The 41,240-nt window shown below is 46.2% G+C and carries 44 protein-coding genes; 24 read left to right on the top strand and 20 right to left on the bottom strand.

What is annotated here, in order from left to right; genetic code table 11:
* The first annotated feature begins 217 nt into the window (after positions 1–217).
* The 4 genes from D082_RS17275 to D082_RS17260 all read left to right on the top strand — a co-directional run bounded on the left by D082_RS17275 (position 218) and on the right by D082_RS17260 (position 3,060).
* On the top strand, positions 218–1,333 hold the full coding sequence (locus tag D082_RS17275) for a sensor histidine kinase KdpD (RefSeq protein ID WP_040123041.1): 1,116 nt from the start codon (positions 218–220) through the stop codon (positions 1,331–1,333).
* Positions 1,330–2,028 (top strand): response regulator transcription factor, encoded by a 699-nt coding sequence (locus D082_RS17270; protein ID WP_028949113.1) that lies wholly within the window; start codon positions 1,330–1,332, stop codon positions 2,026–2,028. Before D082_RS17275 ends, D082_RS17270 begins: the two co-directional genes overlap by 4 nt.
* 274 nt (positions 2,029–2,302) lie before the next feature.
* A complete protein-coding gene (locus D082_RS17265; protein WP_028949114.1) occupies positions 2,303–2,734 on the top strand; it encodes a putative toxin-antitoxin system toxin component, PIN family in 432 nt (143 codons plus the stop codon).
* Positions 2,735–2,736: 2 nt separating this feature from the next.
* A complete protein-coding gene (locus D082_RS17260; RefSeq protein ID WP_028949115.1) occupies positions 2,737–3,060 on the top strand; it encodes a YlcI/YnfO family protein in 324 nt (107 codons plus the stop codon).
* 68 nt (positions 3,061–3,128) lie between these two features.
* Here the strand turns inward: D082_RS17260 and D082_RS17255 are convergent, their stop codons facing one another.
* From D082_RS17255 to D082_RS17245, 3 genes are all read right to left on the bottom strand, one after another.
* A complete protein-coding gene (locus tag D082_RS17255; RefSeq protein ID WP_040123040.1) occupies positions 3,129–3,695 on the bottom strand; it encodes a site-specific integrase in 567 nt (188 codons plus the stop codon).
* Between the two features lie 268 nt (positions 3,696–3,963).
* Positions 3,964–4,176 carry an excalibur calcium-binding domain-containing protein gene (locus D082_RS17250; RefSeq protein WP_051738978.1) on the bottom strand — a complete coding sequence of 71 codons (213 nt, stop codon included), beginning with the start codon at positions 4,174–4,176 and terminating at the stop codon, positions 3,964–3,966.
* Between the two features lie 59 nt (positions 4,177–4,235).
* Positions 4,236–4,589, bottom strand: a complete 354-nt coding sequence (locus D082_RS17245; RefSeq protein ID WP_040123039.1) for a hypothetical protein — start codon at positions 4,587–4,589, stop codon at positions 4,236–4,238.
* A gap of 340 nt (positions 4,590–4,929) precedes the next feature.
* Here D082_RS17245 and D082_RS17240 point away from each other — a divergent pair, with 340 nt between their 5' ends.
* The 7 genes from D082_RS17240 to D082_RS17210 all read left to right on the top strand — a co-directional run bounded on the left by D082_RS17240 (position 4,930) and on the right by D082_RS17210 (position 10,902).
* Complete coding sequence (locus tag D082_RS17240) at positions 4,930–5,178, top strand: hypothetical protein (protein WP_028949119.1); 249 nt, start codon at positions 4,930–4,932, stop codon at positions 5,176–5,178.
* Between the two features lie 88 nt (positions 5,179–5,266).
* Positions 5,267–5,815: a hypothetical protein gene (locus D082_RS17235; protein WP_028949120.1), complete on the top strand. Its 549-nt coding sequence runs from the start codon at positions 5,267–5,269 to the stop codon at positions 5,813–5,815.
* Positions 5,761–6,657 (top strand): ATP-binding protein, encoded by an 897-nt coding sequence (locus D082_RS17230; RefSeq protein ID WP_238546933.1) that lies wholly within the window; start codon positions 5,761–5,763, stop codon positions 6,655–6,657. The genes D082_RS17235 and D082_RS17230 overlap by 55 nt, the downstream gene beginning before the upstream one ends.
* A complete protein-coding gene (locus D082_RS17225; protein ID WP_028949122.1) occupies positions 6,657–7,685 on the top strand; it encodes a metal-dependent hydrolase in 1,029 nt (342 codons plus the stop codon). The genes D082_RS17230 and D082_RS17225 overlap by 1 nt, the downstream gene beginning before the upstream one ends.
* Before the next feature lie 143 nt (positions 7,686–7,828).
* On the top strand, positions 7,829–8,908 hold the full coding sequence (locus D082_RS17220) for an ATP-binding protein (RefSeq protein WP_028949123.1): 1,080 nt from the start codon (positions 7,829–7,831) through the stop codon (positions 8,906–8,908).
* 94 nt (positions 8,909–9,002) lie between these two features.
* Positions 9,003–10,040, top strand: a complete 1,038-nt coding sequence (locus tag D082_RS17215; protein WP_028949124.1) for a hypothetical protein — start codon at positions 9,003–9,005, stop codon at positions 10,038–10,040.
* Complete coding sequence (locus D082_RS17210) at positions 9,967–10,902, top strand: SurA N-terminal domain-containing protein (protein ID WP_238546932.1); 936 nt, start codon at positions 9,967–9,969, stop codon at positions 10,900–10,902. The genes D082_RS17215 and D082_RS17210 overlap by 74 nt, the downstream gene beginning before the upstream one ends.
* A 70-nt stretch (positions 10,903–10,972) precedes the next feature.
* Here D082_RS17210 and D082_RS17205 read toward each other — a convergent pair whose 3' ends face one another.
* The 5 genes from D082_RS17205 to D082_RS17185 form a co-directional block, all read right to left on the bottom strand.
* The gene (locus D082_RS17205) at positions 10,973–11,620 is read right to left on the bottom strand and encodes a hypothetical protein (protein WP_238546931.1); all 648 of its coding nucleotides are present in this window, start codon (positions 11,618–11,620) and stop codon (positions 10,973–10,975) included.
* 156 nt (positions 11,621–11,776) lie between these two features.
* Positions 11,777–14,380 (bottom strand): S8 family peptidase, encoded by a 2,604-nt coding sequence (locus tag D082_RS17200; RefSeq protein ID WP_028949127.1) that lies wholly within the window; start codon positions 14,378–14,380, stop codon positions 11,777–11,779.
* Positions 14,373–15,419 carry a 26S protease regulatory subunit gene (locus tag D082_RS17195; protein WP_028949128.1) on the bottom strand — a complete coding sequence of 349 codons (1,047 nt, stop codon included), beginning with the start codon at positions 15,417–15,419 and terminating at the stop codon, positions 14,373–14,375. The genes D082_RS17200 and D082_RS17195 overlap by 8 nt, the downstream gene beginning before the upstream one ends.
* Positions 15,420–15,624: 205 nt before the next feature.
* Positions 15,625–15,762, bottom strand: coding sequence for a hypothetical protein (locus tag D082_RS18680; protein ID WP_158506531.1), 138 nt, complete (start codon positions 15,760–15,762; stop codon positions 15,625–15,627).
* A 504-nt stretch (positions 15,763–16,266) separates the two neighbouring features.
* Positions 16,267–17,097 (bottom strand): Rpn family recombination-promoting nuclease/putative transposase, encoded by an 831-nt coding sequence (locus D082_RS17185; protein ID WP_028949130.1) that lies wholly within the window; start codon positions 17,095–17,097, stop codon positions 16,267–16,269.
* Between D082_RS17185 and D082_RS17975 the strand changes: the two genes are divergently transcribed.
* On the top strand, positions 17,061–17,411 hold the full coding sequence (locus D082_RS17975; RefSeq protein ID WP_071880946.1) for a hypothetical protein: 351 nt from the start codon (positions 17,061–17,063) through the stop codon (positions 17,409–17,411). The genes D082_RS17185 and D082_RS17975 overlap by 37 nt on opposite strands.
* 77 nt (positions 17,412–17,488) lie before the next feature.
* Here the strand turns inward: D082_RS17975 and D082_RS17175 are convergent, their stop codons facing one another.
* Together D082_RS17175 and D082_RS17170 are read right to left on the bottom strand one after the other, a co-directional pair.
* Positions 17,489–17,743: a hypothetical protein gene (locus tag D082_RS17175; RefSeq protein WP_028949131.1), complete on the bottom strand. Its 255-nt coding sequence runs from the start codon at positions 17,741–17,743 to the stop codon at positions 17,489–17,491.
* A 191-nt stretch (positions 17,744–17,934) separates the two neighbouring features.
* The gene (locus D082_RS17170; RefSeq protein WP_028949132.1) at positions 17,935–18,273 is read right to left on the bottom strand and encodes a helix-turn-helix domain-containing protein; all 339 of its coding nucleotides are present in this window, start codon (positions 18,271–18,273) and stop codon (positions 17,935–17,937) included.
* Positions 18,274–18,407: 134 nt separating this feature from the next.
* Between D082_RS17170 and D082_RS17165 the strand changes: the two genes are divergently transcribed.
* The 3 genes from D082_RS17165 (at position 18,408) to D082_RS19265 (ending at position 22,047) form a co-directional block, all read left to right on the top strand.
* Positions 18,408–19,907 carry a hypothetical protein gene (locus D082_RS17165; protein ID WP_040123037.1) on the top strand — a complete coding sequence of 500 codons (1,500 nt, stop codon included), beginning with the start codon at positions 18,408–18,410 and terminating at the stop codon, positions 19,905–19,907.
* The gene (locus D082_RS17970; RefSeq protein ID WP_081857722.1) at positions 19,837–20,679 is read left to right on the top strand and encodes a DNA cytosine methyltransferase; all 843 of its coding nucleotides are present in this window, start codon (positions 19,837–19,839) and stop codon (positions 20,677–20,679) included. The genes D082_RS17165 and D082_RS17970 overlap by 71 nt, the downstream gene beginning before the upstream one ends.
* 801 nt (positions 20,680–21,480) lie before the next feature.
* Positions 21,481–22,047 (top strand): hypothetical protein, encoded by a 567-nt coding sequence (locus D082_RS19265; RefSeq protein ID WP_238546936.1) that lies wholly within the window; start codon positions 21,481–21,483, stop codon positions 22,045–22,047.
* Positions 22,048–22,449: 402 nt separating this feature from the next.
* Here D082_RS19265 and D082_RS17140 read toward each other — a convergent pair whose 3' ends face one another.
* The 4 genes from D082_RS17140 to D082_RS17125 form a co-directional block, all read right to left on the bottom strand.
* A complete protein-coding gene (locus tag D082_RS17140; protein ID WP_040123035.1) occupies positions 22,450–23,742 on the bottom strand; it encodes an MFS transporter in 1,293 nt (430 codons plus the stop codon).
* A gap of 90 nt (positions 23,743–23,832) precedes the next feature.
* Positions 23,833–24,516, bottom strand: a complete 684-nt coding sequence (locus D082_RS17135) for a glycoside hydrolase family protein (protein ID WP_144428776.1) — start codon at positions 24,514–24,516, stop codon at positions 23,833–23,835.
* Between the two features lie 82 nt (positions 24,517–24,598).
* Positions 24,599–27,763, bottom strand: coding sequence for a CusA/CzcA family heavy metal efflux RND transporter (locus D082_RS17130; protein ID WP_028949137.1), 3,165 nt, complete (start codon positions 27,761–27,763; stop codon positions 24,599–24,601).
* 38 nt (positions 27,764–27,801) lie between these two features.
* Positions 27,802–28,464, bottom strand: a complete 663-nt coding sequence (locus D082_RS17125; RefSeq protein WP_081857721.1) for a cobalt transporter — start codon at positions 28,462–28,464, stop codon at positions 27,802–27,804.
* Between the two features lie 115 nt (positions 28,465–28,579).
* On the opposite strand from D082_RS17125, the gene D082_RS17120 reads away from it, so the two are divergent.
* The 4 genes from D082_RS17120 (at position 28,580) to rppB (ending at position 31,444) form a co-directional block, all read left to right on the top strand.
* Positions 28,580–28,816: a UPF0175 family protein gene (locus D082_RS17120; RefSeq protein WP_028949139.1), complete on the top strand. Its 237-nt coding sequence runs from the start codon at positions 28,580–28,582 to the stop codon at positions 28,814–28,816.
* On the top strand, positions 28,816–29,310 hold the full coding sequence (locus tag D082_RS17115) for a DUF3368 domain-containing protein (RefSeq protein WP_028949140.1): 495 nt from the start codon (positions 28,816–28,818) through the stop codon (positions 29,308–29,310). The genes D082_RS17120 and D082_RS17115 overlap by 1 nt, the downstream gene beginning before the upstream one ends.
* 95 nt (positions 29,311–29,405) lie before the next feature.
* The gene (rppA, locus tag D082_RS17110; RefSeq protein ID WP_028949141.1) at positions 29,406–30,101 is read left to right on the top strand and encodes a two-component system response regulator RppA; all 696 of its coding nucleotides are present in this window, start codon (positions 29,406–29,408) and stop codon (positions 30,099–30,101) included.
* On the top strand, positions 30,098–31,444 hold the full coding sequence (gene rppB, locus D082_RS17105) for a two-component system sensor histidine kinase RppB (RefSeq protein ID WP_028949142.1): 1,347 nt from the start codon (positions 30,098–30,100) through the stop codon (positions 31,442–31,444). Before rppA ends, rppB begins: the two co-directional genes overlap by 4 nt.
* Positions 31,445–31,483: 39 nt before the next feature.
* On the opposite strand, the gene D082_RS17100 is transcribed toward rppB, so the two are convergent.
* On the bottom strand, positions 31,484–31,801 hold the full coding sequence (locus D082_RS17100) for a tyrosine-type recombinase/integrase (protein WP_255356958.1): 318 nt from the start codon (positions 31,799–31,801) through the stop codon (positions 31,484–31,486).
* Positions 31,802–31,809: 8 nt separating this feature from the next.
* On the opposite strand from D082_RS17100, the gene D082_RS19260 reads away from it, so the two are divergent.
* The 5 genes from D082_RS19260 to D082_RS19245 all read left to right on the top strand — a co-directional run bounded on the left by D082_RS19260 (position 31,810) and on the right by D082_RS19245 (position 34,510).
* Entirely contained in the window at positions 31,810–32,001 is a 192-nt protein-coding gene (locus D082_RS19260) for a hypothetical protein (RefSeq protein WP_028949143.1), read from the top strand.
* A gap of 23 nt (positions 32,002–32,024) precedes the next feature.
* On the top strand, positions 32,025–32,801 hold the full coding sequence (locus D082_RS19255) for a hypothetical protein (RefSeq protein WP_028949144.1): 777 nt from the start codon (positions 32,025–32,027) through the stop codon (positions 32,799–32,801).
* Between the two features lie 74 nt (positions 32,802–32,875).
* A complete protein-coding gene (locus D082_RS19250; RefSeq protein WP_238546935.1) occupies positions 32,876–33,046 on the top strand; it encodes a hypothetical protein in 171 nt (56 codons plus the stop codon).
* A 24-nt stretch (positions 33,047–33,070) separates the two neighbouring features.
* Positions 33,071–33,496, top strand: a complete 426-nt coding sequence (locus D082_RS17455) for a hypothetical protein (RefSeq protein WP_051738975.1) — start codon at positions 33,071–33,073, stop codon at positions 33,494–33,496.
* Positions 33,497–33,931: 435 nt separating this feature from the next.
* Positions 33,932–34,510, top strand: coding sequence for a hypothetical protein (locus D082_RS19245; protein ID WP_238546934.1), 579 nt, complete (start codon positions 33,932–33,934; stop codon positions 34,508–34,510).
* A gap of 407 nt (positions 34,511–34,917) precedes the next feature.
* Here D082_RS19245 and D082_RS17075 read toward each other — a convergent pair whose 3' ends face one another.
* The 5 genes from D082_RS17075 to kdpA all read right to left on the bottom strand — a co-directional run bounded on the left by D082_RS17075 (position 34,918) and on the right by kdpA (position 40,855).
* On the bottom strand, positions 34,918–36,033 hold the full coding sequence (locus tag D082_RS17075; RefSeq protein WP_081857720.1) for a sensor histidine kinase KdpD: 1,116 nt from the start codon (positions 36,031–36,033) through the stop codon (positions 34,918–34,920).
* 14 nt (positions 36,034–36,047) lie between these two features.
* Positions 36,048–36,623, bottom strand: coding sequence for a K(+)-transporting ATPase subunit C (kdpC, locus tag D082_RS17070; RefSeq protein WP_028949109.1), 576 nt, complete (start codon positions 36,621–36,623; stop codon positions 36,048–36,050).
* 62 nt (positions 36,624–36,685) lie between these two features.
* Entirely contained in the window at positions 36,686–36,886 is a 201-nt protein-coding gene (locus D082_RS17065) for a potassium-transporting ATPase subunit F (protein WP_040123034.1), read from the bottom strand.
* Positions 36,887–36,953: 67 nt separating this feature from the next.
* Positions 36,954–39,044 carry a potassium-transporting ATPase subunit KdpB gene (gene kdpB / locus D082_RS17060; protein WP_028949111.1) on the bottom strand — a complete coding sequence of 697 codons (2,091 nt, stop codon included), beginning with the start codon at positions 39,042–39,044 and terminating at the stop codon, positions 36,954–36,956.
* Between the two features lie 137 nt (positions 39,045–39,181).
* The gene (kdpA, locus tag D082_RS17055) at positions 39,182–40,855 is read right to left on the bottom strand and encodes a potassium-transporting ATPase subunit KdpA (RefSeq protein ID WP_028949112.1); all 1,674 of its coding nucleotides are present in this window, start codon (positions 40,853–40,855) and stop codon (positions 39,182–39,184) included.
* Between the last annotated feature and the right edge of the window lie 385 nt (positions 40,856–41,240).

Genomic DNA, 41,240 nt, shown 5'->3' with positions numbered 1-41,240 from the left:
TCTCCAAAAACACAAGGTATAGAAGCACGTTTATGGCAAAAATATACGCCTTTATCTAAACAGTTTTATTTCTATTGTTTAGACGGGTTTTAAATATCTATATCATTTGGTATATTTCCCAATGACCACTCCTTCCCATTACTGAAAATAGTTGACAATTAAACAAGGTTGAGAAAAATAGTCAATGCAAAAAATTTAATCATTTTGATCATTTCCCATGCCCATCTTTTCCCTACAATCCGACTGGCAAAGGACATTTTGGCTAATTGTGGCCTTATTTGTGGTGGTAATTTGTTTGGAATATAGTACGCCCCCGCCCTATGTTTTTGGCTATTTATACATCGGCGCAGTGCTATTGGCCAGCCGCAAGTTAGGACGGTGGGCCACCCGCTGGGTGACCATGATCGCCATTCTCTTGACCCTATTAAATTTGTTTATTCCCGGGCTAGAGCCGATCGCCCCGGTAACGATTGCCAACCGAACCATCACCGTCATGGCCCTGGGGGTAACAGGATGGCTGAGCGATCGCCTCCAATTTTACGAAAAGGAAATCACCTACCAACAAGCTCAAATCATGGCCCAAGACCAATTGGCCCGGATGCGGGAAGATTTTGTCTCCACCCTGACCCACGATCTTAAAACTCCTTTGTTAGGGGCGATCGAAACTCTTAATGCCCTAGATGCTAAACAGTTTGGCCCCGTTACCCCAGCCCAACACCGGGCGATCGCCATTATGGCCCGTAGCCATCGCACAACCTTACAATTGGTTGAAACCCTTATGGATGTTTACCGCAATGACGCCGAAGGATTGCGCCTTAACCCAACTCAAGTAGATGTTATTGCCCTGGCACAGGAAACCATCACGCAACTCACAGCATTAGCCGCTTCAAGACAAGTACGTATCCGTTTGCACCAAGGGGAATCAGACTTTCGCCAGCCTTGCTCGGTTACGGCCGATGTTCTGCAATTACAGCGAGTATTTAGTAACCTGATCGCCAATGCTATTCATCATTCGTTGAGAAATACCTTGGTAGAGGTGATTGTTCAACGTAAAGGAAATGATTGTATAGTGCAAGTAGCTGACCAAGGGCAGGGTATTGCCAGCGTTGAAATCCCCCATTTATTTGATTGTTTTTATCAAGGAGATAGTAACCGTCAAACCAAAGGAACAGGACTAGGACTGTACCTGAGTCGCCAGATTATTGAAGCCCACGGAGGCGCCATCTGGGCCCAAGCCCGCCCGACCAGGGGAGCGATATTTGCTTTTCGCCTACCTGTCCAGTCCCAACTCCAGGAAAAGGCCTTGATGATGTCTGCCTTTAATTTCCCATGACCCCGAAGCCGATCTCCATTCTTCTAGTTGAAGACGATGAATTATTTCGTTTGGGGCTATCGACTCGCCTCAAACAGGAATCGACCCTGGAGGTCACGGCCGAAGCAGAGGACGGTGAAACGGCGATCGCCCTAGTCAATCAACGGACTTTTGATATTGTAATTCTAGATATTGGCCTACCTGGCATTGGGGGCATTGAAGCCTGTCAACAAATTAAACAACAACACCCCGATCTACCAGTCTTAGCCCTTACTTCCCATAACAAACCCGCTTTAATTGCTCGATTGATAGAAGCAAAAGCCCAAGGTTACTGTGTTAAAGGGATACCCGCTGAATCTCTGGTGCTTGCCATTCGTTCCATTGCCGCCGGTGCTACTTGGTGGGATGCCGTTGCCTCCAAAGAAATTCAGACGACTTTTCAAACCCACTCCATTGATCTCGATTCCTTTGGAAACAATATTGATTTTTCTAAGAAAACCGATGAGCTAATAGCCCTAACTAAGCGTGAACAAGAAATTTTAGGTCTGATGGTCAAAGGTCAAAGTAACCAAGAAATTGCCGATACCCTTTTCATTGCCCCTGGTACTGTTCGAGTCCATGTACATGCCATTCTCCAAAAATTGGAAGTGCGTGATCGTACCCAGGCTGTTGTTCTTGCTATTCAAAAAGGATTGTTAATTAGTGAAATAGATTGATAAAAATTTAACCTGATCGCCATTTTGCCTTACAACCCGATAGATAAACGGTCTAAACAGGCTACTGAAAAGTGGGGTACAGAATTTTTGAGCAATGTTAACAAACCAATAACAGTAAATTGTGGTTTTTTAGTCCTGCTTACCTGGGTTGCTACAACAGACATCAGGCGATCGCCATAGAGATCCGCTGAACGGTGCGCCAACCATCAGAAAAAATCCTTGGCAGAAGTTACTACTTAACATCTAACACCAAATACAGTGCTATAGTGGTGTCATGGCAAATCAAGTATTCCCCCGCCTAGTCATTGACACCAATGTAGTTTTAGAAGGATTAACAAAACAAGGGGGTGCTTCAGGACTAATTATTGAAGCTTGGTTAGCCAAACTTTTTGTAGTTAATGTCTCCACGGCAATCGCCTATGAATATCAAGATGTCCTCGCCCGTAAACTTTCAGCCCATCGTTGGCAAACACTAAAGCCAGTGCTAGGAAAACTACTAAGTCATGCTGAATTTACAACAATCTATTTTACTTGGCGGCCTACTTCCCCAGATCCTGGTGATGATTTGATAATTGACTGTGCTATGAATGCCAATGCGGTGATCGTTACCTCAAACATTAAAGATTTTCGGAGTGCCCAACAGGTTTTGGGATTACAAATTTTTACCCCTGTAGAATTGATTTTAAAACTGACCAATAATAATTAAATATGAGTCGTTTAACCTTAAGATTACCCGAAAGCTTACATCAACAATTAAGCCATCAAGCCTCACAAGAGGGAGTATCCTTAAATCAATATATTGTCTATGCCTTGACAAAACAAGTTAACCAGCACTATTTTGTTAAGCCTGTTTTACCTGAAGATATGGAAAAACAACAGGCTTCATTTCTTAGTCTTCTTAATAATTTAGGTATAGCCAAATCAGAAGATATTCAATTAGCCTTAGAAGAACGGGAAATAGTAGCTCCTGAAGACGAATTGACTCCAGATATTATGGCCCAATTCCAGAAAAAAATAAGGGCAAATTCTTAACTGACCATGGTTAATCTGATGGGCATGGCGAATGATAGCATTGGCTGGAACCGGAAACTAACTGAATTCTAAAACGAGATTGTAGATAGGGCCTGCTCCTTCTCCTGTTCAGAAACCTCCAGATAATGGGACAACACATTCAAATTCTTGTGACCACTAATCTTCTGAATAACCCGCAAATTAATGCCCTTGCGACACATCATAGTTAATGCAGTGCGACGGAAAGAATGGGTCGATACTCCCCTCACTCCAATTCTATCCGTTGCCGCTTTCAAAATCTTGTGGGCCATGGAAGGATGAAGGTGTGACCCCGCCCGTTTGCCCCGAAACACATAGGCAGAGGGAAATCTAACAAATTGTTGGCCTTGCCGGTACTGATCAAAAAGAGCTTGCAATGCTGGGGAAATGGCCACAGTCCGACTGGACTTGGTTTTAGTTTTTTCAATGCGGAAAGTCATGGCATCGCTGGTGACATCAGCCCAAGCAAGAGAACAAGCTTCCCCAATGCGGCAACCAGTATAAAGACAAATACCAAATAGAAGGCGATCGCGGGGAGTGAGCAAGCCAACGGTGAATAGGTCATGCAGTTCCTGCTCAGTTAATACCTTTGCTTGCCCCTGGCGGTTAATTTTCATTCAATAATTCTGAGGAAACATTGAATAACTTCCACAACCCCAATTCTATCGTGGAATTTTTTCAACTCTCCATCGCTCAACATAAACTATTGCTAATTATTCTCAGTTGATAAATTCTGAAAACTGCCGCTATGTCCTAAATCGTCTGATACGGGGACTTACCGAAGAAAATGATGTAGTTAACCTGAAAAATCAAATATGAGGGTTAAAGACGATTTTCAAGGGTGTAATTTGTACTGTTTTAGGACAGATTGATAAATCATATCGGTTATTGGCGATCGCCGTCCTTAAGCTCACAACCCCAACCATCTTTATCCCTATCAAGGCGGTGGTCATCTTTGCCAGTAATCCTGACTGGCTTTTTGTTGTCGGGAATATCAGAGCAATCAACGTCCCGGCCAATGGGTAAGCAAAGGTCAGGGTAACTGGGATGGCATTGGGCCGGTGGGGTTTTGGCCAACACCAAAAATAATTCAATCATCTATTTAATGGCGATCGCCGTTTGGGAAGTGTTCCCTTTCTGATCTCAGAGTAAACGGATTAGGGCCTGCCCCACTCAAGCCAGCGGATTGCTAATTTTCCCTCCCGGTGTTGAACAATCACCGACACAGCTTCGGCAAAATCTTCCCCTTCCAGGGAAACGTAGAGCCAAACCACATCATCAGCTTCCATGGTGGGATATTGCCACTCGGTCAACAGGCAGTCCACTATGACAGTGGCTTTTTCAATGGAGCCAGAACCATAGCTAATCATTTCTTCCACCGTTTGCCGTAAGGTTTGGGATGAATATTGCTGCTGAAGTTCCGGGACTAACAAAGTGTAAGCAGTGTCGTAATCAGCCTGGGTTAAATAATTCCCAAATCGTTGGGCTAATTCAATGGCTAGGTTAATCATTATTGATGTCCAAACTGGTGGAGGTACAGCATTATAAACACAGTTTTAGCCCCCTAACCGTAACTGGTGTTTGTGGAGATCGCCAACTTTAAAACCCCTAGTAAAAATTATTGGGGTCGATTTATCTAGCTAAAATTTCCTACTGAGATTGATAAATATCGTTACATTTTAGCCCCCACTTAATAGCATCCCCAATAATCAACTCAGCAGTTAAACAGAGTTGCCAGAGCGTTAGTGGACAAATTAAGGAAACTTTAAAGAAAGTTAAATTTTCTAATCTTTGTAGTCATTTCTCTTTAGCTATTGGACAATATAAATTATTAATTTTAAGGAGTTCACTATGGAATTTAACTCCCACGACTGGCCTACCCATAAACAAGGTGAAGTTGTCCGCCAACTAATACTGGATGCGTTGGACAGTCCAAAGACCAAGGAAGAATTGTCCAGTTTGTGCAATAAGAGCGTTAGACAAATCACTAGACATTTGCAACGTTTGTCCAGCGAAAATAAGATTTTGTCCAATGGCAAAGGGCAATTTGTCCGGCGGATTGCCGCTGGATTTTTACTCCTTTACGTTGGACAAATTTAGTCCAGCGTTGGACTTGACAGAAAAAAATTGTCATATAGAATCCCCTAAACGACAAGTTCCACAAAAAAATATTTGGGAGATTTAAAAAATGTCCATCGCTGGAAAGTCCAAACGTGACGTTGTACAACAACTGGAAAAATCCTACGGGGTAGCCCGGACAACAGTGTTCAATCGGCTGAAATATTTAGGCTATTCGTTGGACAAAGTTGATGATTTGTTCAGTTTGTCCGATGAACAAATGGCTGAACTTGATAACCTCCACCGCTGGATAAGTGATGGGGGCAGAATGGCCGATTATCCCAAACCAGGTCAATTGGCCATGGTCACTGATGAAGGGGAACTAGAACAGTTTGCGGAAGTGATTAATTTTGATGCCCTAGAAGGGGACGAGGAACTGGGTCATGCTGAGCTGATCCGGGCGGCCCAAAATCAAGCGGCGGGCATCTTAATTGCCCAGAATTTACTAACCGCTGAAATCCTGAAAAATCCCCAACATTTACCGGCGGATCTCCAAGCCCAGGTGGAGCAGTCCAAGGTGGCCATTGCCCCAAAGCCCCAGAATCCTTTAGTGGTGGCTTCCCAATGGATTACGAAGGCGAAGAGTTACCAGAAAAATCAGGGCCAATTCGCGGCCTAGATGATCTGGAATCTGTCCAGCCCCAGGGGAACAACTGTTATCGGCAACCGGAGATGGAAGGTCTGCTCCATTCCCTTTATTCCGCTCGCTCAGTGTTGGTGACATCCGGGGAGGGTATGGGCAAAACCTATTTGGTGCGGCGGGTGTGGGAACGGTTGTTAGCGGATGGGGTGACCTGTGCCTACTTTGAACCGGCCACTCCCAAGACCTTACTAACGGAGATCGCCGACATGGCCGGGGTCGATATCAAAAATCTGGAAGGTCGGAGCAAAACAGTGGAAGTGCTTAAGCAAGAGTTAATCCAATGGTTCAGCGTTAATCGGGCGGTGCTGATCTTTGACGATGCCCACTACTTGGAAGTCAAATTTCGGCTTTGGCTCAAAAAGCTCAAGGATGTGGGGGTTCCCATTCTGTTGGCCGCCACCAATCCTCCTAGGACTGACCTGTTTATCTATGTCCCCCGCATTGAACTCAAACCCCTAGCGGAATACCAGATCCGGGACTTGATGGAGAAGGAGGCGATCGCCCTGGGGTCAGATTTAAAGCCCCATCAAATTGCCAAGCTCCAAAGCCGGGCCGGGGGCAATCCTATGTTGGCCAAGCGGGCCATCGAGGAAGGTTTTTTGGGCATCCAAAACGAAGCGGGTGACCATGGCAGATACTTCGACATCACCCCTTTACTGCTCCTGGTGGGCATTGTCTTTATCTGCTATCGCTTCATTGGCCTGGGCACTGGTAATCAATCCCTCTATATTCTGGCGGGCATTGGTGGGGCCATTTTCCTGGGGGTTGCCCGCTTGTCCTACTACCTACCGAAGGAATCGAGGAGGATTAGCAACTGATGCTCACCATTACCCATTTATTAGTAGGGGCGGCTTCCGTTGGCATGGCAGTCCAAACCACCAACCCGGTTCCCATTCTGATTGGGGCGATCGCCAGCTTGTTACCGGACATCGACATTTCCACTTCACCGGCCGGGAGAGTCTTACCCTTTATTTCCCGACCCCTGGAGCAACGGTTTAGTCATCGCAGTGCCACCCATTCCCTGTTAGCTTCCATCACTTTGGCAACAGTCACCTATGGTCTTTGGTTTGCCATGCCGGTTATTCCCTTAGTAATCGTCCATGCCCTGAATATCGGCTACTTCGCCGGTTGGTTTTTGGACTGCTTCACCAAATCGGGGGTGGAAATGTTTTACCCGTTGGGGGTGCGCTGTGTTTGTCCTGGGAACCGTAACTTAAGAATTTCCACCGGCAGTGCTGCTGAATATTGGTTGATGGTCTTTGTGGTGGCGATCGCCGTTTGGACTTTTCAACTCAATAACACGGGCGGTTTGGTGAAAAACTTCAATGCCCTGATTGCCGCCCCCAGTGGAGTGACGGAACTGTACAACCGTAAGGGGGGCAACCAAATAATCTACGCCGAGTATGAAGGGGTTTGGGCGGGGAATCGTGCGCCAATCAAAGAAGAGGCCCCGATAATTGCCACCAACGGCGAGGGCTTTCTGGTACTTCAGGATGACCAGGTGGTGAAAGTGGGCACCGAAGCGGACAGCACCATCATTGTTAATCGCATTCGAGGCCGGGAAGGGGAACCCGCAGTGATTACCACTGACACCATTTACCTCGATGATGAACCGCCCGACCTGCTGGAAGACTACATCCAACCCATGACTTTCCTCAGTGGCCAGCTCACCATTGATGACCCCAGTGTTTTAAGGCTGGAACAGTCCGCCTTTGCCTTTGCCCCCATCCGCCACGCTGGAGGATTTGTCACCCTCGACCATGCCCCCATTGAAACGGCGATCCACCTCCTCCAAGACCAATACGTTAGGGGGTCGGTCACTATCAAAACCATTGAAGAACGCTAATTGGCCAATATCCCAAATTTAATATCCCCCTAAATCTCCTCACTAAAGCTCCGGCAACTTTGGGGGACTTGAAATCCGGTTCCCCCCAGAATTGGGGGGCCAGGGGGGCCTCTTCTAACCACCACTAACCCCTAGTAACTGCCATGACTTTCTCCCCTAGTAAACGTCCCCAACTCAACAGACTAACCCGCACCGTAACCCCTAGTAATATTTTCCCCACCAAGCAGGAAGGGGTGTTAATCGGTGGGCAGATTTATTGGAACCCTGCCACAGTGGCCAATCCCCACGGGTGCATCATCGGTGGTTCCGGGGCCGGCAAAACCCAAACCCTGAAGGCGATCGCCTGGGAAGTGAGTAGGTTAGCAAACGTTGTCATCATTGACTTCCATGGGGATCAGGAATTGCCGGGGGAGACTTGTTACCACGTCAACATGAAAAGTAATGCTGGCATTAACCCCATGCGGTTGAACCTCGACCAGGAAGGGGGTGGCCCTAATCTCCGGGCCATTGAGCTGGCCATACTGTTCAAAAAAACCCTAACTTTGGGGGCCAATCAGGAAGCGAAACTGTTGGACTGCTTCAAGCATTGTTACTTCCGTCGGGGTATCTCCCAGGAGTCCCATGAAAGTTGGTTAAAAGTGCCACCAAATTTTAGTGACCTGGAGAATTTACTGGAGGAAATGGCCGGGGAAGACAAGGAGGCGGAAAAACTGAGGCTGAAGCTTTCCACCATTTTTGAGTACGGCATTTTCAACAAAAGCCAGCCCCTCAACCAAACCCTGACCCGTTGGAATTTGTCCAAACTTCCGCCCCAATTGCAGGCGATCGCCGGGGATGCGTTAGCTCAACAGTTAATGAATGACCATCGGTTATCTGGAGAGCATGGCATTCCCACCCCGAAAACAGTCTTGTTCATTGATGAAGCCAAGGAGTTGGGCCATTCCAAAGCGTTGGACAGAATTGCGGCGGACGGCAGAAAGTATGGGCTGGGCCTGTGGGTGGCTTCCCAGTCTTCCCGTCATATTTCCAAGGATGTGCTGACCAATACGTTCACTAAGTTGATTCTTCCGGTTGATTCCTCTGAATTACCTGTCACTGCCCGTACCTTCAGGTTTTCCGAAGAGGCGATCGCCAACCTGAACCCCCTGGAATCGTTAGTACGCTTTGGCAAAAATGCCAACAAAGTTAATGTTACTCCCTACTACCAAAGGAATACACCATGATTAGTTCTTTGATTATTCTTTCCCTTGTTGGTATGCAAACCCTTGCCACTTGTCTGCTCCTGGCTTTTTTGATTCTTAGGGAGGACACAATGCTATGAATTGGCGAGCTTTACTGTTGGCGGTAATCCTCGGCACGGTGGTCTTTGGCGGCCTCCATGCCCAAACTAACACTACCAATACCCCTGGTAATGATTCCTCCCTGACTACTCCCAACCGGCTCAAGATTAACCTCACCCTAGGCGACCCCACGGAACTCAAGGTGCGGGAAGGGGATACGGTCAACCGGGGTCAGGTGTTATCGGACAAAGAAGCGGAACGCTCCCGACTGGAACGGGACAAACGGGAAAGACTCCTGGCGATCGCCAATGTGGAAGGTCAATTAGTCCCGGCCCTGCAACCGGCCCCAGCTTTGCGGGAACTGCCCCCCATTTCCTACACCGTGGAAGAAACCGCCATTCAATTAGCGGAAATTAAGCTAGCCCAAGCCCAACGCAATCTAGCCACGGCCATTGAAGCTGACCCTTTTATTTCTGCCAAAGCTAAGGTGGAACGTTCCCTGGCCGATGTGGAAGCGGCCCACCGGGCGTTTGAGTTACAGCAACGCAAGCTGGATGCGGTCAATGGCCTGCGGGGTTTGCCGCCGGAGATGTTGACCCATGAAACGGAGAAGCTACGACAAGCCAAAACGACCCTGGAGGGTAAGGAAGCGGAGTATAAATTCTTCCAAGCGGAATATTTTGAGGTGGAAACAGACCGACGCCAAGAGTTAACCGACCTGCAAAGTAAGGTTTCCATTGCCCGGGGGGAACTTGAACAGGCCCAGTCCAGGTTACGGGCCGCTAAGGAAAATCGGGAATTGGCGGAATATAACCACCGCATCACCATTTCCCGCCGAGCAGAGGAAGAAAATCAGGTGGCCATCAATGTGGCCAATCAGAAACTAGACCGGGAGTTTAAATTAGCTCAGCTCCGGGAGCAATTGTCCGCTGTGGAGGAAAAGTTAAATGGCATCGTTCAAGTCAAAAGCCCTTACTCTGGCACTATTCGCCGCATTAAGTTTGACCGCCAAACCGACGGCAAGCTGGCCGTTACCCTTTACCTGGACACCACCGGCCCTAGCTCAACTAACTGATGAGGAAGACGGGGAAATTGAGGAACCGGATCTGCTGGAAATTGGTAGTGAGGATGACCCGGAATTGATGGAAGACCCCCAGGGGCAACCCAATCCTTTCCTTGACCCGGAACTGGATGATTTAGTAGATAAAAAAATTAGTGAGGATGTTTGGTCACAGATGCTGGGGGACTTGCCCTGTAGTGTGGCGACGGAATCCTGTGTTAATCAACTGCAAAATACCGCCATCCAAAATTCCCGTCTCTTGGCAGACCTCCAGGACAAAATTGATGAGAGCATCGCCGCTGTGGAAGAGGCCAGGCAAAAGAATCTGGACTCCATTGCCATCTCTAATTTCTCCCCTTTCCTCCAGGTCTTTCTCTACTCCACCCTGGGGCCCGTCAGCAATGGGGTGGAAGCACCGGTCAATAATCCCTTCCGTCTCATCCTTGGGAATGTGGCGGCCGCTTTCCTGGGCCAGGGCTTGGGTTCTTTGTTCAACTGGTCACAATACGCTGGCAATGACTCCCAGCAACAACGGGCGATCGCCATTGGGGATATTCAAATCAAAATTGCCGAACTACAACGCAATAGAGCGGAATTACAGCAAAAACTCCGGGAACAGGTAACAGTGGAAGTCCTCAAACTGGAGGAATTGGCCCGGGCTTTTCAAATTGAGCAGGCGATCGCCAAGCGGGATAAACAACGCCTCGAAATTGCCAAGGTCTCCTACCGCTTTGGGGAGGGGGACAGTGAAAGATATTTGGCTCAACTGAGTAGCTACGACCGCCAAAAAGCCGCAACTTTTCGGGAATGGTCACGGCTGAGGAGTCAAGTGATAACGGTTAAATTGCTGGTGCTCGGTGGTGGGGACGGTGAATAATTGGTTTGTTTACATCTAACCTTTACCCTGTCCTTCTCTTGTCTTTGCTAATTGATTATCTACCCCGACCTTAGTTAGGAAAGCCAACTGGCAATAGCAAAGTATTGTTTTTGCAACCAGGGGCGGCATTAACTCCAGTCACCGTGGCAAAGTTATAAACAGTTGGATTCCCTCCCATGCGGAACGTTCCCGTGGAAGGGTAGGAACTACTGGATGATATGGTGGCAACACCGCAAGCATTGGATTTCAGCTTTCTTTCCTTTGGTATAGGAAACGTAATGTCGTACTGGGTGAAAGGTGTTTGCCCTGTCCACACTAAAGATTGATTACCCGTTTCAGCATTGGGAACATAGCGTGCTTTTCCATCAACAGGAATATTAGTCGCCACACCATTGGAACATTTTGGTGCATCCGCTTTAGCCATTAAAGGAAAGGAACTCACCGTTGCTGGCCCTACCCCTACCAACGTTACTTCTGTGGAACCAGTATGGGGTATTGAGCCAAGGGAAATTTGCACAATACCGCATTCATTGGCAGAGACTTTTTTGGTCAATGGAGCATCCAAATAATAAACATACACGTCATCACGGGGAGCGTGACCAGTGGAGTAAATTTTGCCGGTGTAGTTGTCCTTTGCTATGCCTGCCGTCACCATCGGGGCGATCGCCGTTATGCCTAGCACTGCCAAGGCTAGACTGGAAAGTATTTTGTACTTCATAATTGCAATGAGTGTCATTGAGTGGGGCTATTTTATATGTCCCCCTCTTTTTGTCAAGGCTCTTTTTGTTACCGATTTATGGCTTTTTTTCTTGCTTTATTTTTTACATCAATTTCGGCTTGGACGTTTATAATTGCCAGATTTTCAATAAATTTATCAGGTACTCACTTGCACTTGCTGTTGCACTTGTAATGAAGATTGAGCTCGGACAAATGAATTATAAATAGAAACTTCCGAATTTATGATTTCAAAACTAACAGCTAGAGCATAAGGCACTTGAGCTGTTAAATCATTATTCCAGCCTTTATGAGCTACAACTGCTATACAGAAAGTGTCTCGCAAGTCGAAAGATTTGACTACTGCCCAATCTTTCTGAATTGCCCCAACTCCTCTAGAAGTATCTTTTACCCGTCTACTATGATTTTTCTGCTGTCCAAGTGTCCAGTCGAATAATCCAGATCCATCTTCCTGATCCTCAGAAGCTTCGTATTTTTCAAGAACCCTAGCTAAAAATCTATCTGGTGATTCTTCTTTTTGACTACATTCCCAATGTAACCAAGTAGATAAATATTTGCGTTTATTACGCCGTGTTCGACGTGGTTCAGCTTTATAAGAAAGTGTAATCTCAATAAGAATATCAAAAGCTTCTGCTGGAGATTGCAGTTCTTCTGGAATGATTACTTGATAAATATGTGCTTGTCGCGCTTGGATTAGACTATCCCCATTAGTAATCAATGTCACACGATTAGGTGCATTACCAAGTGCACGCTCAAGATTAGGCAAACCGTATCCCATCATACGGATAGCTGAGGAAAGATCAGGTTCATCATTAGCCCATGCAGGTAATCTTGCTGATTGCACAATCAAAGCTTTATAGAGCAAGCAACTTTCCTGTGGGAAATTAGATGCCAAGGCTGCTGCAATATGAGTCACTTTAGGCGCTGCAAAGGAAGTGCCAATATTATCCGCTGCAACTGCTGGCGCTCCCCCTATCGTCGTCCTTACTAACTCGGGGCAAACATCCGTAGGTGTAGAAAAGCTAGGCGGATTCCCCTCGTCTTTGACTAGATCTCCGCCATACTCAACGACTTCAGGCTTTATCGAATCCCAAATGCCATAGCCTGTGCAGGAAAATGCTGAGGGATAGTCTTGTAATGCCACAGAAGTACTCGGTGGACGATTATAGGTACAATGAGCGATCGATCCTACAGTTAAAGCTTGAAAGCTTTGGGCAGGATTAGCGATCCGAGACGAATCCTTTAGTAAAAAATCTGGATATGCACACCCTTCCTCAAAGTGCTCTGTGAGAGCCTTGCGAGTAATACTCAGTCCTGGAAGTCGAACAGTAGGGAGGTTTCCGGCTGAAACAATAAAAAGAATGTCTTTTTGCCAAGCAAGGTAATCTATTTCAGCAGCCCAAGCACTCATGTAAGTCCTTCGACAAGGGGCTGAACTATTAATTGAGTGATTAAAGATGCGAGTACTTGTTTGGGAATGATAGAAATCTACGATGTCGTTTAAAACTTCTGGTATGTATAATCTGTCAGGAAATCTGCAATCCTGTCCTAAAACCCTAGCGTTTTGAAGCCAACAGATTGCTGTTTGCCGACCAGTACGTGGCACTCCTTGAGGATATAAAACTGCTCCAGCGACTCGTGTACCATGCCCACCACCTGATACACGATCCACTTTTTGATCAGCCTCATTAGGAACCCATGATCGCGAATTACTGCTATCTACGGCAACACGCAAGAAACGATGGCTTTCTTGGATGCCACTATCAATGATGCAGACCTTTGGAGCTAATGGTGGTGGCGGATCAAGTGTAAATGAAGGTTGATCACTTGCCACTATAGTACCATCTGTTAATGGTTCAGCTATTTGATCTGGTTCGCTAACCTCAAAAACGTAGGGATAATTGGCAACTAAGTCTTTCAAGCCCTTGCCAGAAATCTCAATGCGACTAGAGAAACTATCGGGCAAAAGTGCAAGATGGGAGCGATCATCATGATCACCAAGCAGAAGGAATGTTCCATCAAGCTTTCTTACGAAGTCTTCAAAATCATTTTCTCTATCAAGTTGTAGCCTTTCCCATTCCTGCAAAGTTTGGTCACGCCTATCAGTCCACCTAGCAACCTTACGAGCGTATCTCTCAGGGTCTTCATTCTCTTGTTGGCGTGGATAGTCTGAAAATTTAGAATTGAGACCTACACAGGCAATGCTGATATCAACTGTGTAAATGTGATCATCTAGAATCTGATCCCATCGAGCAAGCAAATCTGGCGACAGAATGTATTCAAGGCGCTTAAACTTACCTTCTAGAATTTCCCAGATCTCAGCGACTTTTCCTCCACCATGTTCTTCAGCAATAAACTTCTGAATCTTTTCCTGGAGTTTAGTCAACTCAGCATCAGCCGAAGCGCCAAGAATATAACCATCTTCTAATTCAAGAATTACTTCAATATTAAACTTTCTTAAGTCGTCTGCATCAAATGATTTTGGATCTACTTGAAGTATAAATGAAGGGACATTTTGAATGTCCGGCATTCCTTCTTGCTGGCGTTTTTCAAGAGTATCTTTCCAATCAGAAATAATGGAGGATACGGAAGACCTGAGTCTTCCACCGTGTCCGCCACGATTGCCCTTATTCGCAAAGGATCGATCAGACGGATAAGGTCGCTTCCGAGGATCTAAAAACGCAGTTCCTATGTTTGACAGTCTTAGTTGAATATGTTTGAATTGTTTCGATGGCTCAGACATGAGAAGCTAAAACGTCTTGAATTGATTCTTCTAAATGTTCTTGAATGACTAACTCTTCTCGATCTAGAATGGCACGCTTCGCCGCATCTTGAGCAACCCTGACCACCTGTGCAGCCGAGAAATTGAGCATCTTTTGTATAATCGAGTTCCAATTAATTGACCCAACCTCAACCGAAGAGAGTGTCTGTTTTAAGATAACTTCAATTTCCCGCTTTGTCGGCTTTGGTACTTCAATAGCATCATCAAATCTTCGCCATACAGCTTCATCTAAAAATTTAGTTAGATTAGTTGCAGCAACAAGTAACCCATTTGAGACTTCATACTCGTCAAGTAGCTGAAGGAACGTATTAACTACCCGTTTAATTTCACCAACTTCCTGACTATCTTCACGAGATTTTGCCAATGCATCACATTCATCAATAAAGAGCAAACATGGAAATGCAGCAGCAGTCTCAAATACTTCGCGTAGGTTAGTAGCAGTTTCTCCTAAATAGGAAGATACCATTGCATCGAAGCGAACTTTGACCAAAGTTAAACCTGTATTCCAAGCAATACGTTCGGCTCCCATCGTTTTGCCGCACCCTGGAGAACCGTAAAGCAAAATCTTTTGGCGATAGCGCAACCCATGATGGGCAAGTCGATCACGAGCAGCATATTCCCGTTCAATACGGCGAAATCGTGTTTCTACGGCATCAGCAAGAATCATATGATGCCGCAAATTATCACGAGGAATCGTAACAATAAACGGATGATTGAACCTATGTTTACTCGACAGGAGAGTGAGAGACTGTCTGTCGGATGCTTTAGACGCGGCTCTCTCCAAAAACTTTGAAGTACTTTCTCGTGTGGGGTTTAATGATGAATTTTCAGATTTGACAGGATTAGTTTTTTTCCGCAGAATACTTTCAAGTTGACTGGCAAGATTAGTATGTCCTAACTTGCGTTCTTCTTCTACTACGATTGACAGCATGTTCTGTACTGCCTGTGAATCATCACCGGCAACAGCGCGGAATAGGCGTTTTAGTACCTCTCCCTTCATGTGTGACCTAACCCTACAAACATTTTTCTTGCTCTTAAGATAACTAAATTCTCGCAGATTCTATCAAAATTTTACAAAAAGTAAACACGGAATTTCGACAGAGCATCGCTGCATTCCCATTTCACAGGGTTTACCAGTATTGTGGCGGGGAAAAATCATTACTCAACACCGAAGGAACAACCCTAAACCTTGCTTGCGGGGAACTCTACGGTAGTTGAACCTTGTGCGCCGCCTTGGGGTTATCCATCATGGTGATCGCCAAAAGTTCTTGCCGGTTACTGATGACAAACAAAGTCCGCCCGGCTAAAGCCCGGCTTTCTGTGGGGTCTATATTTGATGGCACCGTGGATTACCACCGTGCATTGAGAATGTAGGCGATCAACAAGTTTTACTAGGGGTTTAACGGCGATCGCCAGAGGTCAGACTGATGGCTTCCCTGGTTCTTTACATTTAGGTTCTAACTTGAGGATAGAACAGCAATTAAAACCTTTAGGAGTTTTTCCATGAATATTTCAGCTAAGTCTTTTCTAATATTGACAATCACTACTGGTTTGGGATGGGGCGGTACAACGTTAGCCACCAATATAAACCAGACTGTTGCTAGTAATTCTGGGCAGAGTTAATACACCCTTGCTCAATTTTCTTCCCAGGACGTGGCCAGCCAAGATAATGATTCCCATAAAGGGCGAGAAGATCATGATGATGATAGCGACGATAAACAGGGTAATGACAATTAGAACTATCTTTAACCCTATGTCGCGTCACGTTCCTTTATTTTTACTAGGGGTTAACGGCGATCGCCAAGGGATAAGTCAAGCCATATTCCGGGCAACGACCATTTCAACCCTTAATTATTCTGGTTAGCGACAAACCGATTAACCAGTTCAACATCAATGTCTAACTCCTTAGCAATTTCGGCGATCGTAAGACCCAATTTCTTCAGTAGGGGTATGGTTTCTAGTTTCGCCTCCAGCCTACCTTCTAGTTTGCCCTCCAATTTGCCCTCTAATTTTCCTTCCAACCGACCCTCCAGTTTGCCGGCAATTTTACCCTCCTCCAAAATTTCTTGATAGACAGCGGATTCCTTCATAATTTCACTCCTTAAAATTGTCTTGATCAGCTCAGGGGCCAGCAGAATTCCTCCAAAAACTGAGGTTGCGGCCATGAGGTTTGCCTTAACCCGATTATCCTCAATCTGTTCCAATGCAGTCGCTACTTCCCTCAATTTTAGTGCGGGGTCAGAGGTCTGCGTCAATACCGCCAGGGGTAATAGTCCTGGGCTTTGGAGAAACGCTTCCGATGGTTGCTCCCAGAGCCGAATCACCTGATAACGATGGACAGTCTCCCCCACCCGAAAACTGTCCTGATAAACCAAGTCATTATTACTATGCTTTAAGTAGATGACGAATTGGTGCATTGTCTTTTGGGGAAAACGGCGATATACCCTCACCCGATAGTCCAACATCCGAAAGCCCATAGTAGGATCAGGCTCCGTTTGGAATTCCAAATGTAAAACCAAGTCTTCCGATTGCTCCAAAATCAGGGAGTCAGCCCGAATTGGCTCCAGGGATAGTTCCGTCGGACTGAGCTTGGTCAATTTGATTGGTCGTCCCAGCAACCAGGCGGCGTAGTCTTCGGAAAATGATTCAGCCAGAAATTTGCACAGATTGTCAAACATACCCAAATTCTAAGGGCGATCGCCTAACCCTCACCGGCTCCCTTACGATCCATGGGGATGACCGCAGTTTGACTAGGCAGGCCACCGGCACTGAAGACATTGATTGCAATAGCTACGGCGATCCAAGCTCCAATGCGGAAGCTATGGCCCTGAGAAGATGTTGCGCCAAGTTTGGCCTGGGCCGTGACCTGTGGAGGAAGGATAAACCCCAGCCCCTCAAAATGGGACAACGGCGAGAACCAGAGAAACAGACAGTTTTGGCCCCAGGCACCATCTCGCGGGAAGAATGGCTGGCTAGGAAAAATCAAGCCTAGAAAATTTAGTGAACCCTAATCCCCTAGCAACCCCAGGAGTTTTTTATTAATTGAACTACTTTAGAAGAGCAAATATATTAAACCTGGGCCTTAGTAATAGCAATGCCCGCCGCCTTAAGAACTTCACCAAGAGGGTCTAAAATTTTGACCACTGAATCGGAAGGCAAATTTTGAAGGGCAGTGGCAAAAGCTGTGAGAGTATCACCGTTAATCTGGATAAAGGTTTTTGCTTCAACAGAATTACATCCACCCATAATCAAAACCAGATCACTTTTAGATAAATCTTTTTTTGCATTAAGTTTGTCATTTAATTCAGGTTGTTCACAGTTCATAGCAGTTTTGATAATTACATTCTATCTATAGTGACATAGATAGAAGAAGCACATACTATAAAATCATGGAAAAATTCAGAGATTAACCATTGATTACAGCAATGGCAGATCACCGCAGAACAACTAATAAGCAGTTTGGCAAACTTTTGACACTAACTTGGGGTAGTAGGTTGAAGCGCAATCGGCTGTAATTAAGAAGCAACAAGGTTTGCACGACCCTGCTTTTCTTGCACCCTTTGCCCTGCAATCATAAGCAACATCCCAAATTCGACAGAGCTGAGAGAATAAACAAATTCCTGTAAATCGAAGTTATTCCCTGCCATAGAACGCCAATAGTCACACTTGAAACCAGGTTTTATCTTGTCACAGGCATCAAGAATCTGCTCAAAGCTTTCAACGGACGGAACAGACTTGCCAGCTAAAACCTGAGAAATATTAGTCTCACTACGATTTGCCACATCAGCAATCAATTTCTGAGAAAGGCGATATTTTCTAACCTTCTCTCTCAATATTTCGATACAAAGACTCATTGTGCTTCCCCTTAAATGATAGAGTGTTGATGTTTAATGGCGTTTAAATTTTTTTAAGCACCTCTCAAGTCTATCATACGAAAAAAACAGCCCCGATACTCTTTCTTACCAAATAAACGAGGCCTAACTTCATTATGACTCAATTCTACAAGCTAACGACGGATACTGCCGGAGAACTCCTAGCCGCTAAACTACCTCGTTCCAGTTGGGAGTTATGGACATGGGCAACTACCCTCGATCCTTTTGGCGATCGCCGGGTAAGAATCACCTGGGAAATAGCCAAAGAAGCCATAGGAATCAGTAGAACGACTTTTTACCGTGCCCTAGCCCAGTTAACTGATGCAGGCTTACTAGTTTCTGAGCGGGTTTTTGGGTTTTGGATTAGTCCCAAAAATGGGAATCCAGTCCCAGAAATAGAAATCGAGTCCCAAAAATGCGTCTCCGAGTCCCAAAAATGGGACTCCACTATATATACAGACTTAAAGACTTTCTCATACTCTTCAGACGGCCAGAGCGAGGAAAAAGAAAAAATTCCAGATCCGGAAATAAATACAAATGGACGAGGTGATGGAACTAAGCCAAAAACCCAGGAAAAACTAGCTACGGCAGAAATTAGTCAAAACTCATCTGTCATAGCGACAAGTCAGGGAGAGGAAAAATATTCCGCCGCCCGCCGTACTAAAAAGCGCACCAAGAAGAACCAAGACTTTGATTGGCTACCCGATGGCCCCTGGAGTATTGAGGGCAAGCTCGACCCCAACTTCCGGAATTGGTTGGCGAAGAACTGGCAGAAGCGTTATGGCGGAGAATTCCACGACAAGCAGGCGGATGTGTTGGCTCATTTCAGGAAAGACCCGGCTAATTTGCCTATTCGCTGGGAGCAGTACCAGAAAGAGTTTGTTCATCGGGTGGAAAATACCCAAATGCGCCTCGCCAATGGCTGTCAAATCTCCGAAGACCAGCAAAGGAACCTAATCATCCATCAACGAGCTGTGACGGCGGTTCTGCCCCCAGAAATGAATCCGGTGGCTGTGGTGGCTACTCCTTCGCCTGTGCTTCCCCCAAAGACAGAGGAAGTTACTAGGGGTTTGGAAGTTGTTGAACCTGTGGCGGAATTATCCCCTGGTAAAGATCTTGAAGAAGCCGAGCTGGCCCCTACTGAAACTTGTTTTCTGGTTACTAACTGTGAACCCTCCCCTTGGGAAAGTGAAAGCCCCACCGAAGAACCCCAAGAACTGACTGGGGATGGGTCTGTGTCAGCGGTGAGTGTTGAAACCCCCAGTAAAAATTCTCAAACTGAATCTGCCCCTCCTGAAAATTCTTCCCCGGCACCTGATTCTCAGTACACCATCCTTCCCGACGGCACCCGACTAAAGGTTTTCCAACGCCAGCAAAAATCCGAGCCTGTAGCCCCAGAGCAAGCTAAGGCATTAAAGCAAATGGTGCAGGGTTTGCTCAAGGGTTTTGGTGGTAAGCGGGAAGTTTGTCCCAAACCCCAGTCCGAACTGGAACGGCTCAATCAATGGCTCTACGACCCCATCCTACGGGAGAAAGCGATTAATTATGCTCGGCGATCGCCAAGTTACAAATACTGCTCCGACACTGACCAAATCATCCACTGCGAGGAGTTCTAGCCATGGAAAGCTTAAACACCTCGACCTTTTTGCCGGATGTGGGGGATTCACCCTGGCCGCAGAACAAACCGGAGGAAAAATACAAACAACTCAGTTTGTTGAAATCGACCCCGACTGCCACGCCGTTTTGTCCCACCACTGGCCCCACATCCCCATCCACGCCGACATCAGGGACTACTACCCAAGCCCAGGGCAATTTGACCTTGTTACCGCTGGTTTCCCCTGCACCGGCACCAGTGGAGCAGGAACCAAAACAGGCCTCCACCATCCCCAGTCAGGCCTCTTTCGGGAAGTGTTACGCATCGTTGCCCAGTGCCATCCCCCATTTGTCGTTATTGAGCAACCCCTGGGAGTTATCCATCGAGGCCTTAGAGCAATCCTTGGCGGACTCCGAATGGTCGGCTATCAAGGCGAAATTGAAATTATCTCGGCGCAGGAGCTTGGAGCGGGCCACCGTAGGGAAAGATTGTTTATTGTTTCCTACCCCCACGGCCTGTTTGGGCACCTACCGCCAAGCTGGCTCGAACAAGTTGGAGCAATGGTTGAGGAGCAACGGGCTCATTCCCAATGGCTCACAGTTGAGCGCAACGGCCTACGCTCTGATTCAGGGTTATCCTTCCAATTGGTTTCAGGCCTTGGCCCCCAATTCTGCATTGTCCCCACCGGAACCCCCGCCAGAATTAAAGCCCGCAAACTGGCCGGCAGAACCGTTACCCCAGGACAAGCCAGTATTGCCCTCCAGCGAGTCCTCTACCTCCACTCAATGCTCTAATTGTAACTCCTTTGATAGCTCAATTCCTGCCAATTCTGCTTGGAAGTTTTGTTTACTCAAGGGTAAGTATCTTGTAGAAAATAACCTCAATGGTTGTGACCAGTTTAAGCCCATAGTTCCCTACCAACCTCCACCTAAAAAACGTAGGTTGAAGGGAGAAGGTTCTGGCTATATTCAACTCCATTACTGCCATAAAAAGGGTAAGTCCTATGAGCAATTTTACTACCACTATGAGATTTGGGAGAATGGCATCAGACAGCGTAAGGGGTCGAAGTATATCCCCAAGGCCAAGTTGGCTGCTGTACAAGAGTTGGAAACCTGTAAAGTACCTGTAATCCTTATCCTAAGAGAGCTTGGCATTATTGTCTAGTCTGTCAAGTTACATATCAAGTTACCTGTTAAGGCACTTGTCAAGTCAATCTGTAAAGTGTAAACTGGACAAGTTAACCGCCCCTGATTGCCGCTTTCAATAGGGTAGTCGGGGGAAGTATTGACGCTACGCCAGAACTCTTTAAGGTTGGCATTTATTGTTGGCTTCCTCGCAGGAAAGTTATCAATAAAAAGCAAAGGTTATGGTGGCTCGTCAGCATTTTTGTGGTTGCCATTAATGTTTGTTCTGCCTCCGCTTCCTTGGTTTGGCGACAGGACATTTTGAGGTTGGCATTTGTTGTTGGCTGTCAGCCCCAATGCTTATCTTTAGGATGCAAAAAATTTTATCGGCTGCCAGCTATTTTTATGGTTGCCATGGATTGTTTGTCCTGCCGCAGGAGTAGCAAATCCCTCAAAAAACAGTAAAACAAGATGGATATTAAACAACTCTGTGACCGTTATGCTTTGACCAGTCGCCAAGCTTTGTACGATCGCCTAAAAGCTTTGGGGATTACCCTTAGTCGTCAGGGCAGAAGTAGCTACGCCACCCCGGAGCAAGTCGAGTTGCTTGATCAGATCCATCAACACTTGGCGGAAGGAGGAAGTCTCAAAACCTTTACTCCGATCGCCGAAACAACGGTAAGTTTTGAACCTGTCAACCCTGCACTGGACAAGTCGTTGGATATTGTAAAGTCTAGACTGGACAATTCCCCCGATACTGTCAGGTCAGAACTGGACATTATGGACTCAGGGCTGGACATAAACCCCCAAACCATTGCCCTGCTTAACTTAATGCAGTCTTTCAACCGGCGATCGCCACTGGACAAGCATCGGGAACTAGAAGAAGCCGCTGCCCATAATTGGATTTTGACCACCAGTGAGATTGAAGAATTACTAGGGGTTAAGCCTAAGGGTGAAACTTTTACTAGGGGTTGCTGGATATTTCGGCGGTCTGGAAAAATCGGTAATCAGTCCGCCTGGATTGTCGAGAAAATTTAACCCCTTCTGCCTCCACTGGATTTGTACAGTTTGCGCTGGACATGAGACTGGACATATCGGTTGCTATGCTGGACATCAAATCTCAAAGCTTTATCCTATCTATATTTCTTTTGTCCAGTCAGTCTTTTTTTCGCTGGACAAGTTGTTTATGAAAGGCGATCGTTATCCCGCCGATTGGAAGGCGCACCGAAAAGCGGATCTCTGCGAGATCGCCTTGGGAAAAAAGCAGTCCGTTGGTTGAGTCTGTGAACGGTGCGGGATGCAATTATCTTTAGCAATTCGGGGCGGGAAATCAGTCTAGATTTAAGGACAATAAGAACAGTTTGATTGTTTAGTAATTAAATTAATAAGTAATTTTGTTTGATGTGGAGAGTAAATTCGGCTAAGGTAGTTGGTTTGCCGTTAGGCTTCCTCTGTTCCATGGAAGTGGAGATGGCTATGGTCTGAGCTATGGTAGTGGCTATGCTCATGCCAGAATCCTTGTTCAAAATGGTCAGAGGGTCGTAAAAAATAAAACAGAGTAAACAGGCTAAGGGCTAAAATCCCCAGATAGAAAAAACTGTTTTGAGCAGAGTAACTGCCTAGCCAGCCTGCTAAGGGATAGGAAAAAGTCCACCAGAGATGGCTCCAGGCAAAATGGGCACCATAAACTCGGCCTTGAAGGTTTTTAGCGACTCGGTTAGCAATCAAGGTTTGGGTGGGTACATTGACCAAGGTTTGACCAATACCAGCCCCAGCCCACAAGATTAGTAATCCCTGGAGATTAACCATTGGCACAGGAAGGATAGCAATGGTCATTAGGATGGCTCCAAAACTAGTTAAAAGGATTCGTTTTCCCTGTTGCTTAGTGTTGCCCAAACCAAGGGATGCCAATGTTGCTCCCAGTCCAAAAGCCGTCATTACCCAACCGTACTCAATTTTGCCTAGGTGTAAAATGCCTTGGACGTAACCTACAGTGTTTACCAAAATTCCTGCGCCCGCTAAGGACACGACTAACTGCATAGTTAGGGCATAACGCATCAGGCGATCACCGAAAAGACATTGGGTTCCAGTAGCTATATCCTGTCCAATTTGGGCCGGGGTACGAACTGGCTGGGGAGTTGAGTTAGCCAAAAGCTTTCCTGGCAATGTGAGGATCAAAACGGCGGCTATCAAAAAAGTGAGGGCATCCCCCCAAAAGATATTTCTTATTCCCACAAAAGCTGCCAAGCTACCTGCTAACCCTGGCCCTAAAACCCCCAAAAGTTGATAAGTGGCACTGGAGAGGGCGATCGCCTGGGGATATTCGTCATTCTTTGTCACTAGAGGAATCGTCGCAGTATAAGTCGGGGTAAAAAAGGCGTTAAATACATTTAGCCCCAGAACTAGTCCATAAATTTGCCAAGCTTCGGTCACCCAGGGAAATAGACAAATAATTCCGAGTCTTGCCAGATGGGTGAATATCATAATTCGCTTGCGATCATAACGGTCGGCGATCGCCCCTGCCACAGGGGACAGCAGTACAAATACCGTTACTCTCAGGGTTAAGGCTCCAGCAAGGATGACCCCGGCCCCTTCACCAGCTAAATCAAAGGCTAATAGGGCCAATCCCACCCAGGTCAGCGCATCCCCCAGCAAATTAATGGTTTGTGCTAGGTATAACTGGGCGAATAGACGGTTTTGTAAGCAGTGGAAGATGGGTGGTAGTTTGCCCATGGTGCTGATGGAGAGGAGAAAGTTGATCTCTATTTTATGCCCCCAGGGGGGATATTACTTGCCCAATAGTGGTTAGGGCTAAATGGTTTGTTAATTAGCTTGGGCGAGTTCCTCCGCCAACAGTTTTTGATAAATTGTTGGCAGAGAAGCAGTCATAATATTGTCTTCAATACCATGACCTAGACTTGTCCAAGTGGGAGAAAGCTTTTTCAATACTTCTTCAACCTGACCCTTTTGCAATTGGGTGGAAAGGTCTATGCCCCAATGGTGTTGATCCATCAGCCATCGATAGGTAACTAAATCCTGGGATTCAGGGTCAAAACTATAGTTTATTTTTCTTATTTGACGTTGAGGATGATATAAAGCCGCTTTTTCCTGCCAAGTTTTAGTCAAAAATTGATAACGTCCTGCCGCTGTGGAGCAGAGCCCTTGATTTACTTTTGTTTTAATAGGGATACAGGTATTGGGATGATGGCTTAAATCATGGATATGTTGGCCGCCATAAAGCAGAATATAGGGATTTTTACCATTAGATTCACTGGCAGAAATCGTCCGCATTAAAGCTCTAATATAAGGGTCACCCCCTTCCATTGCTAGGGGCGGTAAATGCCCAAAAAAGGGATTAATTTTTTCGGGTTCAGGAGACTTTTTGACAAAAGTTGCCAAACATAGGGCAAATAACAAAGCCACCAGGGCAAAATGGGGCGACCAAGATGATTTTTTAGCCCTTCGGGGATGGCGATTATAGCGAGTCAGATTTTGAGTAATGGTCATGAAAGTTAACCAGCCAAAAGTATAGATAAAAAATCTCTCCTAATGTTCTTAAAAACAGATAAGGAGAGATAAAAATTCACGTTTAAAAATTCGATTTTTGGGCACTCACTGTATCGTTACGGATAAAGGGAGTAATTTGATCTACATTGGTGGGCCGTTTGGGCATTAACCATTTACCGAATTTGGCATAGAGGGCAGGAATCACCAACAGGGTTAAAGCCGTAGAAGTACATAAACCGCCAAGCACAACGATCGCCAAAGGTTGGAGAATTTCATTACCTGCACTGCTGGCCGTAGCAAGGGGTAACATCCCCAAAGCTGAAGTTAAAGCAGTCATTAGAATAGCATTGACCCGTTCCATAGACCCTTTAAAAATGGTTTCCTTGAGTTTCATTCCCTGGGCAAATTTCTGGTTGTAGTTATCCACCAGCAGTAACCCATTCCGTACTGCCACTCCAAAGAGGGTAATAAAACCCACTAGGGAAGCAATAGAAATGACTCCGCCGGTGAAAACAACGGATAGCAAACCCCCAATTAGGGCTAGGGGGAGGTTGATCATAATGGCGATCGTTGCTGGGAGAGATTTAACTGAAAAGAACATCAACACTCCAATCACCAAGGCGGCAATAAAACTAAAGAGAAGCAGACTATTAGTTGCCCGTTGTTCTGACTCAAACTGACCACCATATTCGATGAAATAGCCCTGGGGAAGTTGTACCTTTTGTTGAATTTGAGCTTGCACATCCCCCACGACACTACCTAAATCCCGCTCAGACACGTTGGCGGAAACCACAATTAAGCGAGAAACATCTTCACGGTTAACGACATTGGCTCCCATGCCGTATTCCACCTTAGCTACATCCCCTAGGGTAGTTATCTGACCAGTGGGCGTACTAATGGGAATTGCGCCGATGGCATCGAGACTATTGCGCTCAGTCTCCGGTATCATCACCACCACATTGATCAATTGTTGATCTTCAGGCACTTGGGACACAACCCGTCCATTTAAGGCCGTTTCCACTACGGCGGAAATATCAGCCATCTTTAACCCATACTGGGCGGCGGCGGTGCGGTCATAGTGAATTTGCACTTGACGGATGGGTAGCTGGGGTTCTAGTTGGAGGTCAACAATCCCCGGCACAGTTTTCATGGCTTCTTGTACCTGCTCCCCGATAGCCCTTAGTTCCTGTAGGTCTGGGCCAAAGATTTTAACGGCGATCGCACTTCTGACCCCTGATAACACCTCATCCATGCGGTGGGAAATAAAGCCCCCCATATTGGAAGCTACCCCCGGCAATTGGTTAAAGGCTTCCCGTAACTGTTTAACACTACCCTCCCGGTCTTTGAGCGCTTCATCACTCAATTCCACATCAACGTGGGCCATACTGACCCCAGCCCCATCGGCATCCCCCGGCGCACGACCAGCTCGAATTTGTACCCATTCATAAAGGGGATTATCCTTGAGGTTATTAAATAGGGCTATCCCAGCCCGATTGGTCATATCGAGGGAAACCCCTGGAAAGAGAACCATAGAATTAACCATGGACTTCTCCCGAAACTCCGGCAGGAAAACCCGCCCCAGGCTGGGAACCAAAGAAACGGAGGCGATCAAGGCGATCAGAGCTACGCTCAAAATGATTTGGGGTGCCCGCAGGGAAAAATTTAACAACGGACGATATAACCTCTCTGCCCATCGCGAGACAAAGGTGCCCTCCTGGGGGAGCCGTTGGTTAGCTAGAAGAATTCCACACAGAGCAGGGGAAACGGTCATGGCTACCAGGGTGGAAGCACCAATGCAGAGTAAATAGGCCAAACCCATGGGCGCAAAAATACGTCCCTCTACCCCCGTTAGGCTGAAAATGGGTGCGAAAACTACCACGATGATCACCGTGGAAAAGATCACGGCTAATCGGACTTCCACCGAAGTGTCATAAACTACCCGCAGGGGATGCTTGGGATTGCCCTCGGCTTGGTTGGTTCGTAATCCCCGGTAGCAATTTTCCATGTCTACAATGGAGTCATCCACCACGGAACCGATCGCCACGACTAGCCCCCCTAGGGTCATGGTATTAATGCCCAATCCCCAGGCTTTCATGAACATTAGACCAATCAGCAATGAGAGGGGAATAGCCGTTAAGGTAATCACGGCTGTCCGCCAATTCATCAAGAAAATCAACATAATTACCGACACGATGACAATCCCTTCCAGCAGAGATCTGCTGACGTTGCGAATGGCGGAGTCAATAAAGTTCGCTTGGCGAAAAGTTTGGGCAATCTGCACATCGGCGGGAAACGTTGGTTTTAGCGAGGCGATCGCCGCTTCGACTGCTTTAGTGACCGTTGGCGTATCCACATCGGGTTGTTTATTGACCATCATTACAATGGCCGGTTGGCCGTTAAAGCTAGCATCTCCCCGCTTGAGGGCACTGCCGGTTGTAACTTCGGCCACATCCTCTAGCAAGATAGGTTGGCCGTCCACCACTTTGACCACCGATCGCCGCAGGTCATCAACGGCTTTTATTTGACCCAGTCCCCGTACCAGCAATTCCTGGCCGCCGCCAATTAAGAATCCCCCTGGGGCATTGGAATTTGCTCCAGCACTGGCTTGGGTAACTTCATTGAGGGAAACTTTGAGGGAACGCAGTTTGGCCGGATCGACTAAAACCTGTTCCTGACGTTCATCACCACCATAGATGGTGACTTGAGATACCCCAGGTACCGATAAAACTTGATTACTTACCGTGGTTTCTAGTAGTCGTCGTAACTCCATTAAGTCCGAACTTCCCTCACCATTGACCGTAAAGGCATATTGCAAAATCGTCCCCAAGGGAGAAACCAGGGGAGAAATTTCCGGGGGATGGCTACCTTCCGGTAGTTGATTAGTGACCTGTTGCAGGCGTTCCGTCACCGTTTGACGGGCCTTATAAACATCCGCATCTTGATCGAAGACCACACTCACCATGGACAGGCCAACCTTAGAAGAAGACCGCACCGTTGTTACCCCCGGTAAACCGTTGACGGCACTTTCAATGGGAACGGTGATTTGGGTTTCCACTTCTTCCGGTGCTAGGCCGGGGGCTTCGGTGTGAATATCCACCTGGGGTGGGGCAAACTCAGGAAACACATCCAGGGGCATTTGGGCAACACTAATGACTCCCCAAATGGTGATGCCAATGGCCGCAATGACAATAAACCAGCGTTGGGCGATCGAAGTTTTGAGAATTTGATTGAGAAGATTATTCAACATAAGTCAATGGGGGCAAGGGCTGGAGAGGAAAATTAAACTTATTTGCCAAAAATGTTTTTGCCTTTGCGACTCAGGTTATAAGCTCGTAATCCCAGAATTCCAGCCCCAATAACCCCTAATCCTCCCAAGGCGATCGGTAAAACGGGTAATCCTGATTCTGTGGCCATGGGGGGACTTGCCTGGGTTTCATTGGGAGGAGTGCTTGTAGTCTCCGCAGGGGAAGCCGTTTCAGAAGTCCCTGTTGTCGTAGACTCAGCTACAATCGGCTCTTTGGTCTCAGTCTCTGCCGTTTGAGTTTTGCGGGATTCAGCATAAAGGGATAAAGAGCCCTGGGTAACTAACTTTTCCCCCACCGATAATCCTTCAGTGATTTCAATCAATTCCCCCTGGGTCGCTCCCGTTTTCACCGGCACCGGCTCATAAAACCCTTCATACTGCACAAACACCAGTTGCCTATCTCCTCCGTCTACCAATGCTGTGGCAGGAATATAAACTCCGCCATTGCCATCCGGCGCAGAGGCGATCGGTTCCACCACAATGCCCAACACAGAATCGGTTTCTGCATTCACCGCCACCCGATTAATGCCACCTTCCGCTTGGAACTCGTCACCGTGCCCCACATGGGCGATCGCCAGGTTAGGTACTGCTAGGGTCAAACCCAGGGCCAGAAAGGAACTTGCTAATTGAATCGTTTTCATCACACCATCTCAAATTGGGAATTTGTCCAAGATTTTTCCCAGTTTGCCAGATAGGGTATGAAATTCAGGTGAAAATCCAAAGTAGAATCGACAAAATCCTGTTTAAGGAATCTAGCTGATGCAAATCATCCTCGATCTTCCCGATGCCATCGAAATTAATCCAGCAGATCTCCGTACTGAACTGGCGATTTCATTGTTTCAACAAGAGCGTATTACCCTAGGAACTGCTAGCCAACTCGCTAGTTTAAATCAAATAGAATTTCAGCAATTACTTGCCAGTCGGGGTATCTGTATTCATTACAACACTGAAGACCTAGAGCAAGATCTCAAAAGTCTTCAAGAAGATGGCTGGTAATGATTATCGTGAGTAACACTTCACCGATCAGCAATCTGCTCATCATCGGAGAGATTTCACTTTTGCAACGCATTTATCCCACAATTCTGATTCCCCCTGCTGTATATTCAGAACTTAATCGTTTACCCGTTCTTCAGCCTACGATCCTATCTTTGCTCGATTCTGGGTGGTTAGCAATCCGATCACCGACTAATGTTCAAATGCTTAATACACTAGCCCAAATGCTCGATCCAGGTGAAAGTGAAGCGATCGCCCTTGCCATTGAGATTGATGCAGAAAGACTACTCATTGATGAGCGGCTTGGCAGAGATATTGCTACTAACTATGGGCTAAAACTCAGAGGTCTTTTGGGTTTATTAATTAATGCTAAACAACAGGGAATGATTCCAATGCTACGTCCAATTCTTGACCGATTGATTAAACAAGCTGGCTTTAGAGTTAGTCCTACCCTTTATGCTCGAATTCTCCAGGAAGCTGGAGAAGAAAATTCATAAAATTTCTAAGCAAGAAATTACAATTAAATTCTTACAAATTTAGGAATTAGACAACTTAAAATATCAAACCTGGTCATTAGTTAAGCTAAATCAAAGTGCGAATTTTATTGGTGGAAGATGAAACAGATTTAGGACTGGCTATTAAGAAAGTGCTAGTCAGTGAAAAATATGTGGTGGATTGGGTGACGGATGGCTCCCAGGCTTGGGACTATTTGGATAATCAATGGACAGATTACACCGTTGCTGTTGTGGATTGGTTACTGCCAGGTTTATCTGGTTTGGGACTATGTCAAAAATTGCGGGCCCAAGGAAATTCCTTACCAATTTTGATGTTAACTGCTTTAGGAGAACCGGAAAATCGAGTGGAAGGGCTAGACGCAGGAGCAGATGATTATCTAATAAAACCCTTTGTGATGGCGGAACTATTAGCAAGATTAAGGGCCCTACAACGGCGATCGCCGCAATTTCAGCCGCAAATTTTGACCATGGGTAATTTTAGTCTTGACCCTGGCAATAATTTACTAATAGTTATGACTTCGGCTCATCAACACCAAAAAATTAATTTAACGATCAAAGAATTCCAAATTTTTCAATACCTAATGCAAAATCCAGGGCAAATCATTGCCGGGAGTAAAATTCGCCAACAACTCTGGGATCTTGATGAGGAGCCTATGAGTAATGTAGTGGCAGCTCAAATGCGTTTAATTCGTCGTAAATTAGCCCAGTATAACTGTCCTTGTCCCATTGAAACCGTACCAGGTCAAGGCTATCGGTTTAATCTTTCGCCATGAATACCCATCGTTTGTTTGCTCGTAGTCGTCTACGATTAGCCCTCTGGTATGCTTTAGTGATGGGTGGAATTCTTGGCGTTTTAGGATTAGGAGTATATCGTTCTATTGTGCAGGCTAATTGGGTCGCTTTAGAGCGAGAAATTGAATCGATCGCCGGGACATTACATGATAGTTTGGAACCAATGTTGCCTAATAATTCAAGTCCCACGGAAGTATTGCAACAAATTTTCCCGGATCTCTGCTTAGTTAATCAGCCTTGTCGGACTAATCCAACCCTGATCGAACGCCATACCATTGGCATCAGCGATCGCCGTCTTTATTACATCCGTCTTTTTGATTATCGGGGTCGTCTGCTGGTTTTTTCTCCGAATCAGCCAACGAATTTATCCCCTCAGTTAAATAAAGAGACCTGGCAAACAATTCAAACCTTAAACGGTAATCGCTATCGTCAATTTACTACCATCTTACATAGTGCTGATAATGTTAATCAATCATCCTGGGGATACTTACAAATTGGCAGGAATCTAACCGCATTTGATGCAGAAAATAGACGTATTCTTTGGGTTTTAGGGATAAGTTTACCCGTTGCCCTAGGGTTAGTTGCCCTGTCCAGTTGGGGGTTAGCAGGGATAGCCATGGGGCCTATTTATCAGTCCTATCAGCAACAACAACAATTCACAGCCAATGCTGCCCACGAATTACGATCACCGTTAGCTAGTCTGATTGCCACGGTGGAAGCTCTATTGTGCATTAACAACGATCATAACTGCGAAACCCAAACTTTATTGCAAACTGTTGAAAGGCAGGGGAGAAGACTCAGCCAATTAATTACTGATCTACTTCTGTTAAGTCGGTTAGAACAGGAAACGGAACCTAATGATTGGACATTTTGTTGCTTGAATGATTTAGTTAGTGACCTTACAGAAGAATTTTTAGAATTGGCGATCGCCGCTGGAATTGATCTCAGCAGTGAGGTTAGTTCCAAGGAAATTTACGTCTGGGGTAATGAATCCCAACTCTATAGACTGGTTTCAAACTTAATTGCTAATGCCATTTACTATACCCCCGCCGAGGGAAGTATCAATATTAGTCTCGTATCTAGTGAAAAAATGGGGATTATTACTGTTCAAGATACGGGAATTGGCATTGCTCTAGATCAACAAGAACGAATTTTTGAGCGTTTTTATCGGGTGGACGAGGCCCGGTCTCGACAAAAGGGAGGGGCAGGATTAGGGTTGGCCATTGCCCAGGCGATCGCTTTTAAACATAAGGGTTATTTAACTGTCGAGAGTGAATTAAGCCGAGGGAGTTTATTCACTGTCAGGTTACCCATGCCCCTTTAGCTTTAATCTGATGTGCGCGGGCCGGAAACTAACTCAATTCTAAAACGAGATTGTAGATAGGGCCTGCTCCTTCTCCTGTTCAGAAACCTCCAGATAGTGGGACAACACATTCAAATTTTTATGACCACTAATCTTCTGAATGACCCGGAGATTAATACCCTTGCGACACATCATAGTTAACGCAGTGCGGCGGAAAGAATGGGTAGAAACTCCCCTCACTCCAATCCTATCTGTTGCCGCTTTCAAAATTTTGTGGGCCATGGAAGGGTGAAGATGTGACCCCACCCGTTTGCCCCGAAAAACATAGGACGATGGAAACCTGACGGATTGTTGAACTTGCCGGTATTTATCGAACAAAACTTGCAATGCTGGGGCAATTTCGCCGCAGTAATCAATACGCCCTCGCTGAAGCCCGACAAATCACTGAGGAAAGGCTTCAACAATTACCCAGTAATGGTTTAATCCATCTGCTCCGTTCCCTCCATGGCCAAGCTTCTGCCCAAATCCAGCTTTTCCCCATAACCTTATCCTCACCATCGATCGCCGCCATGAATTAGCTACCATTGCGGAGGCTGATTATGTGATTGCCTTGGATGCCACCAATAATCAAGCTGATTGTGCCTGCTTGCTGAATATCGAAAAGGACAAGGTTAAGGTGATCAAACGAAAAACGGAAAAACCTTTCCAAAACCTCAAAGTTGTCCAAATTGTTCTGCCCGGTTGGGATAGCTCCCGACCCAGTGATAGGGCCATGGAAAAAGCGATCGCCGTCAGGGACCCATTATTCCAAGCCTATGGCCCCGTGCCAATACTCACCTACAAGGCCCAACTAAAAACCCTATTAGCGGAAGGTCAGTGGTATCGAGATAGTCGGGGTAGTAATCAATTTGAGGGCCAGCCGCATATGCTCTCCTGTGGTTTACCCCTGCCCAACCTGGGGGCCATCAAAGCCCAATTCCTAGCCACTGGCGGACAAATCGAACATTTTGAGGAGTATTACCACCGCCGCTCCCAAAAGGAAGTGTTGCAAAATTTTGGCCGTCAAAGGGCTAACCGCTACCCCCACCAACAATTTACCCATTTCATTATCACCGGCGACCCCCAGAAAAATGCCATCCATGACCTGGCCTGGGTGAAAGAGTTTGGTGCAGACTATGTTTGCCTCCACGGTTTTGAAATTACCCCCAAGCTGGCGATCATTCCCAGATTGTCGAGGCGATCCGTTCTGGAGTTACCACGGGCGAAGTCATTGCGGAAAAGTTGGGTTGTAGTCGCCGTAATGTTACCGATGTCCTCACCAATGCCGGGGCTACCCTCACTAAAGTTACTAAGGCATTACTGCATACAAGTGAACTGAGAACCTTCTCTTATAAGTCTCCTATAAGGCTCACTTCCCACCTGGATGGTTTGCCACCGGAAGTCATTCAAATCTTGGGTATTCACCTTCCAGAGGCGATCGCCGAAGTGGTGGAAATTATCCAAGTCGTGGGTTGGCGATCTTTCTCACAGGACTATTTACCCACTTTGCCCAACCGATTACGCTCCATCGTCCTGGCAACTTTCTGGTTTTTCCTTGATACCGGGCCCCCGGTTCCTGTTTGAAGCCCCCTGAAGGCTACCGTAACCATGACTAAATACGTTGATCTTCTTTCAGCATTGGGACAATTTACTCCGTGTTCTAATTGCTATTCTTTTAAGGATTCAATTCCTGCCAATTCTGCTTGGAAGTTTTGTTTACTCAAGGGTAAGTATCTTGTAGAAAATAACCTCAATGGTTGTGACCAGTTTAAGCCCATAGTTCCCTACCAACCCCCACCAAAAAATCGTAGAACTAAAGGTGACGGCTCTGGCTATATTCAACTCCATTACTGCCATAAAAAGGGTAAGTCCTATGAGCAATTTTACTACCACTATGAGATTTGGGAGAATGGCATCAGACAGCGTAAAGGGTCAAAGTATATCCCCAAGGCCAAGTTGGCCGCTGTACAAGAGTTGGAAACCTGTAAAGTACCTGTAATCCTTATCCTAAGAGAGCTTGGCATTATTGTCTAGTCTGTCAAGTTACATATCAAGTTACCTGTTAGGGCACTTGTCAAGTTAATTTGTAAAGTGTAAACTGGACAAGTTAACCACCCTCGATTGCCGCTTTCAATAGGGGAGTCAGGGGAAGTATTGACGCTACGCCAGAACTCTTTAAGGTTAGCATTTATTGTTGGCTTCCTCGCAGGAAAGTTATCAATAAAAACCAAAGGTTATGGTGGCTCGTCAGCATTTTTGTGGTTGCCATTAATGTTTGTTCTGCCTCCGCTTCCTTGGTTTGGCGACAGGACATTTTGAGGTTGGCATTTGTTGTTGGCTGTCAGCCCCAATGCTTATCTTTAGGATGCAAAAAATTTTATCGGCTGCCAGCTATTTTTATGGTTGCCATGGATTGTTTGTCCTGCCGCAGGAATAGCAACTTTCTCTGAAAAATACAGTAAAAACAAGATGGATATTAAACAACTCTGTGACCGTTATGCTTTGACCAGTCGCCAGGCTTTATACGATCGCCTAAAAGCTTTGGGGATTACTCTCAGTCGTCAGGGCAGAAGTAGCTATGCCACCCCGGAGCAAATTGAGTTACTAGACCAGATCCATCAACACTTGGCGGAAGGAGGAAGTCTCAAAACTTTTACTCCGATCGCCGAAACAACGGTAACTTTTGAACCTGTCAGCTCTGGACTGGACAAGTCGTTGGATATTGTAAAGTCTAGACTGGACAATTCCCCCGATACTGTCAGGTCAGAACTGGACAGCTCACTGGACATTATGGACTCAGGGCTGGACATAAACCCCCAAACGCTGGCCCTGCTTAACTTAATGCAGTCTTTCAATCGGCGATCGCCACTGGACAAGCATCGGGAACTAGAAGAAGCCGCTGCCCATAATTGGATTTTGACCACCAGTGAGATTGAAGAATTACTAGGGGTTAAGCCTAAGGGTGAAACTTTTACTAGGGGTTGCTGGATATTTCGGCGGTCTGGAAAAATCGGTAATCAGTCCGCCTGGATTGTCGAGAAAATTTAACCCCTCTTGCCCCCACTGGATTTGTACAGTTTGCGCTGGACATGAGACTGGACATATTAGTTGCCATGCTGGACATCGAATCTCAAAGCTTTATCCTGTCTACATTTCTTTTGTCCAGTCAGTATTTTTTATGCTGGACAAGTGACCGATGAAGGATGACCGTTATCCCCCTGATTGGAAGGCGATCATCCGAAAAGCAGTCCGTTGGTTGGGTCTGTGAACGGTGTGGGGCGCAATGTCTTAAGCCTGGGGAGGTTTATAATCAATCAAAGTAAGATTGAGATGACTAAGGTCTTTACCAAAGACCCTTTTAGCTCTGATCGGTGTCTTACTCTCAATTAAATCAACTATAATGCCATTGCTGTTTTGAAAGGTTTAGCTTATGTATTCTTGAAGAATTTACCTATTTAAATCCGCTCGATAGTTCTGGTAGGGTCATTGGCAATAATATGTAGATCTACTTGGGGTAAAACTCGCATTAACCTCTGAACAATAGAGCCTTTAATTAGTAGGTTCCAGCGAGAGCGTTTAGTTTCCCCTAAAACAATTTGTGTAATATGATATTCACCCGCAGCAGTCATAATCGCTGAGACTATGTTATCTGATTCTATGCGTAAAAACTCTCCTTCAAATTCTTCACACAATCGCTTACAAGTTTCAATATGAAGCGTCTCATTCTTGGAAAGAAATTGGTTGGGATGGGAAACAAAAATAACGTACAATTGACCATTCATTTGATTGGCAATGCGTGCTCCCCGTCTTAGTAACCGAATTGAGTTTGGATAGGTTGAAATACAGACTAAAATTCGCTCTTGGATATTACAGTAATTTTCAAAGTTGCTTTCTCGACCATTTCCCTCAACATTATCTGCAACTTCTCGCAATGCTAATTCCCTAAGGGCAATGAGGTTCTGACGCTGGAAAAAGTTTTGCAAAGCCTGCTCAATCTTCTCGGCCGCATAAATTTTTCCTTCTCTAAGTCGTTCTTGTAAAGTTTCTGGAGTGACATCTATCATTACTACTTCATCTGCTTCATCAAGTAGGCGATCCGGAACTCGTTCTCGGACTACAACACCAGAAATTTTATAGACTAAGTCGTTTAAGCTTTCTAAATGCTGGATATTAATGGTGGAATAAACATCAATGCCTGCGTCTAGAATGATCTCGACATCTTGATAACGCTTCTCCCGTTGAGAACTAGGAATATTAGTGTGGGCTAATTCATCTATTAGAGCTAATTGGGGCCTGCGTTTGATCACTCCATCAACATCCATTTCCGTTAAAGTCCGCCCCTGCCAGTCAATGCTTTTCAGAGGAATACTTTCTAGCCCGATCGCTTTATCTGCTGTGTCTGCTCTACCGTGGGTTTCTAGGATACCGATGACAATATCAATTCCTTCTTGTTTAAGTTGTTGAGCTTCTTCCAACATACGATAGGTTTTTCCTACCCCAGGGGCCATACCGATAAAAACTTTGTGTTTGCCTCGTGGGGACGGAGAACCTGACCGTGGAATGGGGTACATGGATTTGACAAAATTTAGGATTTAATATTATCCAAGGCCATATTTAGTGTCAGAACATTGATGCCAGGATCACCAAAAATTCCGAGGAAGCGCCCCTCTGTATTTTGAGTAATTAGGGATTGTACTGCCTCCATTCTTAATCCCCTAGCCTTGGCAACCCGCTCCAATTGGGCTGCCGCCGCAGCGGGGGAAATGTGGGGATCGAGGCCAGAACCGGAAGAATAGAGTAGATTGGCCGTGGGTTCAACACCGAAGGACTTTAGACGTTCAGCTTCTGCTTTAATTCGCTCTAGCAGATCAGGATTTTCTGACGCTAGGTTACTGCCACCAGAAAGTCCGGTAGGATTAGCATCTTCCCCTTCGCTGTAGTCAACGACGCTAGGACGACCCCAGAAATATTTATCCTCCGTAAAAGTTTGACCAATTAAAACTGAACCCACCACTTCACCTTGGGCATTAGTCAATAAACTACCGTTGGCCTGAAAAGGAAAAACCGTTTGGCCAATGAGAAAAATTAATAGAGGATACAAAAAAGCGGTCAAAATCCAAAGGGTGGCGATACTACGAATGCTGAAAATTAGGTCTTGCATGGGTTAAAAAATTGGTAGATTTTAGGTGGAAGGGATTTGGAGATTTTTCAAAATTGTGGGGACTAAAACCTTTCAGGTTGCACAATGACTATGGCTAAGTAAATGGCTAGAGCTAGAACTAATAGACAGAGCAGACCCAGGGAGTAGGCCGTGCCTCTAGTAATTGCCTTATCAGTGGCGGCATAAACCATAGGGGCGATCACCGTATTGAGGACAAGGCCAAGGAAAATGATGCAGGAAAACTTAGGTGGTTTATATCTCATGGGAAACAGATTATGTAAATGTTGTTGATTGAGTTGTGAATAATTCAGAACCCTCTATTTAATGGGCTTAAAACCGCGTCACCGCCGATAGTCCCAGATCGATCAATTTGATGGCAATGAATGGGGCTATGATGCCTCCAAGACCGTAGATGAGGATATTACGTTGGAGCAATTGATTAGCCGTGAGGGGACGAAACTCAATTCCTTTGAGGGCTAAGGGAATTAAGGCAGGAATGATCAAGGCGTTGTAAATCAAAGCGGAAAGCACTGCCGTGCGATGACTACTGAGGGCCATAATATTGAGTGCTTCGATACCCACTGCCCCAAACATCGCTGGAATAATGGCAAAATATTTAGCAATGTCATTGGCTAGGGAAAAGGTTGTTAGCGCACCCCTGGTAATCAAAAGTTGTTTGCCAATGGTGATTAAGTCAATTAGTTTGGTGGGGTCAGAATCAAGATCCACCATATTGGCTGCTTCCTTGGCCGCCTGGGTACCGGAATTCATAGCTACCCCCACATTGGCTTGGGCTAGGGCCGGAGCATCGTTGGTACCATCTCCGGTCATAGCTACCAGTTTTCCTTGGGATTGCTCAATTTGGATGACCTGAATTTTGTCTTCTGGGGTTGCTTCCGCTACAAAGTCATCTACCCCCGCTTCCTCGGCAATGACCGAAGCCGTAATGCGGTTATCCCCTGTGAGCATGACAGTGCGAACTCCCATGCGACGTAATTGAGCAAACCGTTCACGAATGCCGGGTTTGATAATATCTTTGAGGTAAATTACCCCGTAGATGTCATTATTCTGGCAAACGGCCAGGGGAGTGCCCCCCAGTCGAGAAACCCTTTCAAAGGCTTTGTCTAGTTCAGCATTAGCCTCCCCACCTCGGGAACGCACAAAGCCCCGGATAGCATCCACAGCCCCTTTTCTGATCTCATCCCCATTGGGTAGGTCGGTGCCACTCATGCGGGTACGGGCGGAGAATTCCACTCCTTCCGCCTGGTTTTTATCAAAGTCAACCTTTGCCCCCATTTTTTCCGCTAGTCGCACAATTGATTTACCTTCCGGAGTCGTATCAAATAAACTAGCTGCCAGGGCGATCTCCGCTACCTCAGATTGATTGTGTCCGTTGATGGGGATAAACTCCTCCGCTAAACGATTACCCAGAGTAATAGTCCCTGTTTTATCAAGAACTAGGGTATTTATATCTCCACAGGCTTCCACTGCCCGCCCGGACGTGGCCACCACATTAAACTGAGCTACCCGATCCATCCCCGCAATGCCGATGGCACTGAGCAAGCCACCGATGGTGGTGGGAATTAATGCCACCAATAAAGCCACCAGAATAGTTATGCCCACAGGACTTTGGGCGTAGTTGGCGATCGGCGGTAGGGTAGCCACCACAATCAAAAAGACCAGGGTCAAAACAGCAAGTAAAACCGTTAGGGCAATCTCATTGGGGGTTTTAGACCGCTCTGCTCCTTCCACCAGGGCAATCATGCGGTCGATGAAGCCCATACCAGGATCGGAGGTAACTTGCAGGGTTAATTCATCGGAGATAATGCGGGTTCCCCCGGTAACAGAACTGGCTACATCTGATCCTGGTTCCTTTAATACGGGGGCTGATTCACCGGTAATCGCCGACTCATCGACCGAAGCAACCCCCTCTATCACTTCTCCATCGATGGGAATCATCTCTCCAGCTATCACTTTGATGCGATCGCCGCGTCGTAGGCTAGTGGAACTGACTTCTTCGATGGCACCATTGGGCTGTATGCGTCGGGCTATCGTATCTGAGCGAGTGGATTTCAGGGCATCGGCCTGGGCTTTTCCCCGTCCTTCCGCCACGGCCTCAGCGAAATTAGCAAATAATATGGTGAAAAATAAAATCAGGGTAATCAAGCCGTTATAAACTGCTGCCCCTTCACTTTGATCTGTTCCAAATAGGCTGGGATTGAGGGTCAGTATGGCCGTAATCAAGGTACCAACCCAAACAATGAATATAACTGGGTTTTTTACCATTACCCGGGGGTCTAGCTTCCAAAAGGCTGACACCAAAGCTCGTCGGTATAAATTAGCCATTTGAGCTTTAGGTGTGTGTTTGCGTTGCTGACGTGGCCCACCGGGTTGCTTGAGGGTAAGGGAAGATTGGGTCATCGGTTTAAATGATAAATAAAAGGTTTACTGTTCGTGGATTAAGCCATTGACAGATCGGTCATTACTTAAAAGGATGTCTGAAAAGTTTTATTCCATCCCCTAAAGCCCCCAATACTGGGGGGCTTCTGAAACTCCTCTTAGAAATTAAAGGCGCTGGCCACGGGGCCTAGTACTAAAACCGGCAGAAAAGTCAATGCCCCCAGAATAAGAATGGAACCCGCCATCACCCCGGTAAATAAAGTCGTATCAGTGCGGAGAGTCCCATCGGTTTCCGGCACCGGCTGTTTGCGGGCCATGCCGTCCGCTAAAAACACTAACGCCACAATGGGCACATAACGTCCTGCTAAAAGGGAGACACTGGTGCTGAGGTTCCACCAGAGGGTGTTGTCCCCTAGGCCTTCAAAACCAGAACCGTTATTGGCGGCGGCGGAGGCATACTCATAAACCACCTGGGAAATACCGTGGAAACTGGGGTTACTAATGCCAGCCAAGGTTTCAGGAAAGACCAGGGTGATGGCAGCGGGGATCAGGATGACAATGGGATGGACAAGCAAAATTAAGCTGGCTAGAACAATTTCACGTTTTTCAATTTTGCGGCCCAAAAATTCTGGGGTACGCCCTACCATTAACCCAGTCAGAAATACAGTGAGGATTAAAAAAATGAACAGGTAGGCGGTGCCTGTGCCCTGACCCCCCCAAACAATCTGTAGAAACAGATTGGAGAGGGTAACAAAGCCCCCCGATGGCATCAGGGAGTCGTGTAAGCCATTGATAGCACCACACATAGTTCCTGTGGTGGAAACTGCCCAAAGGGCGGTGAGAAAGGGGCCAAAGCGGGTTTCCTTTCCTTCCAGGTTAGGTTGTGAACTACCTAAAACTTCATTAACTAAAGGATTTCCCTGGTACTCCCCCACAGCGGCAATGATAATGAACACCCCATAGATAATGAATACCATCCAGAAAATTAGCCAGCCCTGCTTGGAATTATCGATCAGATGCCCATAGGTAAGAATTAGACCCCCTGGAATGATTAACATAATCACCGTTTCAACCAGATTGGTTAAGTTATTAGGGTTTTCAAAGGGATGGGCGGAGTTAATGCCAAAAAATCCGCCGCCGTTTTCCCCTAGCTGTTTAATGATTTCAAAGTGGGCCACAGGGCCACGGGCAATGAACTGGGTAGTTCCTTCTATGGTGGTGACTTGGGCTGGCCCGGCAAAGGTTTCGGGGACTCCCGCCATCAGTAGAGCGATCGCCCCAACAATGGAAATAGGTAACAAAATCCGGGTGATTGATACGATCAAGTCCGTGTAAAAATTCCCTAAAGGTCGCCCCGTTAAACCTCGAATAAAGGCAATCGCCACCGCAATACCCGTTGCGGCTGAGGTAAACATCAAAAACCCCAATGCCCCCACTTGGCTGAAATAGCTATAGGTGGTTTCGCCGGAATAATGTTGCTGGTTGGTATTAGTGGTAAAGGAAATGGCCGTGTGTAGCCCCAAGTCCCAACTGGGGGCCGATAGACCGGTGGAATTTAAGGGTAATACGCCTTGGAGCATGAAAATTAGGTAGACCATCACGATCATGAGCAAGTTACTCACCAGTACAGCTCGGACGTATTGACCACCTCCCATGGACTTACTATTAACCAGACCAGAGCTAGCAAAGATAACCCGTTCCACCGGAGAAATTACTCGATCAAGCCAGGTCTTTTCCCCCAAGAAGACTTGGGCCATGTAGCGACCCAGCAATGGAGCAATGATGGCAAAAATTACCAGCATTAAAATTATTTGAAAAAAGCCTTGTAGCATAAAAGAATAAGAGTTAAGGAAACAAAAATTTGCCTGATTGCTAAAAGAAAGTCATTACTAAAGAGTTTTTTGTGCTCAAGTTGCAAAATTTTTCCTAAAGTATCTCAGACCTAAAATGTTGTTTAAAACATCTGATGCGTAGGGATTAATGGTGATCGCAATCAGCATGTCTCGCTCCTGAACTGTTGGGTTTTCATGAAAATAGAGAAGTTTTTGATTTCTGATTAAGCCTAAAAAATGACATTTCTCTGGCAGGTTAATCCGTTGCATGGGCTTACCCAGATGGAAGCTATTAAAATAGACAGGACAGGTTAATATCTTGACTTCCATCGGGATTCCCCCTGAGCGAAACAGAATCTTCGCCGTCTTTATTTTGATGCTTGTT

The sequence above is a fragment of the Synechocystis sp. PCC 6714 genome (assembly GCF_000478825.2).
In the GTDB taxonomy this organism is placed as follows: Bacteria; Cyanobacteriota; Cyanobacteriia; order Cyanobacteriales; family Microcystaceae; genus Synechocystis.
Note: the sequence above shows the minus strand (reverse complement) of the source record. Positions and strands in the feature narration are given on the sequence as shown.

What these genes read in the sequence shown, in the direction of transcription:
- D082_RS17225 (WP_028949122.1), top strand. Translation starts at nt 6,657, where the DNA reads ATGCTCACCATTACCCATTTATTAGTAGGGGCGGCTTCCGTTGGCATG.
- D082_RS17220 (WP_028949123.1), top strand. Translation starts at nt 7,829, where the DNA reads ATGACTTTCTCCCCTAGTAAACGTCCCCAACTCAACAGACTAACCCGC.
- D082_RS17970 (WP_081857722.1), top strand. Translation starts at nt 19,837, where the DNA reads ATGCTCGGCGATCGCCAAGTTACAAATACTGCTCCGACACTGACCAAA.
- D082_RS17975 (WP_071880946.1), top strand. Translation starts at nt 17,061, where the DNA reads ATGATTCAGCCAGAAATTTGCACAGATTGTCAAACATACCCAAATTCT.
- D082_RS17230 (WP_238546933.1), top strand. Translation starts at nt 5,761, where the DNA reads ATGGATTACGAAGGCGAAGAGTTACCAGAAAAATCAGGGCCAATTCGC.
- D082_RS17130 (WP_028949137.1), bottom strand. Translation starts at nt 27,763, where the DNA reads ATGTTGAATAATCTTCTCAATCAAATTCTCAAAACTTCGATCGCCCAA.
- D082_RS17200 (WP_028949127.1), bottom strand. Translation starts at nt 14,380, where the DNA reads ATGTCTGAGCCATCGAAACAATTCAAACATATTCAACTAAGACTGTCA.
- D082_RS17175 (WP_028949131.1), bottom strand. Translation starts at nt 17,743, where the DNA reads ATGAACTGTGAACAACCTGAATTAAATGACAAACTTAATGCAAAAAAA.
- D082_RS19245 (WP_238546934.1), top strand. Translation starts at nt 33,932, where the DNA reads ATGGATATTAAACAACTCTGTGACCGTTATGCTTTGACCAGTCGCCAG.
- D082_RS17075 (WP_081857720.1), bottom strand. Translation starts at nt 36,033, where the DNA reads ATGTACCCCATTCCACGGTCAGGTTCTCCGTCCCCACGAGGCAAACAC.
- D082_RS17185 (WP_028949130.1), bottom strand. Translation starts at nt 17,097, where the DNA reads ATGTTTGACAATCTGTGCAAATTTCTGGCTGAATCATTTTCCGAAGAC.
- kdpC (WP_028949109.1), bottom strand. Translation starts at nt 36,623, where the DNA reads ATGCAAGACCTAATTTTCAGCATTCGTAGTATCGCCACCCTTTGGATT.
- D082_RS17260 (WP_028949115.1), top strand. Translation starts at nt 2,737, where the DNA reads ATGAGTCGTTTAACCTTAAGATTACCCGAAAGCTTACATCAACAATTA.
- kdpB (WP_028949111.1), bottom strand. Translation starts at nt 39,044, where the DNA reads ATGACCCAATCTTCCCTTACCCTCAAGCAACCCGGTGGGCCACGTCAG.
- D082_RS17455 (WP_051738975.1), top strand. Translation starts at nt 33,071, where the DNA reads ATGACTAAATACGTTGATCTTCTTTCAGCATTGGGACAATTTACTCCG.
- D082_RS17140 (WP_040123035.1), bottom strand. Translation starts at nt 23,742, where the DNA reads ATGGGCAAACTACCACCCATCTTCCACTGCTTACAAAACCGTCTATTC.
- D082_RS17170 (WP_028949132.1), bottom strand. Translation starts at nt 18,273, where the DNA reads ATGAGTCTTTGTATCGAAATATTGAGAGAGAAGGTTAGAAAATATCGC.
- D082_RS17065 (WP_040123034.1), bottom strand. Translation starts at nt 36,886, where the DNA reads ATGAGATATAAACCACCTAAGTTTTCCTGCATCATTTTCCTTGGCCTT.
- D082_RS17135 (WP_144428776.1), bottom strand. Translation starts at nt 24,516, where the DNA reads ATGACCATTACTCAAAATCTGACTCGCTATAATCGCCATCCCCGAAGG.
- D082_RS17235 (WP_028949120.1), top strand. Translation starts at nt 5,267, where the DNA reads ATGTCCATCGCTGGAAAGTCCAAACGTGACGTTGTACAACAACTGGAA.
- D082_RS17205 (WP_238546931.1), bottom strand. Translation starts at nt 11,620, where the DNA reads ATGAAGTACAAAATACTTTCCAGTCTAGCCTTGGCAGTGCTAGGCATA.
- D082_RS17115 (WP_028949140.1), top strand. Translation starts at nt 28,816, where the DNA reads ATGATTATCGTGAGTAACACTTCACCGATCAGCAATCTGCTCATCATC.
- D082_RS17255 (WP_040123040.1), bottom strand. Translation starts at nt 3,695, where the DNA reads ATGAAAATTAACCGCCAGGGGCAAGCAAAGGTATTAACTGAGCAGGAA.
- D082_RS17195 (WP_028949128.1), bottom strand. Translation starts at nt 15,419, where the DNA reads ATGAAGGGAGAGGTACTAAAACGCCTATTCCGCGCTGTTGCCGGTGAT.
- D082_RS19265 (WP_238546936.1), top strand. Translation starts at nt 21,481, where the DNA reads ATGGATATTAAACAACTCTGTGACCGTTATGCTTTGACCAGTCGCCAA.
- D082_RS17240 (WP_028949119.1), top strand. Translation starts at nt 4,930, where the DNA reads ATGGAATTTAACTCCCACGACTGGCCTACCCATAAACAAGGTGAAGTT.
- D082_RS17250 (WP_051738978.1), bottom strand. Translation starts at nt 4,176, where the DNA reads ATGATTGAATTATTTTTGGTGTTGGCCAAAACCCCACCGGCCCAATGC.
- kdpA (WP_028949112.1), bottom strand. Translation starts at nt 40,855, where the DNA reads ATGCTACAAGGCTTTTTTCAAATAATTTTAATGCTGGTAATTTTTGCC.
- rppB (WP_028949142.1), top strand. Translation starts at nt 30,098, where the DNA reads ATGAATACCCATCGTTTGTTTGCTCGTAGTCGTCTACGATTAGCCCTC.
- D082_RS17270 (WP_028949113.1), top strand. Translation starts at nt 1,330, where the DNA reads ATGACCCCGAAGCCGATCTCCATTCTTCTAGTTGAAGACGATGAATTA.
- D082_RS19260 (WP_028949143.1), top strand. Translation starts at nt 31,810, where the DNA reads ATGCTGGGGCAATTTCGCCGCAGTAATCAATACGCCCTCGCTGAAGCC.
- D082_RS17215 (WP_028949124.1), top strand. Translation starts at nt 9,003, where the DNA reads ATGAATTGGCGAGCTTTACTGTTGGCGGTAATCCTCGGCACGGTGGTC.
- D082_RS17120 (WP_028949139.1), top strand. Translation starts at nt 28,580, where the DNA reads ATGCAAATCATCCTCGATCTTCCCGATGCCATCGAAATTAATCCAGCA.
- D082_RS17165 (WP_040123037.1), top strand. Translation starts at nt 18,408, where the DNA reads ATGACTCAATTCTACAAGCTAACGACGGATACTGCCGGAGAACTCCTA.
- D082_RS17245 (WP_040123039.1), bottom strand. Translation starts at nt 4,589, where the DNA reads ATGATTAACCTAGCCATTGAATTAGCCCAACGATTTGGGAATTATTTA.
- D082_RS17265 (WP_028949114.1), top strand. Translation starts at nt 2,303, where the DNA reads ATGGCAAATCAAGTATTCCCCCGCCTAGTCATTGACACCAATGTAGTT.
- D082_RS17275 (WP_040123041.1), top strand. Translation starts at nt 218, where the DNA reads ATGCCCATCTTTTCCCTACAATCCGACTGGCAAAGGACATTTTGGCTA.